General features: G+C 63.0%; 54 protein-coding genes (1 of these 54 running past the window's edge). 30 read left to right on the top strand and 24 right to left on the bottom strand.

Annotation, left to right across the window (positions count from 1 at the left end; genetic code table 11):
- The first annotated feature begins 171 nt into the window (after positions 1-171).
- The 3 genes from HV823_RS08885 to rfbG are packed head-to-tail and all read left to right on the top strand — an operon-like array spanning position 172 to position 3,037.
- Complete coding sequence (locus HV823_RS08885) at positions 172-984, top strand: sugar phosphate nucleotidyltransferase (RefSeq protein ID WP_176949352.1); 813 nt, start codon at positions 172-174, stop codon at positions 982-984.
- Complete coding sequence (locus HV823_RS08880) at positions 981-1,910, top strand: NAD-dependent epimerase/dehydratase family protein (protein ID WP_176949351.1); 930 nt, start codon at positions 981-983, stop codon at positions 1,908-1,910. Before HV823_RS08885 ends, HV823_RS08880 begins: the two co-directional genes overlap by 4 nt.
- Positions 1,911-1,912: 2 nt before the next feature.
- Positions 1,913-3,037, top strand: a complete 1,125-nt coding sequence (gene rfbG / locus HV823_RS08875) for a CDP-glucose 4,6-dehydratase (protein WP_176949350.1) — start codon at positions 1,913-1,915, stop codon at positions 3,035-3,037.
- Here rfbG and HV823_RS08870 read toward each other — a convergent pair.
- The 3 genes from HV823_RS08870 to HV823_RS08860 are packed head-to-tail and all read right to left on the bottom strand — an operon-like array spanning position 3,021 to position 6,423.
- Positions 3,021-3,650, bottom strand: coding sequence for a cellulose synthase operon protein YhjQ/BcsQ (locus HV823_RS08870; RefSeq protein WP_176949349.1), 630 nt, complete (start codon positions 3,648-3,650; stop codon positions 3,021-3,023). The two genes, rfbG and HV823_RS08870, sit on opposite strands and share 17 nt — an antisense overlap.
- Positions 3,647-5,302, bottom strand: coding sequence for a GumC family protein (locus HV823_RS08865; RefSeq protein WP_176949348.1), 1,656 nt, complete (start codon positions 5,300-5,302; stop codon positions 3,647-3,649). The genes HV823_RS08870 and HV823_RS08865 overlap by 4 nt, the downstream gene beginning before the upstream one ends.
- Positions 5,299-6,423 carry a hypothetical protein gene (locus tag HV823_RS08860; RefSeq protein ID WP_176949347.1) on the bottom strand — a complete coding sequence of 375 codons (1,125 nt, stop codon included), beginning with the start codon at positions 6,421-6,423 and terminating at the stop codon, positions 5,299-5,301. The genes HV823_RS08865 and HV823_RS08860 overlap by 4 nt, the downstream gene beginning before the upstream one ends.
- Before the next feature lie 641 nt (positions 6,424-7,064).
- Here HV823_RS08860 and HV823_RS27200 point away from each other — a divergent pair.
- On the top strand, positions 7,065-8,570 hold the full coding sequence (locus tag HV823_RS27200; protein ID WP_176949346.1) for an O-antigen ligase family protein: 1,506 nt from the start codon (positions 7,065-7,067) through the stop codon (positions 8,568-8,570).
- A complete protein-coding gene (locus tag HV823_RS08850; protein ID WP_176949345.1) occupies positions 8,567-9,760 on the top strand; it encodes a glycosyltransferase family 4 protein in 1,194 nt (397 codons plus the stop codon). The genes HV823_RS27200 and HV823_RS08850 overlap by 4 nt, the downstream gene beginning before the upstream one ends.
- Positions 9,761-9,972: 212 nt before the next feature.
- Here HV823_RS08850 and HV823_RS08845 read toward each other — a convergent pair whose 3' ends face one another.
- From HV823_RS08845 to HV823_RS08835, 3 genes are read right to left on the bottom strand one after another with little or no spacing between them, the layout of a single operon-like run.
- The gene (locus HV823_RS08845) at positions 9,973-11,094 is read right to left on the bottom strand and encodes a glycosyltransferase family 4 protein (protein WP_176949344.1); all 1,122 of its coding nucleotides are present in this window, start codon (positions 11,092-11,094) and stop codon (positions 9,973-9,975) included.
- 4 nt (positions 11,095-11,098) lie between these two features.
- Positions 11,099-12,376 carry a lipopolysaccharide biosynthesis protein gene (locus HV823_RS08840; protein ID WP_176949343.1) on the bottom strand — a complete coding sequence of 426 codons (1,278 nt, stop codon included), beginning with the start codon at positions 12,374-12,376 and terminating at the stop codon, positions 11,099-11,101.
- Positions 12,373-13,362, bottom strand: a complete 990-nt coding sequence (locus HV823_RS08835; RefSeq protein WP_176949342.1) for a glycosyltransferase family 2 protein — start codon at positions 13,360-13,362, stop codon at positions 12,373-12,375. The genes HV823_RS08840 and HV823_RS08835 overlap by 4 nt, the downstream gene beginning before the upstream one ends.
- Before the next feature lie 91 nt (positions 13,363-13,453).
- On the opposite strand from HV823_RS08835, the gene HV823_RS08830 reads away from it, so the two are divergent.
- Positions 13,454-14,440 carry a polysaccharide deacetylase family protein gene (locus HV823_RS08830; RefSeq protein ID WP_176949341.1) on the top strand — a complete coding sequence of 329 codons (987 nt, stop codon included), beginning with the start codon at positions 13,454-13,456 and terminating at the stop codon, positions 14,438-14,440.
- A gap of 70 nt (positions 14,441-14,510) precedes the next feature.
- Here HV823_RS08830 and HV823_RS08825 read toward each other — a convergent pair whose 3' ends face one another.
- From HV823_RS08825 to HV823_RS08770, 12 genes are all read right to left on the bottom strand, one after another.
- Positions 14,511-15,539, bottom strand: coding sequence for an NAD-dependent epimerase/dehydratase family protein (locus HV823_RS08825; RefSeq protein ID WP_176949340.1), 1,029 nt, complete (start codon positions 15,537-15,539; stop codon positions 14,511-14,513).
- A 311-nt stretch (positions 15,540-15,850) separates the two neighbouring features.
- Positions 15,851-16,573, bottom strand: coding sequence for a sugar phosphate nucleotidyltransferase (locus HV823_RS08820; RefSeq protein ID WP_176949339.1), 723 nt, complete (start codon positions 16,571-16,573; stop codon positions 15,851-15,853).
- A 14-nt stretch (positions 16,574-16,587) separates the two neighbouring features.
- Entirely contained in the window at positions 16,588-17,577 is a 990-nt protein-coding gene (locus HV823_RS08815; protein ID WP_176949338.1) for an SDR family NAD(P)-dependent oxidoreductase, read from the bottom strand.
- A 17-nt stretch (positions 17,578-17,594) separates the two neighbouring features.
- The gene (locus tag HV823_RS08810; protein WP_176949337.1) at positions 17,595-18,542 is read right to left on the bottom strand and encodes an NAD-dependent epimerase/dehydratase family protein; all 948 of its coding nucleotides are present in this window, start codon (positions 18,540-18,542) and stop codon (positions 17,595-17,597) included.
- A 304-nt stretch (positions 18,543-18,846) separates the two neighbouring features.
- The gene (locus HV823_RS08805) at positions 18,847-19,578 is read right to left on the bottom strand and encodes an amino acid ABC transporter ATP-binding protein (RefSeq protein ID WP_176949450.1); all 732 of its coding nucleotides are present in this window, start codon (positions 19,576-19,578) and stop codon (positions 18,847-18,849) included.
- A gap of 24 nt (positions 19,579-19,602) precedes the next feature.
- Complete coding sequence (locus HV823_RS08800; protein WP_176949336.1) at positions 19,603-20,247, bottom strand: amino acid ABC transporter permease; 645 nt, start codon at positions 20,245-20,247, stop codon at positions 19,603-19,605.
- A gap of 10 nt (positions 20,248-20,257) precedes the next feature.
- On the bottom strand, positions 20,258-20,920 hold the full coding sequence (locus HV823_RS08795; protein ID WP_176949335.1) for an amino acid ABC transporter permease: 663 nt from the start codon (positions 20,918-20,920) through the stop codon (positions 20,258-20,260).
- A 28-nt stretch (positions 20,921-20,948) separates the two neighbouring features.
- Positions 20,949-21,779, bottom strand: a complete 831-nt coding sequence (locus HV823_RS08790) for an aldo/keto reductase (protein WP_176949334.1) — start codon at positions 21,777-21,779, stop codon at positions 20,949-20,951.
- Positions 21,776-22,603 carry a sugar phosphate isomerase/epimerase family protein gene (locus HV823_RS08785; RefSeq protein WP_176949333.1) on the bottom strand — a complete coding sequence of 276 codons (828 nt, stop codon included), beginning with the start codon at positions 22,601-22,603 and terminating at the stop codon, positions 21,776-21,778. Before HV823_RS08785 ends, HV823_RS08790 begins: the two co-directional genes overlap by 4 nt.
- A complete protein-coding gene (locus tag HV823_RS08780) occupies positions 22,600-23,661 on the bottom strand; it encodes a Gfo/Idh/MocA family protein (RefSeq protein WP_176949332.1) in 1,062 nt (353 codons plus the stop codon). The genes HV823_RS08785 and HV823_RS08780 overlap by 4 nt, the downstream gene beginning before the upstream one ends.
- The gene (gene aroQ / locus HV823_RS08775; protein WP_246300979.1) at positions 23,658-24,092 is read right to left on the bottom strand and encodes a type II 3-dehydroquinate dehydratase; all 435 of its coding nucleotides are present in this window, start codon (positions 24,090-24,092) and stop codon (positions 23,658-23,660) included. The genes HV823_RS08780 and aroQ overlap by 4 nt, the downstream gene beginning before the upstream one ends.
- Before the next feature lie 91 nt (positions 24,093-24,183).
- Positions 24,184-25,005 (bottom strand): transporter substrate-binding domain-containing protein, encoded by an 822-nt coding sequence (locus tag HV823_RS08770; protein WP_176949331.1) that lies wholly within the window; start codon positions 25,003-25,005, stop codon positions 24,184-24,186.
- A 234-nt stretch (positions 25,006-25,239) separates the two neighbouring features.
- Between HV823_RS08770 and HV823_RS08765 the strand changes: the two genes are divergently transcribed.
- Positions 25,240-25,932: a TetR/AcrR family transcriptional regulator gene (locus HV823_RS08765; RefSeq protein WP_176949330.1), complete on the top strand. Its 693-nt coding sequence runs from the start codon at positions 25,240-25,242 to the stop codon at positions 25,930-25,932.
- Here the strand turns inward: HV823_RS08765 and HV823_RS08760 are convergent.
- Positions 25,905-26,810, bottom strand: a complete 906-nt coding sequence (locus tag HV823_RS08760; RefSeq protein ID WP_176949329.1) for an NAD-dependent epimerase/dehydratase family protein — start codon at positions 26,808-26,810, stop codon at positions 25,905-25,907. The genes HV823_RS08765 and HV823_RS08760 overlap by 28 nt on opposite strands.
- Positions 26,807-27,505 (bottom strand): hypothetical protein, encoded by a 699-nt coding sequence (locus tag HV823_RS08755; RefSeq protein WP_176949328.1) that lies wholly within the window; start codon positions 27,503-27,505, stop codon positions 26,807-26,809. Before HV823_RS08755 ends, HV823_RS08760 begins: the two co-directional genes overlap by 4 nt.
- Before the next feature lie 155 nt (positions 27,506-27,660).
- On the opposite strand from HV823_RS08755, the gene HV823_RS08750 reads away from it, so the two are divergent.
- The 3 genes from HV823_RS08750 (at position 27,661) to HV823_RS08740 (ending at position 30,070) form a co-directional block, all read left to right on the top strand.
- Positions 27,661-28,401 (top strand): SDR family NAD(P)-dependent oxidoreductase, encoded by a 741-nt coding sequence (locus HV823_RS08750; protein WP_176949327.1) that lies wholly within the window; start codon positions 27,661-27,663, stop codon positions 28,399-28,401.
- A gap of 9 nt (positions 28,402-28,410) precedes the next feature.
- The gene (locus HV823_RS08745; RefSeq protein ID WP_176949326.1) at positions 28,411-29,235 is read left to right on the top strand and encodes a sugar phosphate isomerase/epimerase family protein; all 825 of its coding nucleotides are present in this window, start codon (positions 28,411-28,413) and stop codon (positions 29,233-29,235) included.
- Between the two features lie 112 nt (positions 29,236-29,347).
- Positions 29,348-30,070: an FCD domain-containing protein gene (locus HV823_RS08740; RefSeq protein WP_176949325.1), complete on the top strand. Its 723-nt coding sequence runs from the start codon at positions 29,348-29,350 to the stop codon at positions 30,068-30,070.
- An 18-nt stretch (positions 30,071-30,088) separates the two neighbouring features.
- On the opposite strand, the gene HV823_RS08735 is transcribed toward HV823_RS08740, so the two are convergent.
- Complete coding sequence (locus HV823_RS08735) at positions 30,089-31,267, bottom strand: M24 family metallopeptidase (RefSeq protein WP_176949324.1); 1,179 nt, start codon at positions 31,265-31,267, stop codon at positions 30,089-30,091.
- A gap of 207 nt (positions 31,268-31,474) precedes the next feature.
- Between HV823_RS08735 and HV823_RS08730 the strand changes: the two genes are divergently transcribed.
- From HV823_RS08730 to HV823_RS08720, 3 genes are all read left to right on the top strand, one after another.
- Positions 31,475-32,473, top strand: a complete 999-nt coding sequence (locus HV823_RS08730) for a zinc-dependent alcohol dehydrogenase (RefSeq protein WP_176949323.1) — start codon at positions 31,475-31,477, stop codon at positions 32,471-32,473.
- Positions 32,474-32,631: 158 nt separating this feature from the next.
- Entirely contained in the window at positions 32,632-33,309 is a 678-nt protein-coding gene (locus HV823_RS08725; RefSeq protein WP_176949322.1) for a GntR family transcriptional regulator, read from the top strand.
- A gap of 135 nt (positions 33,310-33,444) precedes the next feature.
- Complete coding sequence (locus HV823_RS08720; protein ID WP_176949321.1) at positions 33,445-34,500, top strand: aldo/keto reductase; 1,056 nt, start codon at positions 33,445-33,447, stop codon at positions 34,498-34,500.
- Between the two features lie 138 nt (positions 34,501-34,638).
- Here the strand turns inward: HV823_RS08720 and HV823_RS08715 are convergent, their stop codons facing one another.
- Both HV823_RS08715 and HV823_RS08710 read right to left on the bottom strand, forming a co-directional pair.
- Positions 34,639-35,790, bottom strand: a complete 1,152-nt coding sequence (locus tag HV823_RS08715; protein WP_176949320.1) for an FUSC family protein — start codon at positions 35,788-35,790, stop codon at positions 34,639-34,641.
- On the bottom strand, positions 35,787-36,278 hold the full coding sequence (locus HV823_RS08710) for a MarR family winged helix-turn-helix transcriptional regulator (RefSeq protein ID WP_246300978.1): 492 nt from the start codon (positions 36,276-36,278) through the stop codon (positions 35,787-35,789). Before HV823_RS08710 ends, HV823_RS08715 begins: the two co-directional genes overlap by 4 nt.
- A gap of 219 nt (positions 36,279-36,497) precedes the next feature.
- Between HV823_RS08710 and HV823_RS08705 the strand changes: the two genes are divergently transcribed.
- The 5 genes from HV823_RS08705 (at position 36,498) to HV823_RS08685 (ending at position 41,917) form a co-directional block, all read left to right on the top strand.
- On the top strand, positions 36,498-36,767 hold the full coding sequence (locus HV823_RS08705) for a hypothetical protein (RefSeq protein ID WP_176949319.1): 270 nt from the start codon (positions 36,498-36,500) through the stop codon (positions 36,765-36,767).
- Positions 36,768-36,770: 3 nt separating this feature from the next.
- Positions 36,771-38,573, top strand: coding sequence for a monovalent cation:proton antiporter-2 (CPA2) family protein (locus tag HV823_RS08700; RefSeq protein WP_176949318.1), 1,803 nt, complete (start codon positions 36,771-36,773; stop codon positions 38,571-38,573).
- A 157-nt stretch (positions 38,574-38,730) separates the two neighbouring features.
- Entirely contained in the window at positions 38,731-39,603 is an 873-nt protein-coding gene (locus tag HV823_RS08695) for a TIM barrel protein (protein ID WP_176949317.1), read from the top strand.
- Between the two features lie 236 nt (positions 39,604-39,839).
- On the top strand, positions 39,840-40,967 hold the full coding sequence (locus HV823_RS08690) for an ABC transporter substrate-binding protein (protein WP_176949316.1): 1,128 nt from the start codon (positions 39,840-39,842) through the stop codon (positions 40,965-40,967).
- A gap of 68 nt (positions 40,968-41,035) precedes the next feature.
- On the top strand, positions 41,036-41,917 hold the full coding sequence (locus HV823_RS08685; RefSeq protein ID WP_176949315.1) for an SMP-30/gluconolactonase/LRE family protein: 882 nt from the start codon (positions 41,036-41,038) through the stop codon (positions 41,915-41,917).
- Positions 41,918-41,967: 50 nt separating this feature from the next.
- Here the strand turns inward: HV823_RS08685 and pcaQ are convergent, their stop codons facing one another.
- Positions 41,968-42,909: a pca operon transcription factor PcaQ gene (pcaQ, locus tag HV823_RS08680; protein ID WP_176949314.1), complete on the bottom strand. Its 942-nt coding sequence runs from the start codon at positions 42,907-42,909 to the stop codon at positions 41,968-41,970.
- 87 nt (positions 42,910-42,996) lie between these two features.
- Between pcaQ and pcaD the strand changes: the two genes are divergently transcribed.
- The 12 genes from pcaD to HV823_RS08620 all read left to right on the top strand — a co-directional run.
- Positions 42,997-43,794 (top strand): 3-oxoadipate enol-lactonase, encoded by a 798-nt coding sequence (pcaD, locus tag HV823_RS08675; RefSeq protein WP_176949313.1) that lies wholly within the window; start codon positions 42,997-42,999, stop codon positions 43,792-43,794.
- 3 nt (positions 43,795-43,797) lie between these two features.
- Positions 43,798-44,217 (top strand): 4-carboxymuconolactone decarboxylase, encoded by a 420-nt coding sequence (gene pcaC, locus HV823_RS08670; protein ID WP_176949312.1) that lies wholly within the window; start codon positions 43,798-43,800, stop codon positions 44,215-44,217.
- Positions 44,214-44,954, top strand: coding sequence for a protocatechuate 3,4-dioxygenase subunit beta (pcaH, locus tag HV823_RS08665; protein ID WP_176949311.1), 741 nt, complete (start codon positions 44,214-44,216; stop codon positions 44,952-44,954). Before pcaC ends, pcaH begins: the two co-directional genes overlap by 4 nt.
- 1 nt (position 44,955) lies before the next feature.
- Positions 44,956-45,576 carry a protocatechuate 3,4-dioxygenase subunit alpha gene (pcaG, locus tag HV823_RS08660; RefSeq protein ID WP_176949310.1) on the top strand — a complete coding sequence of 207 codons (621 nt, stop codon included), beginning with the start codon at positions 44,956-44,958 and terminating at the stop codon, positions 45,574-45,576.
- A gap of 6 nt (positions 45,577-45,582) precedes the next feature.
- Positions 45,583-46,641, top strand: a complete 1,059-nt coding sequence (locus tag HV823_RS08655) for a 3-carboxy-cis,cis-muconate cycloisomerase (protein ID WP_176949309.1) — start codon at positions 45,583-45,585, stop codon at positions 46,639-46,641.
- 53 nt (positions 46,642-46,694) lie between these two features.
- The gene (locus tag HV823_RS08650; protein WP_176949308.1) at positions 46,695-48,593 is read left to right on the top strand and encodes a TIM barrel protein; all 1,899 of its coding nucleotides are present in this window, start codon (positions 46,695-46,697) and stop codon (positions 48,591-48,593) included.
- Positions 48,594-48,599: 6 nt separating this feature from the next.
- Positions 48,600-49,532 (top strand): LysR family transcriptional regulator, encoded by a 933-nt coding sequence (locus HV823_RS08645; RefSeq protein WP_176949307.1) that lies wholly within the window; start codon positions 48,600-48,602, stop codon positions 49,530-49,532.
- A 147-nt stretch (positions 49,533-49,679) separates the two neighbouring features.
- Positions 49,680-52,181 (top strand): heavy metal translocating P-type ATPase, encoded by a 2,502-nt coding sequence (locus HV823_RS08640; protein WP_176949306.1) that lies wholly within the window; start codon positions 49,680-49,682, stop codon positions 52,179-52,181.
- Positions 52,178-52,594, top strand: coding sequence for a Cu(I)-responsive transcriptional regulator (cueR, locus tag HV823_RS08635; protein WP_176949305.1), 417 nt, complete (start codon positions 52,178-52,180; stop codon positions 52,592-52,594). The genes HV823_RS08640 and cueR overlap by 4 nt, the downstream gene beginning before the upstream one ends.
- 214 nt (positions 52,595-52,808) lie before the next feature.
- Positions 52,809-54,308, top strand: coding sequence for a S10 family peptidase (locus HV823_RS08630; RefSeq protein WP_425487645.1), 1,500 nt, complete (start codon positions 52,809-52,811; stop codon positions 54,306-54,308).
- Between the two features lie 167 nt (positions 54,309-54,475).
- Positions 54,476-55,909 carry an aldehyde dehydrogenase family protein gene (locus HV823_RS08625; protein WP_176949304.1) on the top strand — a complete coding sequence of 478 codons (1,434 nt, stop codon included), beginning with the start codon at positions 54,476-54,478 and terminating at the stop codon, positions 55,907-55,909.
- 415 nt (positions 55,910-56,324) lie between these two features.
- On the top strand, positions 56,325-57,237 hold the 5' portion of the coding sequence (locus tag HV823_RS08620; RefSeq protein WP_176949303.1) for a DMT family transporter. 2 nt of this gene lie beyond the right edge of the window; only the first 913 of its 915 coding nucleotides appear in the window; it begins with the start codon at positions 56,325-56,327; only part of the stop codon is in view: it crosses the right edge, with 1 base visible at position 57,237.

The raw sequence follows: 57,237 nt of genomic DNA, 5'->3' as shown, positions 1-57,237 counted from the left end.
TCTCTTTCCGGAGACGAAAAATGCGGAATGCTCGTATTCTGGATCTACTACACGGGGAATAGATATTGTTATAGAGTGCCCCATGCGTCCCGAATGGTCAACATGAGCTAAATTAGCATATCCTGCATCTCTGTACGAACAAAACGACTCCAAGAGCCGGGGAGCCAGCCCGTGAGCGAACGAGAGGTCAGAGATTATCCAGTCGTCATCCTTTGCGGCGGCGAAGGCACCCGCTTCGGACAGGCAACGCAGAACATGCCCAAGCCGCTACTGGAGATCGGTGGTGAGCCGATACTCCTCCACATCATGCGCATCTACGCCCGTCACGGGTTCAAGCGCTTCATTCTGTGCCTCGGCTACCGCGGAGCGATGATCAAGGACTACTTCCTCGGCCGGGACGTTCGCGAGTGCGACCTGCGCCTGGACCTGGAGCACGGGACGCAGACGCTCCTGGGAGGAGCGACACCGCTCGACTGGGACGTGACTTTCGCCGAAACCGGACACAAGACTGAGACGGGTGCCCGTGTCCAACGCGTCTCCCAGTATATCGACACGCCAACCTTCCTGCTGACCTATGGCGACGGACTTGCCGACATCGACCTCGGCAGGCTTCTGGCGTTCCATCGCTCGCACGGGAGGATCGGCACGGTGACCGGCGTGCGGGCACGCTCGCAATTCGGCGAGATGGTGCTGGAAGGTGATACTGTGCGTTCGTTCATCGAGAAGCCCCAGGTCAGCGCCATGATCAACGGCGGCTTCTTTATCTTCGAGCGTCGGTTTCTGGAATACCTGTCGGCGGAAGCCGATTGCATTCTGGAGCAGCAGCCACTTCGCCGGTTAGCGGGCGATGGCGAACTGAAGGTCTTCGAGCATGGCGGCTTCTGGCAGTGCATGGATACGTTCAAGGACTACCGCGCGCTCAATGAAATGTTTGAACGCGGCGGCGCACCCTGGACGAGGATTGCGTCGGGACCAGTACCATGAGCGTGCTCGTCACCGGTGCATCGGGCTTTGTCGGCAGTTGGCTGACGAAGGCTCTTGCCAATGACGGCCATCGCATTGTTGCCCAGATGCGCCGGCCGCCCTCGACACTGTTCAAGAAGCTCGGCCTCGATGCTCAACCTCTCGTCGAGGTCGTCATCGAACACGACATCGCCGAAGTCGCAAGGACGTGCCGGCCGGAAACGCTGTTTCATCTCGCCGGCATGAGCCAGGTAGGCCAAGCGCAGGAAAACCCGCTTCTCGCCTTTGAAACGAATGCCCGACAGACGTGGCAGTTGCTGGAGGCCGTGCGCAACATGCCGACCTCGCCCAGAACCGTGGTGGCCTCCACCGACGCTCTCTACGGCGAAACCGGCAACACCCCGGCGACTGAAGCCCATCCTCTCAATGCGCTCGGACCTTACGAAACCTCGAAGCTGATGGCGGACGTCGCGGCACGCGCCTACGCGCAATTCGGCCTGCCGGTCGTCGTTGCGCGCCTGGGCAACGTCTATGGTTACGGCGACGAAAATCACGCGCGCATCGTTCCCGGCACGCTCGAGGCGATCCGCAACGCCCGCGCCCCGCGCCTTCGTGGTGGTGGCCGCGCGGTTCGCAGCCTTCTTCATATCGACGATTGTATTGCCGCCCTTCGACTGCTGGCGGAACATGCCGCCGAGCCGGGCTTACGGGGCGAAGCGTTTAACGTGTCCGGCGAGCCGGCGATGACCACGCGTGCGATTGCGCGGCTGACGCTCGACGTGTTCGGCAGAGAGGACATCGAACCCGAAATTTCAGACGACGCGCCCGGCGAAACATCGCGGCGGTTCTCCAGTTCCGCCCGCCTAAGGGAAACGCTCGGCTGGCGTCAGAAGATATCGATGAAGGAAGGACTGTTGAGGATCAAGAAGGAGATGGAGGCGGAATAGGCATGGGCCAGACCATCGAGCAGTTGTTTCGCGACCGATCCGTCCTCGTCACCGGACACACGGGCTTCAAGGGCTCCTGGCTTTGTCTCTGGCTGCTGGCGATGCGGGCAAAGGTCACCGGCTTCAGCGACCGCGTTCCGACGGCGCCGGGCGCATTCGAACTGATGGCGCTTGGCGGTGAACTGACCGACGAGCGTGGCGACATCGTGGACGCCGAGGCGGTGCTGTCGGTCATCACCGCCGCCCGGCCAAGCGTCATATTCCATCTCGCCGCGCAGCCAATCGTCCGACAGGGCTTCAAGCAGCCCTACGCGACGTTCGCAGCGAACGTGCTCGGCACGGTGTCGGTGCTGGAAGCCGCGCGTAAGGTTCCGTCCGTACGGGCGGTGGTCGTTGTGACCAGCGACAAGGTCTACCACAACAACGGCGCGGCAAGGCGGTTCCGCGAAACCGACGCACTTGGCGGGCACGAACCCTATGGCGCAAGCAAGGCCGCAGCAGAGATCGTGACAATGGCCTACCAATCCGAGGCGTTTCACGAAGGCGCTCAATCCCCGAACCGGCCGGCGATTGCCGCAGCCCGTGCCGGAAACGTCATCGGTGGAGGCGATTGGGCGGCGGACCGTCTCATTCCGGATCTCGTCCGCGCGATCGCCGACGGGCGCGATCAGGAAATTCGCCAACCGGGCGCGATCAGGCCGTGGCAGCACGTTCTCGAACCCATTGGCGGATACCTCTGCCTCGCCGGCGCTCTGATCGACGCCCCCGCTTCATCCCCTGCGGCGGTAAACTTCGGCCCGAACGAAATGGCGCCGCCGGACGTGGCGCAGATCGCCACCATGTTCCTCGACGCAATGCCGTCGCACCGGACCCGCCTCCTCATCAGGGAGAAGACTGGGGGAGAGGCCACGACGTTGCGGGTGGATTCAGGCCTCGCGCTGAAGGAGCTATCCTGGAGGCCAGGCTGGAACACCCACGAGGCGGTCGCCAGGACGGCCGACTGGTACCGCGCCTGGTTTGAGCGAGGCACCGACATGCGACGCTTCTCGATGGAGCAACTAGAGAGCTACCGGCAATCGAGCCCCGTCCTGGCGCTCCGTGCTTCTGAGCCTATGGGCCCGCACTGAAGGGCCGACGCCCTGCCCGGTTGCGGAGCACCGCGACAGCATGCGCGCGCGCATTCGCGATCTCGGCCAAGCGACTGCTCAGCTGGTCCATCCGTGTCACGTCCGATTCCGTGACGAGAATGACCCCCGGAACGACGGTCATCAACAGGCCCGTATCGGCGGAGCGACCGAGGGCATGGGTGTCCCAGAAAACATAGCGGTAATCCCTGAACGCTGCCGACAGCAATGTCTCAAGCGCGCCGGCGGCCACCAGTTCGCTCATACCGGCACCCGGCTCGCTGCCGGCTGGCAGTATATCGAGATCGCTTCCGACCTGGAGCACCGCATGCGGATAGAGATCCGGCTTTTCCGGAAGCTGCCTCATGCCAGTTCTGTTCGCTGAATTGGCCAAGCGGCTCAAGCCGGATGTTGCCAGATCGGCATCGATCAGGAGGGCCTTGGTGCCGTCGAGCTTTCTGGCGGCACGCGCCAACGCGATTGCCAACGTCGTCGTGCCTTCTCCGCCCATGCAGCCTGTTACGAGAAAGCTGCGCCTGCCCTCGCCTCGTCCCAGATCAGCAAGCAGCCTCGCCGCGTCGTTGACGATCAACTCGGAACGGACGAACGGCGTCATCGACCGGCTCCGCGCTCTCCGATCGCCCGGACAATCGTGCGGCCGTCCACGAGGCCGGCGACATCCTGATCGCTTCTCACCTTTGGTCTCAGTGCATCGAGCAGCAGGATGACGCCGCAGGTGGCAAGCAAGGAAAGACCGGCCGCCAGCATCAGCAGCCGCATCCGGGACGACGCCGGCGTGACGCCAGCCTGAGGCTCTGCGATGACGACAACGTTGGAGATCTGCGCGGCTGCGATCTCCTGCGCGATGCGCGCATCGTCGCTACCCTGCTGGAACCGCTGCTGTGTCAGGCGGAGGCGTTCGACGTCGCGCAGCTTCCGGCTGAGCAACAAGGCCGCTTCCTCGATTGCCTTCAGCTCGTCTTCCGCTTTTGCCAGATCGCGCGAGAGGGAAGCAGCCTTTCGCTCCGTCGAAGCCGATTGGAGAAGGGCATCGGCACGATCCTTGAGAAGAGCCTCGCGTAGCGGATTCGGCACCGTCACCGCCTCGCCCGGGACGCGCGCGGGTTGTCCCGAAAGATAGGCGTCGAGATCCTTGATCTGCTCCGACAATCCTTCGACCTGGGGCGAGCGCGGTCCCGCACGCCGGCTCTCCGATTGGACCTGCAACCTGATATCGAACTGCTTCAGTTCCAGAGCCTCGCGCAACGCGTTCGGTCGTTGGGAGGTGGAGGAGGGTATCCGTTCGGGCAAAGCCGCAAGCTGCCGATCGATCTCTCCGATGCGGGCATTGGCCGCCTCGACGGTCGATCCTGCGTCCTGCAGCGCGCGCGTCAGCTGTTCGCGCCGCTGGACCGCAAGGCTCCTCTGGTCGTCAATCGACCAGGCCGACAGTTTCTGTCGTTCCGCGCTGTAGCTGTCTTCCGCAACCAGCAGCGCCTTGTCCAGCTTTGCAAGCTCGCTTGCAAAGAAGTGCGGAACACGGTCGTCGGTATAGATATCCTCCCGCTTGGCCATATAGGTAGCGATGAAGCGGCGCAGCAGTTCCTCTCCTCCTCGCGGATCGGGATAGGACAACTGCAACTCGATGACGTCTGAACGCGTAACGTGGGAAATCGACAGATAGCGCTGCAGGGCGACGGTGACCATCTCGAGCTTGCTCAACTCTGGCAGGATGCCGATTCTCACGAAAACGCCGCGAACCTGCTCCTTGACATAGTTGACCGTATGCTTGACGAACCGCTTGACCTTCTGGACGAAGGTAACCGCCGGGTCTTCCCCATAGAAGAAATCCTCCCCCAGCCCCTCGACCACCTCTCGGACGATGCCAGGATCCTTCATGATCTGAACCTCGGCAGTGATGTCCTCGATACGCTTGGAGATCGGAATGACCTGCTGCGTCGTCTGCGTCGAGACGGTCGGCGGCGCCGACAGTTCGTTGCCGAAGCGAAGCATCAGTTGCGCGCCCACGTCGTAGCTGGGGTTGATCAATAACAGGTAGACGATGCTGGCCAGCACCGCGATCACCGGCGCAATGGCGATCCATATCCAGTTGTGGGCCAGCGCGGTCAACAGCTTGAGCACATCCGGCGGGGTCCATATGACGCTTGAACGGGCATTGGTGCCCATGCGACCGTCTTCATGTGGCGCCGTCCGGGAACCGTCCGTTTCGGCCCGCCGGCCAATCTCGCTGGCGCGGTACTGGTTCATTGAACCGCTCCCCGCACCTCTGCCAATGTCGGGCATTTAGTGCTGGACCGTCCGACGAAGACAAGATCGCCGGGTTCCAGCCTGGTCAGCGGGTCGGCGGACATCAAGGTCGGCGTGGATGCTCCTGTGTCCCGCAACAGCGTAAGCCGGCAGGAAGATGGTGTCGCCACATCGGCGCTGGGCAATTCCGCCCCCGCCGCCTCGAGCGAGCTCGATATGGTCTTGATCGAGGCCCTCGCATCGAGAATCTCGAACTGGACGCCGGCGACGTCGCCCAGAAGCTCGAGGCGAAGCTGAAGATCGTATGCGGCACTTTCCTCGGAAAGCACGGCCTGGCGCGCCCTCGCCTGGGCCAGCGAGGCAACCGTCTGACCTACCTGTCCCTGTATCTCGACATAGTCGCGGCGAAGCTCGAGAATCCGGCTGGAGGTTATGCTGCCGTCGGCAAAGAGGGGCTCCAGGCGCTTCAGATCGCCTTGGACCAGTTCCAGTTGCGTTCGCAGGGATTGCGACACGGCCTCCTGCGAGCTGATATCCTCGCGATTGATCTGCGCAGATGCGTCGATCCGCCGAAGTGCGATCGCACGATTTTCAAGCCGCGCGGCCAGCGTGCGCCGCTCGGTCGCAAACAGCAGCCCCGCCTCTTTCTCGCCGATCAGTTCCTTCGCCTCCGCGGGCAAATCGACCGCCTGCGAGCGCCGCATCTCGGCGACCAGCCGCTGCTCCTTGACGAGCGCGCGCGCAAGCCTGGCCTTCGCGCTGATCAGGCGCTCCCTACCCTCGTTGATCTGCAGCTCTATCGAGACGTCGTCGTTTGCGCGCCGCCCCTGGCCTGCGAGCGCCAGCGCGTGCGCCACACGCATGCCCGGCGTGAAGGCGATCTCGCCGGGTCGGGAAACGTTGCCGCCGACGATGACCGGCCGCAGCCGATCGATCGTCAGGGAGAAAGCCGTATCGGGAAGCCCGAACTTCCGATCGATGAGCGCACCGACCTCTTTGCGGGCCTGCTCCAGGTCGTGCAGGCCGGTAGCAGTTCCAAGTCCCGGCAGCGACAACTGGCCGCCGCGGCCGATCTCGAAGACGTCGGACAGGTCCGGTTGGCCGAAGACCTTGAGCCTCACGCGATCGCCTTCTCCAATCGGGAGCGGCTCTATATCCTGGGCGATGTCCTGGGCGCGCGACGGCGCATTCGCGAGGACCGCGAACACAAGAAACATATGGCAAAAAACTTGCGACAGACGGCTCACTACGCCTCCTTCAGTCGCCTCAGCGCATTGTCACCCGACCAGGCTTTAATTTCGCCATCACGTGATCTGGATCCCCGTCCCCGAATGCAAAGACTTCGATACGCACAACGGTGCCGCCGCGGTCCGGCCCACCGAAACTCAAGCTTCTGAAATCAACCCTGTCGGCATTCTGCTATCGAATTGGCCCAAACCCGGCCTTTGACGCCTCACCCGGGAGGCTACGATCAAGCCGGGTCATGTCGCCGGTGACGCGTCTTTGCAGATGCGCCTTGCGCCCTGCCGCACGAACTGTCGAACGGATTGCGCTGCAGGTCAAGCCGTCCGGCAAAAACGATCGATCGAATGCACTCTTGACAGAGAGCTTGCAGATCGCGACCAGCGATTTCAACGCTATTCCGTCCACCGAAACGCCATGCGCGCAGTATTCAAATGTTACTTGCAGTAATGTTGGCACTCTTCATATAGTCTTGCCACGAGGACGCCACCGCGCCCGGAGTTGTGAGCGGAGCGCTGATGTGAAACCGCAAGCAATCGGCCTTCGTTCCTGGTCAGCATCATACGCCATCCTTTGCCTCGGCCTCGGGATTGCGGCGATCCTCTCGCTTGGGCCCTTCAAGGGATTGCTTGCCGTACTCGGCCTCATCGGCGTTTTCGTGAGCATTTCACAGCCTCTCGTCGCGCTTGCGGTGCTGATCTTCGCCAATACATCCCTTCAGGTCATCGGCAGCAGCCATATCCTCGGCCTGCCGAGCAGCCTGTCCAAGATCTACGGAGCCATCGCCCTCGGCTCCGTCATCCTCCACATGGTGTTCGCTGGCTGGAGGCTGACCGCATCTGCGATCTACAAGCCGATCTTCCTTTTCCTTGCCCTCGTCGTCGGCTGGGATCTTGCAGTGCGCTATCCCGAAACGGGGATGCTGGAAGGAACGAGCCGGTTGCTTTTGACGATATTGTTGACTGCGCTCTCTGCCACGATCGCGGGCCAGTCGCAGCGGGCTCTCGATGCGACGATAATGATCCTGTCCGCCGCCATGGCCCTCACGGGGATCATCGGCCTGATGGAACACTTCCTGCCTTCGCTCGCAATCGAATCCGATGACCCACGTCTCGCACTCGGCGCGCTCGGCGGCGTGATCGACAGCGAGTCACTCGACGGCGTCATCATCAAGCGCATCACTGGCGGCATCGGCGACGCCAACTGGCTTTCCTATTCGATCGCCATGTCGATGCCGCTCATTCTCTACGCCTGGCAGCGCTGGACAGACTTCTGGACCCGCTCCGTCGTCGCAGCCTTCGGGCTCCTGCAGATGATTGCATTGACATTGAGCTACACACGCACCGGCTTCTTCGGGCTCGGGATCGCGGGCCTGTTCCTGTTTGTCCGTGGCGTAATACCGCTTCGACTCGCGCTTGCCGCTGGAACGACCATGCTGGTGGGGCTTCTGATCTACCTTCCGCCCGGTTTTCTCGACCGAATGTTTTCCCAGAAGTATCTCAGCGAGGGCAGCACGCCGCTGCGAAGCCTGCTCGTTACCCGCGCCGCCGATATCTGGCTCGATAGCCCGGTATTGGGGCATGGATACAAGGCTTTCGGCTTCAAGTTCTACGACGACGTGCGCGAGCATCTGCCAGACGATATCCGTCTTCAGGCCTGGATCGACGATATGGAACTTGCCGTCAACGAAGGACGGGAACTGGTCTCCAATATCGGCGCGCACAACCTCGAACTTGAGATTCTGGTCGAATACGGGGCAGTTGGACTGGTTCTTTTCTCCATGGTTTTCTTCGCAGCGTTCCGCGAGCTCTGGAGAATGGAGAAAACCGGCCCGCCGCGACTGCGCCTGCTCGCCATCACCCTGGAGGCCAGCCTGCTGGCGTTTCTGGTTTGCAGTCTTTTCGGCCATGCAAAATTATTGAAGCTGCTCTGGATTGTCCTGGGCCTGGTCATGGCCGCGCGACGCATCTCCGTCGTCGGCGACAGCCCGGTCCGTAGTCTGCTTGCGCCAAGAAGCGCCAGATGAAAACTCCCTCTGGCACCCGGCATGTGCTCTACGTTCACCCCAACTCCGAGGTCGGCGGCTCCGACATCGCCCTCGCCCGCACGCTGGAAGCCATGCGATCGACCGGCCAACGCAGCTCGGTCATCCTGCCCTGCGACGGCCCGATTGTGGAACGTCTGCGTGCGGCCGGCGCCGAGGTTCATTTCCTGCCGATGCAGCAGCTGCGGACGCTGCCGTCCGTCAGCTATCAACTCGGCTACCTGCTGAAATTCCTTCCGACCGTTATGCGCCTGAAAGGGAAGATCCGTCAGATCGAACCGGATCTGGTCCACTCCAATTCCCTCTACTGCCTCTACGGAGCTTGGGCGGCAAAACTCGCGGGTAAGCCTCACATTTGGCATGTCCGGGAAATGGCTCCGTCCGTTCCGGTCCTGACGCCGCTGTTTGCCGCCATGGTGCGCCGCCTTTCGACGATCATTCTGGCCATGTCTGACCCGTGCGTCGATGCGCTCTACGGCCTCTGGCCGCGACAGGTCGTCGTGATGCCCGACGCGCTGGATGGCGAGGCCTTCCGGAAATCTCTTCAGCCGGGCCATTTGCGAGCCGATCTCGGTGTAGGCGTCGACACACCGATCGTCGGCTTTGCCGCCCGTCTTGACCCATGGAAGGGCTGCCACGTCTTTCTGGACGCCTGCGCACTTGTGGCTGCGCGGCATCCCAAGGCAATCTTCGTCGTCAGCGGTGGCTCGCCGCCAGGCCTCGAAGGGTATGAACGCGAATTGAAGCGCAAGGCCGCCGCGCTCGGCCTTGGCGAGAGGCTACACTTCCTCGGCTGGCGCTACCGGCTGGACAGCATGGTAGACCTGATGGATGGCCTTGACGTCTTCTGCCATACATCCATCACGCCGGAACCCTTCGGGCTGGTCCTGCTAGAAGCCATGTCCGTGGGAACGCCGGTCGTTTCCGTTAAGGCGGGCGGACCTCTTGCGATCGTGGAGGATGGGGTATCCGGCATCCTGCTGCCGCCCGGCGACGCGCCGGCGCTCGCCGAACAGATATCCAGCCTGCTCGAATTTCCGGACCGCGCAACGGCGATCGGTGCTGCCGGGCGCCTGCGGCAGGAACAGGAATATTCCGTGCCGATCTTCGTAAAGCGCCTTTCGGCTATCTATGAACGGGCCCTTCCCCCGGGTAATACCAAGTCTCGATGATAGGGACCGACAGGACCGGCTCGATCGGGTTTTCTGGCTAGGTGAGGTCCGCGGAGCTGTTGCATCGGCCACGGACCTCGACGACGCCAGAAAGCCCGAGAAGCCGGCCGCAGGTGGTTTATGGCTGGCCTCCGGCGTCGTTGCGACGCTTGGCCGATGCGACAGCATCGCCCTGCGCGCCGCGCCTAGCCGGCGACCAGCCATAAGCCATCCTATAGTCCCCTATCATCGAGACTTGGTATAAGCCCCATGGCGCTATCGGTCATCTGACGGGCAAGGGCTGCAGGGGTGTGGTGTGCGAGGAATCGGGCCTTTGCAGCCTGTCCAAGAATTTCGCGCCGGGCAGGATCGTCAAGTAGCACGGCGAGCGCGGCTCGCAGCCCGTCGACATCATCGATCGCAACGACAAGCCCGGCCTCCCCGTCCGGGACGACGCGCGGCATGTCTCCCGCCGCGCTCACGATAAGCGCTTTTGCCCGCGCCATGCCCTCCAGGCAGGTCATCGGCAGGCTGTCCTTGCGCGAGGGAACCACGATGACGTCACTTGCGTCGATCCAGTCTGTCGGCCTTTCGACAAAGCCGGTGAAAGTGACCCGATCGGCGATGGCAAGCGTTGCCGCCATTTGTTTCAGTTCCGCCTCCGTCTCGCCCACGCCGACCAGAACCGCATGCCATCCTGCGTGAGCGGCAAGACTGCCCAGCGCCTTGAGAAATATGTCCTGCCCCTTACCCGGGTGAAGCCGTCCCAGCACGGTGCAGACAACGACATCCGACGGCAGCCCTAGATCTGCGCGCGCCGTGACCGCGGGCACGGCGATGGCCGCTGCGTTCCATGCGATGGAGGAAGACCGCGCACCGGCGCTCCGGACCTCATCCAGCGCAGCATAGGAGCCGACGAGAACGTGGTCCGCCAGCCCCACCAGCCGGCGATCCACGCCCTCGTAGAAGCGATGAACGCCCTTGTGGGTGTGTCCCAGCCAACCATGCATGTGGCAAAGCCATGGTATTCCCAGGATTGGCCGGCTCATGGCGGCAAGAAGGTTGGCACGCATGTCATGGGTATGGATCACACTTATTTTGTGCGCGCGCAGGATCCTTACGAGACGCATTGCGCTGAGCGGTGACAAAGCCAGCCCGCTCCACGGCAGCCAGACAAGCGGCACCGTTCCATTTGCCGTCAGCCTGGCCTCCAGTTCCCGATCGCGCCTGTCAGCCACAAACACCAGCAACGGCTCCGCATCCGGCTGTCGGGCGAGCTCCGGCATCAGCCCCTCCAGCAGAGACTCGATCCCGCCGATCCGGTCATATCGGCTCTTGAGGTGGGCAACCCGCAACTGGCTAGGCCCTCCCCTCGAGAAAACCACCTCGCAACCGATGATAGGCCGCGCCGCAGATCACAACACCCGTCAAAAGCCGCATCACGAAAACGGAGACGGCCGCTCCGGTCGCGCCATATGCGGGTATGAGCAGGAAGCCGGCCGTGCCGACGACGACCGCCTGGAACAGGCAGATCACCAGCGTCGCCCGCGGCTGCATCATAACGACAAAGGAAAGCGCGACCGGCACGACGGCGAACCAGCACATGACGGCGACGAAAAGCAGCTTGAACACCGGGACGGACTGGAGGTAGGCCGGCCCGATAGTCATCCGGATCAAAGGCTCTGCAAACAGGAACACCACTAGACTGGCGACGGCGGACAGGGGCACGGTGAGCCGGCAAACGGAAGACCAGAGCTCCAGCCCGCCGCCATGCTTTGCGAGGTCTGCGACGCGGGGCTGCAGCACGACCATCGCAAAACCCATGACCATCTCCGGCACGAGTAGCAGCGGCATCAAAGCGCCATAGAAACCGGCCTCCGCGGGCCCGCGCAGACTGGTGAGCAGGAAGATGTCCAGCCGCTCCACGACGGCACTGACCATGAGGGCCGGCGCAACCCATCGCACGTAGCGCCACGTCTCAAGGCTTGCCTCTGCGGAGAACGTGCACAGCCTGCGCCGCGCCGCGTCCGACAGCACATAAGACATCAGGCAAACACAAAGCGCCGACAGGAGGTAAGCCGCCAGAAAGCTGGACGCCGTCAAAGCTCCACCTATCAACAGAGCCGTCACGGAGACGATGCGGAAACCCTGCAACGCGCCCTCCAGCAGCAGCAGCCTGTCGAAGCGTTCGCGGGACTGGCAGTCGGCCAGATAGCCGCGATAGACAAACTCGAAGGCCGCCGCGCCACCGGCCAGAACGACGGCCGTGGACCATTCGCGATCATGCAGAAAGATCCTTGCGATCGGCACCGCCAGCAATACGGCGAGCGCAAATACTGCTGCCGCCAATCCGGTGCGAATCTGCTGAGCGGCACGCCATGCCTGGACCGCGCGGTGAGGATCGGCGGCAAGAATAGGCGGCACGCGGCGAACGACATCGAGATCGAGTGGATCGCCGAGCGCGGTCGTCACCATCTTGATCGATGCCAATGCGAAGGTAAGAAGCCCGACCTGGGCAATCCCGTCGGGGAGCGTGCCGAGATGGCGGTATGCGACGGTAATCGCGACGAACCATAGTCCGAGATAGAAGATGCGGATGCCGGACACCACAGCTGTTCGGCCCAGCAGCGTACTCATGAGCGTGCGGGCTCGCTGAAGTGCGCGATGCCTCGACGGCGTCGATGGTTCCGCAGCGCCCTGATGACCACCGGCGGCATCAGCGCCACCCCAAGGCGCAGCCAACTCGCCGGCAGGAACAGAACCCGCGGCTCGGCCCTGACGATCTGCCACGTCTTACGGCCCACGCCTCGCAAACCCGCGCCCATCCGCGTCAGATGCATCGTCTCGAATGCCTGCCGCGCGACCGCGGTGCGGGCCTCGTGCCGCCGCGTGATCAATGGGCTTGCCTCCGGCCAGGCGAACGCGGTCTCAAGACCTGCCATATGGTCGTCAAACATCTTTCCGTCAGCATAGAGCTCGAAGGAAAGGCTGCTTTCGCGAACGCGATAGCGGACGAGCGGTTCATCGATGAACAGGACATCACCCGCCAGGCACAGCTTCAGGAAAAGCCAGCTGTCGGAGATCATCCCCCATTCCTCGTCCATGCCTCCCAGTGCCTTCACCGGCGCCATTCGCGAAAATACACACGAGTAGCAAAACCCCTCGGTGAAGGCCCGGACGAATGCGTCGCCGCCATCCGACGTCGGAGGCCATCGACCCGTGAAATGCCCGATCGGCACGCCATCGTCATCGATCCAGATCGCGCCGCCATGCACCATCTTTGCGGCCGGGTCAGCTTCCAGTCGGGCGACGGCCGCCGCAACGAAGCGCGGTTCCAGAATGTCGTCGGCGCCGAGCACCATGAAGTAGTCACCCCGCGCGGCCTTGATCCCGCGCGTGACGTTGCCGGCAAAGCCTATGTTGTTGTCGAAACGGCGGTAGAACAGCCTTGGATCTGCATAGCGCGCCATCAGTTTCGCCGTGCCGTCGGTCGAGGCATTGTCGAGGACGAGGACCTCGATATCGTCGAAAGTTTGCGCAAGCGCACTATCGACCGCCTCGCCGAGCCATCTGGCCGAGTTGTAGGTCGGGATTACAATTGTCGCGCGCGGACTATTCTGCATGTTACTCTTCCGTCGTTGGCAGGCGCCCGTCAGGGCCACTTTGCCCACCGCCCTTCCAATGCAGGCCCTGATTGAACATCCCGAGGCACTCATGAAGGAAAAGCTGATCAAAGCTCTCGATCTCGCCATTGCCAAAGTTCTTTCGGTGCGGCGGAATGAAGACGATTGCCTGATCGTTCTCGCGTTTCACAGCGTTGTCGACAGGATGGAAGACCTGCAGAGCGGCGTGCTCGACCCGTTCCAGCCCATGACGATCCAGGATGTCGAATTCGTCGCGACGCTGCTGCGCCAGCGAGGATTTAGCCTCGTGACTGGACACGATCTCGATGCCGGAAACGTCCGGGGACCTGCCGCATGGCTCACCTTCGACGATGGTTACGCCAACAACCTGAAGCTTCTGCCGCTCGTTCGTCGCAACGACATGCCTCTTACGATCTTCATCTCTTCTGGCAACGTTGCAAGCGGAGAAGCCTTCTGGTGGGACGTGTTGTTTCGCGAGGAAACGAAACGTGGCACGCCGGCGGCGGCGATCGCTGCCCGCCGAGAAAGCCTCAAAGCCTGCCCTCCCGACGACATCCGGGCGGCCATCGTGACGAGATATGGCGAAGGTGCCATGCGCCCCGTCGCCGACATCGACCGGCCGATGACGCCCGCAGAAGTTACAGCGCTCGCGCGCGAGCCGCTTGTCGAAATTGGCAATCACACCCATTCCCACACGATCCTGACCGTTGTCGACACCGGTACACAGCTGTCAGACATCCGCCGCTGCCAGGAAGAACTCCACCGCCTTACCGGCCGCCTTCCCATATCTATCGCCTTCCCCAACGGTGCCTTCGACAGACGGACACTCGGCGCTGCAGCCGAACTCGGCCTAAGGTTCGGCGTCACCTGCCTTCCCGGGCAGGCCCGTCCGGCATCGCTGCAGACCGTCAACGACAGGTTGACCATCGGTCGCTTCGCCTCAATCCGTCACGGCCGCGTCGAGCGTGAACTCACGCTCGCGACGGCCCGCACGGGTTTTGGCCAACTTCTGGCGGAACGCAACAGGCGCCTCAACTCGGAGCGTTGTCGCAGTTGACGGCGGACTGCCACTGGCCTTGTCCGTGTAGCCGACCCTCGATAACGGGAATTGCCTCCCTTCCGACAAACTATCGCGGCAGCCCTGACACGTATTTTGACGTCAGGCGGCCGCGTTCTGCAGCCAAAACGGCGCCCTCCGATACGGAATCGTAATAGAGGTGGAGGTTTTCTGCATACCAATCGATCAGGCCCGGCAGTTCCGCCTCGAGGGTTGATTCCGGGTGCCACCCAAGCGCCAGCAGCTTGTCGGCCACGACACCGTAACGGCTATCATTGAAGGGCCTGTCGAGACCGCGCTCGGCCAGCTGTTCGCAGCTCCTACCCATGACCCGTCCCACCAGTTCCACCACTTCCATCACCGAGTGCTCGCAAGCACCCGGTACGTTGTACACCTGACCATGCTCGCCCTTCGTCACAAGGGTCACTACCGCTCCGCAGAAGTCCCGGACATGCAGGAAGGAGCGTCTCGCGCTTCCATTTCCGTGAATCTTGAACTTTTCCCCGCGCAGGGCATCACAGATCAGTTTGGGAACGAGCTTTTCCGGATACTGGCGCGGTCCGAAAATGTTGTTTGCGCGCGAAATGATCGTTGGCAGCATGTAGGACTTCGAATAGCAGTGCACGAACATCTCGGCACTCGCCTTCGAAGCGGCGTAGGGATTGGTGGGCGCCAGCGCGTCGTTGTCGAGAAACAGGTGGTCGTCCGCGCCGCCGTAGACCTCGTCCGTGCTGAGGTGGAAGAACAGCCTGACGTTGTTGTCGATCGCCGCCTGCAGCAGCGCCACCGTACCCGAAATGTTGCTTTCCAGGAACGGCAGGACGTTACAATAGGAATTGTCGACATGCGATTCCGCTGCGGCGTGAACGACGAGGTCGACCCCCTTCAGCAGACTGCGCATGAGCGGCTGATCGCAAATGGACGCTTCGACGAGGCGGACCTGGCCGGAACGCAGGGCCGCCGCCAGATGATCGCGGCGGGAAGCATAGCCAATCTTGTCGACGACTATAATTTCTGCCAGCGGGAACTTGCTGCAGAAGCTATCCGCAAGATGCGAGGCAACAAATCCGGCTCCGCCAGTAATACATACTCGCTGCATCTAGAACTCCGGTAACCGAATTGATCGGGCACGAAAGACGAAGAACGAGGCCCGTATTGCCGAACGGAAATGAAAGGGGCAAAATACTAACGGATATTTTTATTCTTTGGCTGAGATCTGCAAGTCGTCTCGCCTCGGCTCAAAATAAATTACGAGCCGGCACCCCACATCAGTATTTTACAGCTCGTTAATATACCAAAAATGTCCATCGATCAATGCGCCATGGCAGAATGCGGCTCCAGGCTTGATCTCGCCAGGTTGCCGCGTCGGACCGCATGCAATATTCACGGGCTTCGCTCCCGGGAGCGAAATCATTTCGAGATCAGCTCGGGAAGGAAGAGCGCCGGATTCGCTTCGAATTCAATCTGCGCCCGCTCGTACTCGCCAAGGTTACCGATGTCGATCCAGTGAAAGTCCTCCCTGTAGCCAATGACGTTACGCTCGGCAGCTATCAGTTTCAGGACGAGCGACGGCGCGTCGAGATACTGGCCCGGCTCGATCAGTTCGAGAATGGCGGGTGAGTAAACATACACGCCCATGGAGGCGGAATAGGATTTAGTCGGCTTTTCGTCATAGCCGACGATCCGTCGATCCGATGTGACATCGAGCACGCCGAGCTGGATCTGAACCGTCGTCTCGACGACGCCTACGGTAAGGTCCGCGGCCTGCGCCTTGTGGACCCGCATCATGTCGGCATAGTCGACATTGGACAGGATATCCCCGTTCATCACCAGAAACGGCTCGTCCAGGCCGGGGATCGTGCCGATCGCGCCGGCCGTACCGAGCGGCTCGTGCTCGATGTGGTAGCGTATCTTCAGCCTTTTCGAGATCGGGCTTTGCTCGAGATAGGTCTGGATCAGCGCACCGAGATAGCCGATCGCGATCACCACCTCGGTAACGCCGTGGTGCACCAACTGGCGCAGGATGATCTCCAGAATAGGCAGTTCGCCGATCGGCATCAGCGGCTTAGGCAAAATCGATGTGTATGGCCGTAGGCGGGTACCTTTACCCCCGGCTAGAATGACAGCCTTCATCGTTTGCTCCCGGTCTAGATCTGATACTCCGTCTCAAAGAAATCGATATTGGTACGCACCCATTCGGCAGTCCGTGCGATACCTTCCTCCAGCGGCACCTGCGGCGTCCAGCCAAGCACCGCCCTCGCCCGGGAAGGGTCCGCGACGAGGCGCATGACCTCGCTCTTGTCCGGACGCAGCCGACTGTCTTCCACAATAATCCGGGGCGTTCTTCCCAGCACCCGGCATATGGTATCGAACAGGCTACCGATGCTCACCTCCACACCCGTGCCGAGCTGGATAACCTGGCCGGGTGTCTCCTGCGTCTCCGCGATCCTCATCGCCCCGGCCACCGTATCGCCGACATAGACGAGGTCGCGCGTCGGCAGGAGCGAGCCCAGCCGGACCGTATCGGAACGCAGCGCCTGAGAAATGATCGTCGGAATGATCGCACGCGCCGGCTGGCGGGGTCCATAGGTATTGAAGGGGCGGCAGATTGCGACCGGCACGCCAAAGGCACGGAAATAGCTGAGCGCCAGCTGGTCTGCGCCGATCTTGCTTGCCGAATAGGGCGATTGGCCCTGTAGCGGGTGGTCTTCGTCGATCGGCACTTTCAGCGCCGACCCGTACACCTCACTGGTCGAAAAGACGACAAGCTTGTCGACATCGTTCTGCCTGCAGGCCTCCAGTACGTTCATCGTGCCGTTGACGTTGGTCTGGACGACATCAACCGGGTGCACATAGGAATACGGTATCCCGATATGGGCAGCGAGATGGAAAACCGTGTCCGCCCCACGCACCGCCTCGTTCACGCCCGAGGGATCCTTGAGATCCCCCATGATGAAACGAATACGCGACCGGACATCGGGCGGCATGGAATCGACCGCGCCGCGGATGCCGCGCGAGGAATAGCGGGTGAAGACTGTGACCTGTGCGCCGGCCGCCACGAGCGCCTCGCACAGATGGCTGCCGATAAAGCCGGCGCCACCGGTTACGAGTACGGGCCTGTCTGACCAGAACGTCATCGGAACACTTCCCTGTCTTACGCCTGTGGAACTTTCGACAGCATGTCTTCGATCATGTCCGAAATCGACCGCTCGATGCAGATTTGCGGCCGCCATCCCGTATCTGCTTCGATACGGGCAATATCGGCATAGCTGACCGGCACCCGTTCGGGGCCAAGCCGGTGTTCGTCCGCCTCCCAATGGAAAGACGTGCCCAGACGATCACCAATTATGGAAAGAATATCCGCGATGGCAAGCGCTTTGCCGGATCCGATATTGTAGACGGACTGCGTTTTCCCGTGCAACGCCACTGCCTCGATCGCAACGGCAACGTCGCGAATGTCGATGAAATCCCGCTTCGAGGTAACATTGCCCACCTTCAAGACTTCGCCCGGACTGTCGAGCGCGTGCCGCAGGAATGCCGCGGGCACGAGATGTGCCGGCTGCCCCGCCCCGGTCAGGTTGAAAGGGACCGCGCACAAGACATCGAGCCCGTCCCTCGCGCCCGCTGCCATTGCGGCAAGAAGGGCAGCCGCCTTGCTCACTCCGTAGAGTGAGACCGGGCGGAGCGGATCGTCTTCGCGCGTTGCCCGATGCAACGGCATTCCGAGCCCGTACTGCGCGGCGGAGCCGATCGTCACAAGCCGCAAAGGCAGGGCGGCAATCCTGATCGCCTCCAACACGGACAGGGTCAAACCGAGATTGTCTTCGAAAAGAAGCTTTTCGTCGTCTCGTCCCGGCGAGGGAACGCGGCCTGCCGCATGAACGACCAACTGCGGCCTGTAGCAGTCGACAAGCCTCGCCAGTTCAGAGGGTTTCGAGAGAGAAACAACGATGTTTCGCACACTGGGAGGCATCTCATGCGCTGTCGGGCGACGCGAGATTGCGACCACTTCCGCCCCGCCGGCCGCCAGTCGAGCGACGACGTGTCGGCCTACGAAGCCATTCGCCCCGGTTACGAGAACCATCTGCCCCGAAATCGCCATGCCAGGCTCCGTGACAATTGGGACCAAACCGGCATTCAAGCGTCGAAAGCAGACCAACCTTCGACCGCAACCAGACCGGTGAAATCGTCGATTGCGCACGTCTGCATGCCGCCAGCCCTGCGACCACATCTCGATCGATACAGCCCTTCGACGCGTCGCGATGCGCGCAACTCAAGCTATACACGGCAGGAGTGTAAGTGCGATCGAACCATCAGGCAACGGCATCCGCGCGTGAATCTCCCATAGCGATTGCCATGCGGCGAAGCACGCACGTGTATGGCACGCGGCTGCTTCCCTGCCCCCTTCAGTGATGCGCGAGAATCTCCCCGAGAAATGCGCGGGTACGCTCGTGCTTGGGGGCGCGGAAGAAGGACTCGGGATCGTTTTCCTCGATGATCTGCCCGTCGGCCATGAAGATCACCCGGTCGGCGACCTGACGCGCGAAGCCCATTTCATGCGTCACGCAGATCATCGTCATGCCGTCGCGGGCCAGCGAAACCATGGTGTCGAGAACTTCCTTGACCATTTCCGGATCGAGCGCCGAGGTCGGCTCGTCGAACAGCATGGCCTTCGGTTCCATGCACAGTGCCCGCGCAATGGCGACACGCTGTTGCTGGCCGCCGGAAAGCTGAGCGGGATATTTTTCAGCCTGATCGCCGATCCTCACCCGTTCCAGATATTTGCGCGCCGTCGCCTCAGCCTCGCTGCGGGAAAGCTTGCGAACGCGCATCGGCGCCAGAATGCAGTTTTCCAGCACGGTCTTGTGCGGAAAGAGATTGAACTGCTGGAAGACCATGCCGACTTCACGGCGGACCGCATCGACGGCCTTCTGGCTGTCGTTCAGACGGTGCCCGGCCACGACGATCTCCCCGCTCTTGATCGTCTCGAGATGGTTGATGCAGCGGATCAGCGTGGACTTTCCGGACCCGGAAGGGCCGCACAGCACGATTTTCTCGCCCTTCGCAACAGTGAGATTGATATTCTTGAGCGCGTGGAAGGCACCGTAATACTTTTCGATGCGCTGCATTTCGATCATGGATGCCACGTTTTTCTCCTCCTATTACTTTGCCTGGCCGGCTGCCATGCGGCGTTCGAGCGTCCGCCCCCACAGCGACAGCGGCCAGCACATCGCGAAATACATCGCGCCGACCACGCCGAACACGAGCAGCGGCCTGTAGATCTGATTGGATACGATGGTGCCTGCGCGGGCGAGCTCGATGAAGCCGACGATCGCGGCCAGCGACGTCCCTTTCAGCAATTGCACCAGAAAACCGACCGTCGCTGGCAGCGAGAGCTTGAAGGCCTGCGGCAAGACGACGTCGAACATGCGGCTGAACCCGTGAAGGCCCAGCGCCTGGGCCGCCTCGCTCTGCCCCTTTGGAACGGCCTGAATGGCGCCGCGCCAGATTTCGCCCAGAAACGCCGAAGCATGAGCCGTCAGGGCGACGGATACGGCACCCCAGGCGGGAAGATCGAAGCCGATCAATGGCAACCCGAAATAGGCGACGAAAAGCTGCATGAGAAGCGGCGTTCCCTGAAAAAGACCGATCCAGCAGATCGCCGGCACACGCAGCCAGGCCGACGGTGAAACGCGCATCAGCGCGACCACCAGGCCGAAGAAGATCCCGCCCGCAAATCCGATAGCGGTCAGAAACAGCGTCCAGGCCAGACCCTGCAGCAGATAGGTAAATTCCTGAATTCCCATGTCGCCCTCCTCACCGTTGCGGATAGCTGAAGGCCCAGCGGCCTATGGCGGCAAGGCACCACATGGTGACCAGCGAAATCACCAGATAGATGCCGGTCAGCGTGAAGTAGACCTCGAAGCTTCGGAATGTTTCGGCCTCGATCCGCTGCCCGACCGATGTCAGTTCATAGGCCGAGATCGAGGTGCAGATGGCCGTCGTCAGCGTGAGCAGGATGAACTGGCTGGACAGCGAAGGATAAATCGCACGCAATGCCGGCGTCAGCACGATCAGCCGGAAGACCTCGTGCTTGTGCAGGCCGAGCGCCAGCCCGGCTTCCGTCTGGCCCTTCGGAATGCTCTCCACACCGCCGCGGATGATCTCGATGGCATAGGCGCCGCCGTTGACACCAAGTGCGATCACAGCCGTCATCGTCGGATTGAGCCGGATGCCGGCGAGCGGCAATGCGAAGAAGACGAAGAAGATCTGCACCAGGAACGGCGTGTTGCGCACGATTTCCACAAAGGCGGTCACGAGCAGTGACGGCAGCCACATCTGCATTCTGAGGATGACGACACCCGCGATGCCGATAAACATGGCGATGAGCATGCCGGAAAAGGCAAGGAACAAGGTGCCGAGCGTCCCGAACAGCAGGGACTGCCAGGCGTCGGTCACCACACTGAAATCGAGTGTCATGGTCTCCCCCCGTTGTTGTTGGATGTCTTCATTGGTCCCAATCCGGCGCCCAGTCGAAGTTGGAATAGCGCTCACCGCGGGCAAGCCCGTGGATCGCAGCCATATCCTCGCCCGAGAGTTCGAAATCGAAGATGTCCAGGTTGGCGCGCATGTTTTCTGGACGCGAGGAGCGCGGGATTGCTCCGACATGGTCCTGCTGCACCAGCCAGCGCAGCGTCACTTGGCCCGCGCTTTTTCCATATTTGCGGCCGATCTCATTGAGCAGATCGGACTTGAATACCTTGCCGCGGGCGATCGGCTGGTAGGCGTTCAGAAGCATGTCCGCCCGACGCATACGCGCCAGGAGTTTCGGCTGCGACAGGAAGGGATGGTACTCCACCTGGTTGCAGAAGAGGTCGGCCTTGTGGACGTCGAGCGCCTCGTCGAGCAGGGCGACGGTGAAGTTGCTGACGCCAATCAGGCGCGTACGCCCGTTCGCCTTCTCCTCCGCGAAAGCGGCAAGCGTCTCGCCGAGTGGAACCTCGCGCGTCGGCCAGTGCACGAGCAGGAGATCCACCTGATCAAAGCCGAGCCGCTCGAGACTTTCCCCGACGCGGCGGGCGACGTTCTCGGGCGCAAGGTCGTTGAACCAAATCTTCGTGGTGACAAACAGCTCGTTGCGCGGCACGCCCGATGCACGGATCGCCCGGCCGACCTCGGCCTCGTTGCCGTACCTGATCGCGGTGTCGATCTGCCGGTAGCCGAGTTCGATGGCGGTTCGAATAGCCGTCTCGCCCTCCGGTCCGGTTAGTTCGAACGTCCCGAGCCCGAGCGCGGGGATGGTCTCGCCGCGAATGATCTTGGTGGCCTGTGAACTCATGCCTGGCTCCTTCCATCGATTGTTTCAAGCACTGCCAGGGTCGCATCTCTGGCGCGCAGCGCCCATTCAGCGGGCGAGAGACCGGCTGCCTGCCTGTCATTGGGAACCTCCACGGCGACCGGCAGTCCACCCGGCAGAGCCGCAAATATGGCCGCGAGGTCGATCGCCCCGTCACCGGGCAGGAACCGCTCGTGGCGCGCGGCGAAATTCAGCGCCTCGCGGGTATCCGGAATGTCCGCCGGACCGTCGCAGATCTGCGCATAGTGCATCCACTGCTCAGGAATGTTTGCGATCAGATCCGCAGGCGTCCGCGACCGCGATACGTGCAACGCATCGACGATGACTCCCTGGTTCGGCTGGTCCGCAGCCTTGAGGACGCGCAGCGCCGCGGCCAGGTCGTGCAACTCCGACTGCGGCATGAATTCGAGATCCATCGACAGGCCGAACGGTGCAGCGGCTTCGCAGAGCGCTGCGAAGGAAGCGGTCAGCCGCCCTTCGTCCGGATCGTCGCCGGCGACGAGTATGGCGCGCGCTCCGAGCCGTCCGGCGCAATCGAGGAACGACAGATAGTCCGTCGCCTGGAAATCAGGCGCGATGCGGATCATCTCGACATCGAACACGCTCACGCCGAGGTCGGCCATCAGCGTGCGAAGATCGCGAACGCGCGCCGGATCGCCCATCAGGGGAAAAGCGATGCCGCCGGGGGCTGCCGGCAGCAGCCGCAGCCCCACATGCTCGTATCCCGTTTCGGCAGCGACGCGCACGGCTTCTTCCGGACCGATCCCGAGACACGTCAGGAAGGACAGGGAAAGTTCTCTGGTCATCTCTCCGTTCCGTCTTCTTCGAGCATCTCCGAAAGCGTGACGGTCCGGTCCTCCGCTGCCGCGCGCGCGACGGCCAGCGTGGCGGCCAGTGTGGCCCTGCCATCTGTCGCGGAGATCAGGGGCTGCTCCTCCCGCCTGATCACGGCGAGGAAGTGATTGAGCTGGGCCAGATAGGTCGGCAATCCGGGCGCACCGCGGTATTCACGCACGAGCGGATGCTGCCAGTGCTCGCCCTCGTTGGCATGCCGCCAAAGGTAGAGGTCGGAGACCGAAAGGGCGCCCTTGCTGCCTGCGAGAAACAGAGACGGTCCGGGCTGGGCGGGATGATAGAGGGCCTGGCCTGACGTGTATTCCCACGCCCAGGGGCTGACGGCGTTGTCAGAGATCAGAAAGGTGCCGAGGGCACCGTTGACGAAGCGGATCGAGATGCTGGCGGTGTCCTCGACCTCGAAGCCACGCTGCGCATTCGACGTGAATGCACGGATGCTCTCGATCTCGCCCACGAGGTAACGCAACACGTCGATGTCGTGGATGAGATTGATGAGGAGCACGCCCCCACCCGCCTTGCGACGCCACTCCATGTTGAAATACTCGGTGGGCTTGTCGAACATCGTCATGCCGTTGACGCCGACGAGCCTGCCCAGGGCGCCACTCTCGATCGCCTGCTTGGCGGCTCGGATATCCGGACTGTGGCGACGCTGATGCCCGACCAGAACCGGCACATTATGGCGTTCTGCCGCCGCGCAGATCTGAGCGGCCGCGCCAACGCTCTCGGCGATGGGCTTCTCGATCAGGCAGGCCACGCCGCGCTCGATACAGGCTATGGCAGCCGGCGCATGAAGCTGGTTCGGCAGGGCGACGATCGCCCCGTCAGGCCTGATCTCGTCCAGCATCGCAAGATAATCGGTACGATGCGGCACCGAAAGGCGCTCGGCAAGGGATGCGGCTTCCGGCGAGGGATCGCACACAGCTGCAATTTCGACCTCGGGGTGGGATGAAAGGAGCTCGGCATGCTCCCGACCGATCAAACCGGCGCCCAACAACGCTATTCTTATCATTTCGTCATCTCCGCCATGGCCCTGAGGGCAAGCCTGTAGCCGTAGGCGCCAAATCCGGCCATGACGGCGGTCGCGGTCTTCGAGACGAGCGACTTGTGGTAGATTTCCTCGCGCTGATGCACGTTCGAGATATGCAGCTCGATCTTCGGGCCGTTGAACATCTTCAATGCGTCGAGAATGGCAATCGACGTAAAGGTGTAGCCTGCCGGATTGATGATGATGCCGGCCGCTTGCGTCCGCGCCGCGTGAACGGCCTCGATGATCTCGCCTTCGAAATTCGACTGCCGGAAATCGATGGCGACGTTCAGTTCTTTCGCATCGCCCTCGCACCAGCCGCGAATTTCGTCGAGCGTCGTGCGGCCGTAGATTTCGGGCTCGCGCTGCCCCAGCAGATTGAGGTTGGGGCCGTTCAGGATGAATATTGTTCGCAATGCCTTTCCTCCCAAGGGCAATGGTAGAGCGTCGGCCGCAACGTGCGGCCGCGCCTATTCCTGTGGTGGTATTGTGTGGGCGATTACGCGCTTACTGCACCGTGAAGGGTACGCCTTCGAGCTTCTCGGGAAACTGCGGCATGGACGCGTCGAGATACTTCTTGTTGATGGCTTCCAGCCGGCCGTCGGCCTTGATCTTGTCGATGAAGCTGTTCAGCCAGTCGTTCATTTCCTTGTCGCCGAGCTTCGAGCAGATACCCATCCACTGCTCGTTGAACACCAGCTTCTGCTCGAAGTCATTGCCCGGGGCGGCCTTGTCGAGGTTGATCTTGTAGGTGGTGTTGCCGCCGATGGCATCGACCTGCCCCGAGACCAGCGCCTGCATCGTCGAACTGTCGTCATCGAAGCGGCGGATATTGGGAACGTCGCCGAGAAGGGTCGTGATCGACTTGTCCTGGGCGGCGCCGCGCGGCACGCCGATCTGCAGATCGCGAGCGTCCTCGATCGTTTCGATCTTGTTCTTCTGGCTCGACAGAAGAATGATCTTCAGGCCGGCATAGGGCTTGGAGAACTGCACCACCTTGGCGCGATCGGGATACATGCCCATCACGGCCATCTGAAGATCGACCTTCCCGGTCACCAGATTTGGAATGCGCGCGGCGACCGCGTTCGGCACGAACTCCACCTTGACCCCGAGTTCCTCGCCGATCAGGCGCCCGACATCGACGTCGTAGCCGATGTTCTGGCCACTCGCATCGATGGACCCCCAGGGCGCCTGCTCGCCCATGACGCCGATGCGCACGACGCCGGCATCCTTGATGCTTTCCAGGGTCTGAGCATTCGCCGAAGACGAGATGCCTGCGAGACCCAATCCCGCCATCAGGGCAAAAGCTGCTGCACGAACTGAAAACATACCCATAACTCCTCCGCTGGGTTGCTGATCTATTTCATTTCCTCCGACCAAGCCTTTGAAAGGACGACAACTCCACCATCGTCAGCTCCATTTCAAACAACTCGATTACAGTTAACCAACTAGTTGGTTGATGTCAATTATTGTTCTATAAGTCATCGGCAGACGGTTCATGCAGCGCGAATTCGCGCTATGAACAGCGGTGGGCAGAACCAGCCGACGTGGGGAATGGCGACGATGGCGAGCGACAACAGTGAAAACGCAACGGGCAATCCGGGCAGCGGCGAGCGGGCGCCGAAGCGCCGCCGGAGCGCGCTGCTCGATTCGGCCATCGTTGAGTTTTCCACCTATGGGATAGGCGGGGCGCGGGTCGACAGGATTGCCGAGCGTGCCAACACCAACAAGGCCATGCTCTACCATTATTTCGGAAACAAGGACGACCTCTACCTGGCCGCCCTGCAGGATATCTATGCCGGCATCCGGGGAGCGGAGAACGAACTGGAGCTCGACCTCTCGGCCCCCGAAGCCGCCATCCGCACGCTCGTCGCCTTCACATTCCGCTACTATGTCGACAATCCCGCCTTCGTGCGGATGATCAATACCGAGAACCTCCATCGAGCTGTTCACCTTCGGGCAGCCGGAGACATGACCACGCTCAACCGATCGATCCTCGACAGGATCAAGGCGATTCTCGACCGGGGCGTTGCGGAGGGCATCTTCCGCGAGGGCATAGACCCGCTCGACCTCTACATCTCGATTTCCGCGCTCGGCTTTACCTACATCTCCAACCAGCACACCCTGGCCGTGCTCTTCGGTCGCGATCTCACGACCGACGAAGCCATAGAAAAGCGCCTCGAAACGATGACCGACATGGTCCTGCGGTTCGTCCGGTCGGATCGGCATCACGCGGCCTCCGACAGCGCGCGATAGTGCGCGAGCGTCCGGGCGATGCCATCCTGCAACAACGTCCGGGGCATCGGCCCGAGCAGACCGTCATAGGGCGTCTCGGCGATTTCCGCAGCCATGGGAACGTTCGGACCGGCGAAGTCGATGGACGCCGACGGAATCTCGCTACGAATGACCTCGATGACCTCGGAAACGTCTGCGGTGCCTCCCGTGAGAGAAAAGGCGTGCGCGCCGTCGAAAGGCCTGATGGCGGCGGCAGCGAAAGCGGCGGCGGCATCGGCGACGAAGACCAGATCCTGCCTTCCGGAATAGCCGATCGTGTAGGGACGGCCCGCAACCGCTTCACGGCAGGCGATGGTCGGACCGGCGGTCAGGCCGACCTCGCGTCCGGGACCATAAACGACAGTCGGACGCAGCCCGACGCTTGCGATCCCCTCGTCCAGCCAATAGGCGCGGCCCACGCCCTCGCATGCCAGCTTGAAGGCGCCATAGAGCGTGACAGGCAACGGGCTGCCCCCATCGTCCGGACCGAATACCGCAGCACTGCTCGCATAGGCGACGCGGTCAATTCCATTGGCTTTTGCCGCCTCGAAGACATTGAGCGTGCCGATGACGTTGACAGTTGCCCCCCGTGCCGGATTGGCCTTGCAGGCGGGCGTCAGCAATGCGGCCAGATGAATGATGGAAGAACAGCCGCGCGCCGCTTCACCGACCGCGGCGGCATCCGTGACGTCGCCTTCGACCCACTCGACCCGGTCCGCTTCGGCACCGGCGATCTCGCGCAGCACGCGCCGATCGGAAGAACGGTCGAATATCCGCGCCGGATGGCCCGACTGCGCGAGCGCCCGGACGATCCAGCCGCCAAGGAAGCCACCGCCGCCGGTGATCAGAACCGGCTTCATGGCGACACCCGCATGTCGTCGTCGGTCAGCGTATAGGCGGCTTCATAAATCGTCGTGACCGGCGCGGACAACAAGCCGGTCGCCGTGGCCAGGTACTCGATCGTCGGGACCGCGGCCTCCAGACCGGCTCGCGATGCCCCCTCGACGAGAATGACGACATCGAACTCCCGCTCGGACATGGCGCTGCGAAGTTCCGTCTCGCGGGTACGCACCCCGGAGACTTCGCTGCGCGCCAGCCCCAGATGCACGCAGCAGATGCCGGGAAGAGCCAGTATGGCATCGGCCAGAGCCTGTGCCTTCCCTTCGATCGCCGCGCGGGCATCCGCATCGGTCAGGTCGAAGCGGATCGTCGCCATGCTGCCGCCATCCCCCCGGCCCGCCTCAGCGACACGCTCACAGGCGATGCGCAGAAAATTCTGGAAGCTCGGCGCCACCGCGGCCGTCCATGGCGTGGGATTGTTCAATCGCTCAAGATAGTCCGCGGACCGGAATACTTCGACCGTGTCGGCCGCATAGATCGTACCGAAGACGTGGCGGCCGGCCTGCGGGTCGTGCAGGCGCTTTCCTGTCCGGAAGCCGGGTATCGAAAGCCGCTCGGGCATGTGCTCGCGCGTATGCCACTCGATGTATTCGCCATGCTCGCCTTCGGCAATATCGTGCCAGATGGCCAGAAAGGCAGACCCCTTCAATGCCATTTCATGCTCCTCCCAGTCCTCCAACCGGCCCGGCCTGATCGACCAACTTGACAATCAGGCCGGTTCCGCTTCATGTAGACTACTAGAATGTTAGTATGTCGCAATTGTCAAGCCGCGAGTTTTCGGTACGCGAGCGATGACAGGAGGAGGAACGAATGCAGCAGAGCGAAACGTCACGGGTTGCTATCATCACCGGAGGCGCTGGCGGCCTGGGCTATCCCATCGCCGAGCGGCTGGCAGCCCAGGGGCACAAGGTCGCGATATGGGACATCAACGGCGAGCGTGCGGAGGCAGCGGCGGCAAAGCTTCCCAATGCGAAGGGCTACGAGGTCGACGTGACCGACCCGGATGCTGTGTCCGAGGCAACCGCACGGGTCGTGAGCGATCTTGGGCCGCTCGGCATTCTGGTTACATGCGCCGGCCATAACGGGCCGCTCAGGGAATTCGCCGAATACCCTCTCGACGGCTGGCGCTTCGTCATGTCGCTCAATCTCGACGCAGTCTTCCACTGCTGCCAGGCCGCCGTCCGGGAAATGCTCAAGACCGGATACGGACGCATCGTCAACATGGCCTCGATCGCGGGCAAGGAAGGCAACCCGAATGCGGTGGCCTATTCTGCCTCGAAGGCGGGCGTGATCGGCCTGACCAAATCGATCGGCAAGGAGCTGGCGACCACCTCTATTCGCGTGAACTGCGTGACACCGGCTGCGATCGAGACGGAGATGCTCGAACAGCTGACCCCCGAATTCAAGGCATACGTCACATCCAAGATCCCCGTCGGGCGTCTCGGCCGCGCAGAAGAAGTAGCAGCGCTCGTATGCTGGCTAACTTCCGAGGAGTGTTCATTCTCCACCGGCGCCGTTTTCGACGTTTCCGGCGGCCGTGCAACCTATTGAGGCGGCCCAATGCACGGACAACACCTGCTTTCCCTCGCCTTTCTGACCGTCCAGGGATGCCCGCCGGTCGAACACGTCAAATGCGCAGCCGCCGCCGGTTATGACGCCGCCGGGCTGAGGCTCATTGCTCCGCACGGCCTGGCCCTCGCGCATCCGATCGTCGGTGACAGGCCGCTGATCCGCGAGATCCGCACCGTCGCAGCCGATCTCGGCATCTCCTTCCTCGACGGCGAGGTCTTCACCTTGCTGCCGGACACGGACGTGGAGGCATGGCTTCCCGTCATCGAGACCGCAGGCGAATTCGGCATGCCGATCATGCAGATCACCTGCGAGGACCCGGAGCTTTCCCGCGCGGCCGACAATCTGGCGCGCATCGCCGACGCAGCAGCCGATCACGGGATAAAGATGGCCATCGAGTTCATGCGCTGGCGCAACGCGGCAACCATCGAGGATGCGGCAAGACTGGCGACGGCTTCAGGCCGTGGCAATGTCGGCATCCTGCTCGATGCCCTGCATCTGTCGCGCTCCGGCGGCAGTCCGGCCGCCGTCGCCGCCCTGCCGCAGGACCTCGTCCTCTATCTCCAGCTTTGCGATGCACCGGCCGAGCAGCCTGCCGACAATGCGGCCTGCATCGCAGAAGCGCGCGGTGCGCGGATGCTGCCGGGAGACGGCGGATTGTGGCTTGAGGAATTGATGGCGTTGCTTCCGGCAAGCATTGCCATCAGCGTGGAAACGCCGCACAAAGGCGATTCGGAGCTCGGCTTCCTTGAGAAGGCACGCAAGGGCATGACTGCCACGCGCGCCTTTCTCGACGCACTGCCGGGCCGATCATGAGCATCGGCTGCCGGTTGGACGGCCGCACCGATGGCAGGATGGCCGGTTCCGAAATGATGGTTTCGACGAATTGGATTAGTATGGGCGCGACAACTCGGGGAGGCATCGCGAAGTGGATCGTAGAACACGTGGCTCATTGACCGCCCGCGTCACGGAGCGCCTGCGCAGCGCCATTCTCGACGGAGAACTGGAGCTTGGCGACGCGCTCTCCGAGGACAAGCTGGCAACCATACTCGGCGTGAGCCGCAGTCCGGTGCGCGAGGCATTCACCGCGCTCGAGCAGGAGGGCTTGATCGACATTCGGCCGCAGCGCGGCAGCTTCGTGTTCATGCCAAGCAGAGAAGATACGGAAAACCTTTGCGAATTCCGCAGAATGATCGAGCTTGAGGCAATGCGGCTGGCCATGCAGAGAAAGCGCAGCGAGACGCTTGCGGCCATGACGATCGCGGCGGAGGAGATGCGGGATGCAATCCTCGCAGAGGACAATCTTCGCAGTTCCAGCGCCGATACGCTTTTTCATAGCGTTGCGATCGAGAATTGCGGGAACCCGTACCTGATCAACGCCTACCGGCTCGTGGCCGCAAAGGTGGGCGCCTTGAGATCGCACCGATCGACGTTGCCGACGCGCCGGCAGGCGAGCGAAGAACACTTTGCGATCCTGTCGATGCTTAAGGACAACGACATGAACGGGGCAATGGAAGCGCTCGGAACCCACATCCTCATGATGGCCAAACGCTACAGCCTTGAACCGATCACGGTGCCAGGCGCGACCGGACGAGCGGGAAAGGCGACACGCAACGCCTCGCTGGACCATATCGGCCCCCTCCCCGACTAAGACCACCCCCCGGGCCCCCTAACGTCCCGGAGAATTCCAGCCCCGTGCGCCATCGCCGTAACCAATGCACCCGTCATCGGTCACAGCAATCGTGTCCTCCAGCTTGACGAAGCCGAGACGCGGGTGCTGCAGGGTCGTCTCGATGGACAGGACCATTCCGGTATGGAGCGGCCGGTTGCGGTGCGCCGCTGGATAAGGAATCGGGCCGTCATCCAGAAGCCGGGGCGCTTCGTGCGAAATCAGGCCCATGCCGTGCGCCACGAAACTGAGCTTTCCCTCGCGGGGACGCACCAAGCGTTCGGCAACGGCCTCGAAGATCTCCGCGCCCATCGCGCCCTGCCGGATCGGCCGTCGTGCAAGCTGCTGTATCTCCTCGATCGCGGCAAGCGCGTCTTCAAGCTCCGGCGAGGGTTGCCCCAATATGCCCATGCGGCAGAGATCGCCGATATAGCCTCGATAATTGCCACCGGAATCGAGTGACAGGATATCGCCCTCCCGGATTCGTTGGTCGGAGGGCGCGCGGTTCAGATCTCTGCCGGCCGTAATCAGGCAATATTCGAAGGTGAGCCCGCGACGCACTTCCTCCTGTCGCAGGATTTCGACGATCTCGCGCTTGGCAAGGCCGGGTTCGATGCGCGCAAACGTCGCCAGCATCGCGTCGACGACGCCCTCGGAGGCGATCCTGAGACAATCCAGTTCCGCAGGCGACTTGATCGCCCGCAATTCCTCCAGCACTTCGACGCAATCCGAAAGCCGCACGCCGGGCAAGCCGTCTTGCAGAGCCATCATCGCATCCGCCGGGAGAAACCCAGCCTCCACGCCGATGGACGATGGTTCGATCCCGGCGGAGGTGACGTATTCCATCGCGTAGCGCATCGCGTCAACCGATCCGCGCGCGCGTAGATCGAGATGAGCGGGCCAGAGACTGCCGAGATCCCGTTCATAGGCCTCATTGGGATTGCCGACATAGCCGGTGAGCTCAGGGTGGCCGCGTCGATAGATAAGGATGGGAAGGTAGCGGCTTAGCCCCGTTGCATCCATGTAATCGAACATGAAGAAGCGGTAGCCACCCAGCAGGTGCTGCACATTGTGCTTGGATGTCACAAGGAGCAGATCGAGGCCCCGCTCCTCCATCAACCGATCGAGCAGGCTGGCATCGAACGGTGCAACACCGCAAGCTCCATTTTCGGATTTCATTCCAATTCCTCCTCCTGCACCACGCAAACAGTCCCGGCCCAATCACAACACGGTCACCGGCCCATTGGCCGCATGCCCCGCCCGCCCGACGGCCACGGAATTGTTGACATACAGTACCTCAGCTTGCAAGTTGACGCTTCGGCGGAGGCGAAGGGGCGTGCGGCTGGCATGGGCGGCGGCGCCCATGAAAATGCGAAGGAGGAATGAATGCAGGCGCTCGTCTATCTCGGGAAAGAAAACATGGAGTACCGGGAGATCGACGATCCTCGCCCCGGAACGGGCGAGGCGGTGGTGCGGGTGGCAGCCTGCGGCATCTGCGGTTCCGACATGCATGGTTATCACGGCTATGACCCGCGGCGCGTTCCACCGATGATCATGGGGCACGAATTTGCCGGCGTGGTGGAAACCGGGCCGATGACGGGCACCCGCGTCACCGTAAATCCTTTGCTGACCTGCGGCCGCTGCAACGCCTGCATCTCGGGCAGCCCGCAACTTTGCGAAGAGCAACGCAACATCGGCCTTCCTCCGCATGCGGGGGCTTTCGCCGAAAAAGTGGTGGTGCGCGAAACCAATCTGGTGCCGATCCCGGACACAATGGATTTCGTCACGGCTGCACTCAGCGAACCTGTCGCGGTCGCATACCACGCCGTCCGGATCGCAACTCGCCTGTCAGACCGTCCCCTTTCTGCTCGTCGCGTCGCGGTTCTGGGTGGCGGCGCCATCGGGCTGGCCACGGCACTTGTGGCCCTGTCCCAGGGAGCGCGGCAGATTTTTCTGGGTGAGACGAACGCGAACAGGCGAGCGACCGCGCGCGCTGCAAATGGCGATATCGTCGCCTACGAGCCCGGCGGCACGGACGAACCAGCCGACGCCACAGTGGACCTCGTCTTTGATGCCGTAGGCGCACAGGCGACGCGCGCGGCCGCCTTTCGCATGACGCGGCGCGGCGGCGCCATCGTACACCTCGGCCTGCTGCCGGGTGGCGATGGCGTGGACGTGCGCCGCCTGACGCTTTCGGAAATCGCCTTCGTCGGATCCTATTGCTACTCCATGATCGATTTCCGCGAAACCGTGGACCTGCTCGCATCCGGACGACTCGGCCCGTTGAACTGGGTCGAGACGCGGAAGATGTTCGATGGCGCTGCAGCTTTCGCAGATCTCGATCGGGGGCGTGCGGATGCGGCAAAACTCGTTCTGGTCAATTGACCTGCGCGTGAAACCCGCTCATGCCTGCCTTCTATCGCTGCAAGGAAATGCCTGTAACGATTGGCCGTCCCCGCCGGTCAGGGAACAGCCCGTCAGGGAAAACGACGCGTCCTATGAACGAACATGAGGACCCTAAGGCGAACAGGAACATCAATCCCATGAAAAACAGCCCCATCAGGCCGCAGTCGCTTGCCGAAATTGTCGCCGATCGCTTGAAGGCCGCCATTCTTCGCCGGGAGCTGGCGCTGGGCGAGGCGCTTTCGGAGGAGAAGATCGCGGCCGCCATGGAAGTCAGCCGCACGCCGGTGCGCGAGGCGTTGACCATGCTGCAACTGCAGGGGCTGATCACCATCCTGCCGCGCCGCGGCAGTTTTGTCTTCAAGCCGGATCAGCAAACCTTGCATTCGCTGGTGGAGTATCGCGTCCAGCTCGAACTTCTGGCCGCGGACTGGGCGACGCAACGGGCGCCGGAAGCTCTGCATTCGGCGCTGATGCAGGCAATCGCAATCATGGAAAAGGCCCGTGACGAAGACGATTCATTTGCCTATGCCACGGCGGACACGCAGTTCCATGAGGCATTCATCGTCCATTGCGGCAACCCGCTGGTGATCCAGGCCTACGGGATCGCCGCCGGCCGGCTGGCGGCGCTGCGATCGCATCTTGCTGAACAACTGGGCCTGCACCGGCAAAAGACCCTGCAAGAGCATCACCAGATCGCCCGCGCCGTTGAGGCAAGAGATGCCGAACAGCTGCGCCTTCTCCTGAAGCAGCATATCGAGGCGATGGAGCCCAACTACGCCAATGCGTTGACCCTGTTGGACATGCGCTCCGGCTGACGTCGCCGCCGGCACCGGCCGGCCGGGCGTCGCTCCGCGACTGCGACAAGCGACATCTCTCTGCTTGACGTTTCCCTGCCACCCTGATGCACATATGCAGCCAGCGCACTGCAATCGAACAGAAGGAACGAAAACATGGAATACCGCCTCCTCGGTCGTTCGGGCCTGAAAGTCTCGACCATTACGATGGGAACCATGACCTTTGGCGGCAAAGGTTGGGCAAAGACCGTAGGCGACCTCGGCGTCTCCGACGCCGGGCGACTGGTTGACATGTGCCTCGATGCAGGCGTCAACTTCATCGACACGGCGGATGTCTACTCCGAAGGCGCGTGCGAGGAGGTGCTGGGGGAAATCATCGGCGGACCGCGTCGCAACGGCCTGCTCATCGCCACCAAGGCACGTTTTGCGATGTCGCCGGATCCCAATGATGTCGGCTCCTCGCGCTACCATCTCATCCGTGCCTGCGAGGCCAGCCTGCGGCGATTGAAGACCGACGTGATCGATCTCTACCAGCTGCACGAATGGGATGGCATTACCCCTCTTGAAGAGACGTTGGAAGCGCTGGACCTGCTCGTAAGCCAGGGCAAGGTGCGCTATGTCGGCTGCTCCAATTTTTCCGGCTGGCACATCATGAAGGCGCTGGGGGTGAGCGACAGAGACCGGCGACCGCGCTTCGTAAGCCAGCAGATCCACTACACGCTTGAGGCGCGCGAAGCAGAATACGAGCTCCTTCCGATCTCGGTCGATCAAGGCCTTGGCGTGCTGGTCTGGAGCCCGATCGCTGGCGGCCTGCTGTCGGGCAAGCACCGCCGCAACCAGTCCGCACCCGAGGGCACGCGGCAGTTCGCCGGATGGACCGAGCCGCCGATCCGGGACGAGGACCGCTTATGGAACATCGTCGACACGCTGGTCGCCATCGGCAACGAACGCAACGTCTCTGCGGCGCGCGTGGCGCTGTCCTGGCTGTTGGGCCGGCCGGGCATCACCTCGGTGATCATCGGCGGACGCACGCCCGAACAATTCAGCGACAATCTGGCAGCCGCCGAGCTGACTCTGTCGGATGAGGAGCGTGCGCGCCTCGATACGGTCAGCGCGCCGCCCATCCTGTATCCCTACTGGCACCAGCTCAACACGGCCAGCGACCGTTTGAGCGAGGCGGATCGGGTCCTCCTCGGACCGCACCTCAAGTAGGATTGAGGGGGCTCAATCTCGGTCGTGAGGTCACGTAACGGCTCGGCAAGGACAGCCGACGCGCGCCACGATGCGACCCGTCAGCGGCTATCGCCGACGGGGAATTCTACGTGTAGTCGAGCCGCGATTGCGACGCCATCAAGATTGCCGTGCGGCACGGGCGGCGTGATGCTCGGCCAGATATCGCCTGTCATCAAGCGTCGAGCAGAGAATGGCGAGCACGACACCGATACCGGCACCGAGGAGAGTGTCCAGCACGCGCTCGGGCACCATCCCCAGGCCGGCAGCTTGAGGTGCTGCAAGCTGGCTCATGAGCAAGGCCATCGGAGTGACGAAGATCTGGCCCAGGGCATAGTTGAAGCCGATGACCATTTCGGTTGCGAATTGAAGGGCGGCCAGCAACGCGATTATCGTCCAGACAGACGGCTCCTGAACCAGAAACATCCACACCATGACGGCACCGATGATCGTGCCGGCCGTCCTTTGCAGGGCGCGGTTCATGCTGATGTGCAGATGGGTTCCCTGGACGACAGCGACTGCCCCGATGGCCGCCCAAGCGGGATGAGCCGCACCCAGCGCATGCGCCGAAAGGGCCGCGACCGCGGCACCGAGAGCAACACGAATGGCCGCAATGCCCCGGTGAGCGACCGGCCGCCGCGGCTCGGCAGCAAAGGAAGTGCCATCCTCCGGAAGCCTGCGCAGGGCTTCCGTCAACGCGCAGACGGCAAAAGCCATGAGGGCGACTGACGCAGTTGCGATCGCACGCTCGATCACGGCCGAGCCGGAAGCCACCGGCCCCATCGACGCGCCGGCGGCGAACACGAAGATGAGCGGGCCTGGCGGGCCGAACTGCCCAGACACGCTGACGAAGGAAAACAGGCCGGAGCACAGGGCGAGCACCAGCAACTGGATGGCGGGAGATGCGCCGAACCAGGTCGCCAGCGACATGACGACGACCGCGAAGGTCTGCCAGAACGCACAAAGGATGAGGACCCTGCCCCGGCTCGCGCGCGGCGCGAACCGGCCGAACAGTGCGACGAGTGCTCCCAGCGAAGCGAAGCCGATCAGATGCGGCCAGGGCGAGAGGATAACGATCGGCAGTGCGACCGCCGCAGTCGCCGCCGCCTGGAATCCGGCCAGCGCTGCATTGCGCAGGGAGGGCTGCTGCGCCAGCATCATGCTCTCGCGGACCTGATGCGGGTGGAGAACATGCCGCGCCGAATCGACCCGGCGAGCGCGAAGCACTACAGAAGGTTCAGCCTCGGCGGCCAAAGGCGTATTCGTGTTCATTTGGACGCTTCTTGTCGGCGCCGCGTCTGGATGTCGGACAGCCGCTGTTCGATTTTGTCGAAGTGCTGGAGCATTTCGGCGATCTCCCCGTCAGAGATATCAGCCAGCATCTCCTCCTCGCCTTTGGCCAGTTCCCGCCGGATTTCGGCAACCCGCTCCTCGCCCTTCGCCGTGAGATAGATCAACCGCGCGCGGCTGTCTCTCTCATCGATGCGACGCTCGGCCAGGTCCTGCCTGCAGAGGATATCAAGCAGGCGGACGAGGCTGGAACCGTCGATGCCCACAAGTGCTGCCAGTTCCTTCTGCGAAACGCCGCCGCCGGTTTCCTGCAAGTGGATCAGGGGCGCCCAGGTGGCGTCCGAAAGACCCGACTCGGCGAGGCGCGTATCGAGGGCCCGCCGCCAGCGGCGGGCAAGCAGCGAGAAGCGGATCCCGAAGCGGGACCGTGGAGAAGAACCATCTTTCATCATCAAAAGGTTGTAGCCCAATTTAGTTTGAATTGCAATTCAAACTAAATTGGGGAAGAGCCACTTTGCGGCCATACGCACAATCTTCAAAGCTATCGCCCCAGACATTTGCTTTGTGTTATCGGAGGACGAGGGTGGACCGTTCCGGCCGACGACGGTTGAACGAAGCGGCAATTCCGCCAATGGTTCGCCGGCGACGGCATGCCGCGGGGAACCAACGCAGAGATCAGGGGAACGACCATGCATATGCTGCTTGTCATCATCGGGGGCGCCGCACTGCTCTGCGTCTTCGCTCTATTCGGAAAACTTTGGGGCGGCGATGCCGCCGGCGCAGCAACCGCGGCGAAGATCTTCTTACCCGCCTGGCTGGCCGTGTCCCTGACCAACATGTGGGTAGGCGTCACGAAGGCCGGATACACGGTCGCTCAGGAACTGCCGATCCTGCTCTTGGTCTTCGCGGTTCCGGCAGCGCTTGCGGCGATGCTGGCGTGGCAACTGGCAAGGAACTGATCCATGGCGTCGGAACCTCTTGCCCATGCCGCCGAAGCGGCCTCCCATCACGGCTTCGACCTCGCCCCCATCGTCATCCTGCTGGGCGCGGCCGTCATCGCGGTCCCCCTGTTCAAGCGCCTCGGGCTCGGCTCCGTGCTCGGTTATCTCGCCGCCGGCCTGGCCATCGGCCCGTTCGGCATGGGGCTGTTCTCCGATCCGCAATCGATCCTGCACGTCGCAGAACTCGGGGTCGTGATGTTCCTGTTTGTCATCGGCCTTGAGATGCAGCCGTCGCGGCTATGGTCGATGCGCGGAGAAATTTTCGGCCTCGGCCTCGCCCAGGTTGCCCTTTGCATCGGCTTGCTGACGTGTGTCGGCCTCGCACTTGGCTATCCGGTGGCGCAGAGTTTCGTCGCCGGCACCGGTTTCGTGCTGACCTCGACCGCCATCGTCATGCAGATGCTCGACGAGCGCCGGGCGATGGGCCTGCCCAAAGGGCGCAGGATCGTCGCGATCCTGTTGCTCGAGGATCTCGCAATCGTACCGCTGCTGGCGCTGGTCGCGTTCCTTGCACCCGGAGGGGCAGACGCCACGCTCGCCGACCGGATGGCCGGCGTCGCGATCGGGCTTGGTTCCATCATCGGCCTGGTGCTTGCCGGGCGCTATCTTCTCGATCCCCTGTTTCGTCTTCTCGGCAAGGCAAAAGCGCGCGAGGTGATGACGGCAGCAGCACTGTTCGTCGTGCTCGGCGCGGCGCTGGCCATGCAACTCGGCGGCCTATCAATGGCGATGGGCGCCTTTCTAGCCGGCGTGCTTTTGTCGGAATCGTCGTTCCGCCATCAACTCGAGGCCGACGTGGAGCCCTTCCGCGGCATCCTGCTCGGCCTGTTCTTCCTGGGCGTCGGGATGTCGCTCGACCTCGCTATTATCGCCGCCAACTGGCACCTGATCGCCGTTGCCGTCGTGGCCTACATGGCATTGAAGATATTCGGCATCTATACGATTGCCCGCCTTTTCAGGGCAGGCAGGCGGGAGGCGATCGAGCGTGCAGTGCTTATGGCCCAGGGCGGCGAGTTCGCCTTCGTGCTCTATGCCGCCGCCACGGCGGTGGGCATCATCGACACGCAGGCCAACGCCATGCTGACCGCGACGATCATCGTCTCCATGGCGCTTACCCCCATGATGATGATCCTGCACGATCGCCTCGTCCCGAAAACCGGACCGTCGATGGAGGGGGTCGAAGCGGCCGACGGCCTGGCGGCGAGCGCGCTTCTGATCGGTTTCGGCCGTTTCGGCCAGATCGTCAGCCAGCCGCTTCTGTCCAACGGCTGCTCGATCTCGATCATCGAGACGGACACGGACGCGATCCGCAACGCGCGCGACTTCGGCTTCAAGGTCCACTACGGCGACGGCTCTCGCCTCGACATCCTCCACGCGGCCGGGGCGCATGACGCGCGCCTGGTCATCATCGCCGTCAATGATCGGGAGCTCAGCCTGAAGATCGCCGAACTCCTTCGCTCGGAATTCCCCATGGTTCCGGTGCTCGCGCGGTCCTTCGACCGCGAGCACGCCATAGAACTCATCCAGGCCGGCGTGGAATGGCAGATCCGCGAAACCTTCGAATCCGCCTTGGCGCTGGGAGAGAAGGCGCTGGAGGTGATGGACGTGGACGACGAGGAGCGGCAGCGTGTGATGGAGGACGTCCGCCGCCGCGACAGCGAACGTCTCGCCATCGAGACCGCCGAGGGCATCTATGCCGGGCGCGACCTGATCCATGGAAACGCCCCGCAGAAGAAGGCGCCGGCCAGACCCGGGAGCAAGTGAGCCCGGCGCGGCCACGCACTTCACGAAGCGTGCCACCGTATTGGCGCTCGGCTTAACTCCCCCTGCATCGCATCCGGTGAAATTGCCGATCGCCTCTCGTGCGCGCTCCATTTTCCTGCTATTCGCCCCCGCAATCACCCAAGGAGGAGGACCAACGGTGAAGCTGGGCATCGATTCCTACACGTTCCATCGCTACTTCGGCGAGACCTACGCCGGTCTCGAAACGGACCCCGGCAGTCGCTGGACGGTGTGGGATTTTCTCGACCGCGCGAGCGGCCTCGGCGTCGAGGCCGTTTCACTCGAATCGTGCTTTCTGCCCGTCGGCGACAAGGATCTCACGGGCGAGATCCGCCGCCGCCTCGATCTTCTGGGACTGGAGCGGGTCTGGGCATGGGGACATCCGCGCGGCTTCCACTCCGGCAAGACGCCGCAGGCGCTCGAAGGCGCGCTCGCCAGCCTTGCGGATGCGGACGCCGTCGGCGCGAAGGTCATGCGCATCTGCGCCGGCGGACGCGGCACCCGGCCCGCAAGCTGGGCCGAACACAAAGCGAGCCTCCTCCCGACGCTCGAACAGCTGCTGCGTGCCGCAGAGGCGCGCAAGATCGTCCTTGCCGTCGAAAACCACATCGACCTTCTGACCGACGAAATCGTCGACCTCGTCGAGACCATCGGTTCGCCGTATTTCGGCATCTGCCTCGACACCGCGAACAATCTGCGTATGCACGAGAACCCGAAAGAGGCCATCCGTCGTATGGCCCCTTATGCACGCGCCACGCACATCAAGGATATCCTGGCGCGCGGCGGCAATCCCGACACCATCGCCTTCTGGCCCAGTGTTCCGGTCGGCGAAGGCCTGATCGACATGTCTTTTGCTCTCACGGCACTGCGGGGAGCGGGCTATGACGGCGTGCTCGCAATCGAGATCGACTATCTGGCACCAGGTTACGGCGACGAGGACGCAGCGCTGGAAAAAAGCATCAGTTACGTCAGGCACTTACTCGCCGGTAGCGTCCCTGGACGATTAACCTGATGTTATGAGGAATGCCATTTTTGTAAGGGAAATTCATCCGCCGAGCCGATAGGCTGGGCCAATCGGACACTGCGGAGGAGCGCGCTGGCCCGGTTCACGGGAGACGAGCCATTGCCGAACAGCCGGCCGGCTTGCGCGGCAACCGTAGACGAGATGACGCAACGAACTGCAACTCACTTTCGGCCCGGCACGCAAAGACGCCGCCGCCGCCCGAGCATCCGCAAATGGGAGGACACATGACCCGCAAAACAATCCTGGCACTGACGACCGCGTTGATGACGACCATCGGCGTCGCCCACGCCGATGAAACCGTGAAGATCGGCATCGTCGCCGAACTCTCCGGCGCCGGCGCTCCCTCCGGCACGAACTGGAACGAAGGCGCCCGGCTCGCCGTCGAGGAAATCAACGCGCAGGGCGGCATTCTCGGCAAGCCGATCGAGGTCACCAGCTACGACACCCAGACCGACCCTCAGATCTCACGCGCCCTGGTTCAGAAGGCGATCGACGCGGAAGCCTATGTGATCTGGGGCACGATCTATTCCGGCTCGACCGTGGTCAACATGCTCGTCGCCAAGCAGAACGGTGTGCCGCAGTTCACGGGTTCCGAAGCCCCCGCGATCGTCGAGAAGGGCAACCCCTACATCTTCCGCACGTCGATGGGCGCGCAGAAGGGCATTCCCGGCCTGACCAAGTACTTCGCCGACACGTTGAAGGTGAAGAAGATCGGCATCGCTTGGGTCAACAACGAGTTCGGCAAGGGTGGCCACGACGTTTTCCTGAAGGAGATGGAGAATGCCGGTATAGAGGTCGTCATCGACGTGCCCTCCGAACAGGCACAGACCGACTACGGCGCAGACATCGCCAAGCTGAAGGCCTCCGGCGCCGAAGCGATCTTCGTCTACATGAACCAGGAGGAATCCGCCCGCTTCCTCGTCGAGGCGCGCAAGCAGGCGCTGCCGATGCCGCTGGTGGGCGAAACCACGCTGAACGATCAGAAGGTGATCGACCTCGCCGGAGCGGCCGCCGATGGCGCCATCGCCCGCGTCAACCTGCCCGTGACCGCGCCGGAAATCGCAGCCGTCGCGCAGAAGTTCGAGGCCAAGTACGGCCACAAGCCGATTCAGGATGCGATCAAGGGCTATATCGCGGCCTGGACGACCAAGTACGTCACCGAGATGGTCGGCAGCTTCGACCGCGAAGCCTTCGTGCAGAAGATGCATGGCCTGTGCCTGGAGGCGAAGGACTATCCGAACATCCTGCTCGACACCTGCTGGGACGAGCGCGGCGAGATGTCCCGTCCGAGCTTCATGGTCGAGGTGAAGGACGGACAGTCCGTCGTCGTTTCCACGGTCCCCGCCCTCTGAGCCCTCATCGTCGCCCCGCCCGGCCTTACCGCCGGGCTCGGGGCGACCATCAGGACACGACGTTTTCGATGACGGGAACAGCGGACTACCAAGTGCTCGGTGCAGAAGCGAACCGGCTCGGCGAGTGTCCGATCTGGTGCGAACGAACCGCGCGCCTGTGGTGGGTCGACGTGCTGACGCCGACCCTCTGGAGCTACGATCCGGTAACCGGAGAATGCCGCCGCCACCCGGTCTCAGCCCGCCGCATCGGCTCGATCGCGCTCCGCGAAACAGGCGGTCTGCTGCTTGCCTGCGACGACGGGCTCTTCGCCTACGAGCCGGAAACGGGTATGCAGGAATTCCTTTGCGATCCGGAGCCGGGAAAGGCCGGGCATCGCAAGAACGACGGAAGGGCTGATCCCGCCGGCAATTTCTGGGTCGGAACGTTGCGGGAGGAGGACTATGCCCCGGTCGGCGCGCTCTACCGCGTCGGCACCGATCGGAACGCGATGGTCGAAGCCGAAAACCTCGCCATCCCGAACGGGCTCGCCTTCGATCCCGTGCGGAAGCGGATGTATTTCTGCGATACGCGCGCCTATGAAATCTGGGCCTGCGACTATGACGCGGAAACCGGCCGCCGCGGGCCAGCGCGCAGCTTCGCCAGGACCATTGCCCCTGCCCGCCCCGATGGAAGCTGCATCGATGCCGACGGGTATCTCTGGAATGCCGAGTATGCCGGCGGCCGACTGCTGCGCTTTGCACCCTCCGGCGAAGTTTCCATGGCCATCGACCTGCCGGTGACCTATCCGACCTGCTGCTGCTTCGGCGGCCGCGACTTCGATGAACTCTACGTGACCTCGGCCGCCGAACCGCTGACGGATACTGATCGGGCCGCGCAGCCGCTCGCCGGCAAGGTGCTGGTGTTCAAGCCGGGCGTGAGCGGCAGGCCGGAGTGCCGCGTCCGGTTCTAACGTCCGGCCTTCGCATTTTTTGTTCACGAAACGAGGATGCGGTGCACGCCTCACATCCGCAAGGCGGGCCTCGCCTCCGCGGACACCGCGCGGATAGCCTGGATTAGCAGCGTCAGCGGCAGGGAAGGCAGCGTGTCGGCGCGCATCGTCAGCCCCACCGGGCCGCGCGTATCCGTCGTCTCCATCGGCAGGGCCGCCAGCACACCATCGGCGATATCGGCGGCGACGACGCCTTCGGAGATGATCCAGACCGCGTCGCTGATACGCAGGAAGGCGCGCCCGAACGCATCCGACACGGTCTCGATCTGTGTCGGCAACGCCGGCACACCATTGGCGATCAGGTACTGCTCGACAATCGGGCGGATCACCGAATTGCGTGTCGGCAACAGGACCGGAAATTCCCGCAGCCTGTCGAACACGGATACACCGGCTGCCAGCAGCGGGTGACCGGCCCGGACGACAAAGCGCACCTGTTCGGAATATAGATGCTCAAAAACGAGGCCGGTCATCTTTTCCGGAGACGCCAGGCGCCCGACGACGAGATCGAGTTCGCCCACGCGCAGCTGCTCGATCAAGACCGCGTTCTCGCCGGTGACGATCTTGACCGGGCTGCCGGCGCCCTCGGCGAGAAAGTGCGCCATCGCCTTGGGCATGATGCGAACGGAGACAGTCGGCAAGGCGCCGATGCGAACCGGAGGTGCGGAGCGGGCCATCTCGTACGACACCGAATCGACCGCCTGGCGAAGTGCCGTCAATGTCGCCGCCGCGTGCCGCAGGAACACCTCGCCGTGGCTGCTGGTGCGAATCCCCCGCCCCTCCCGCTCGAACAGGACGATGCCGAGAATCTCCTCCAGTTCCCGAATGGTCTTCGTCACCGCCGGCTGGCTGACATGCAGCGTGGCTGCCGCCCTGTTGACGCTCTTCTGGCGCGCCACCTCCACGAAACACTGCAGATGGCGAAATTTGATGCGGGGATCGACCGGCAGAACCATAACTTGCAGGTTATCTCTATAGGGAAAAATCTCATTTTACTTAACCGTTTCACCATTGCAATATGTCGTTCAAGAGGAGATTGACCGATGAGATTTTTGAAGGTCCGCGACGCGGCGATCCACTATCGCGCGATCGGCATCGGCGAAGGCAAGCCCGTCATCGCCTTCATCAATTCGCTGGGCACGGATTTCCGCATCTGGGAGCCGGTCATGGCGGCGCTGGGCGACGGCTACGCATACGTGCTGCACGACAAGCGCGGCCACGGCCTTTCCGACATAGGTACGCCGCCCTATGCGATCGGGACCCATGCAGACGACCTGATCGCGCTGCTCGATCATCTCAAGGTGGGAGACGCGGTGATCTGGGGCCTTTCCGTCGGCGGCCTCATCGCGCAGGCGATCCATGCGAAACGGGCCGATCTCGTCCGGGCGCTGGTTCTCTCCAACACAGCCCACAAGATCGGCTCTGCGGACATGTGGAACGACCGGATTGCCGCCATCCTGAAGGATGGCCTCGGCGGCATGGTCGACCCCATCATGGAGCGCTGGTTCACGCCGTCCTTCCGACTACCGGACAACGCCGTTTACGCCGGTTGCCGCAACATGCTCGTCCGACAGCCGGTCGAGGGGTATTGCGGCACCTGTGCAGCGATCCGCGATGCGGACTACACCGATGCCGCTACCAAAATCGCGGTACCAACGCTCTGCGTCGTCGGCGACCAGGACGGCTCCACCCCGCCTGCCCTGGTGCGGTCGCTGGCCGGTCTCGTGCCCGGCAGCAGTTTCGCGGTGATCGAGGGCTGCGGCCACATCCCCTGCATCGAACAGCCCGCAGCCTACGCCGCAGCCGTGGGGGCCTTCCTGAAAACCTTGCCGGAGTCCTGAGCCATGAACCAACCCGCAGCGCCAAGCGAACGCTATGCCAAAGGCATGGAGACGCGCCGCTCCGTTCTGGGCGATGCCCATGTGGACCGGGCCAGCGCGCAGGCGACCGCCTTCGACCAGCCGTTCCAGACGCTGATCACGGAGTCCGCATGGGGCACCGTCTGGTCGGGCACGCAATGGACCAAGCGTGAACGTTCGATCGTCACCATCGCGCTTCTGGCGGCACTCGGCCAGGACGACGAAGTGGCCATGCATGTGCGGGCGACCGCCAATACCGGCGCGACCGAGGAGGATATCCGCGAGGCGCTGATGCATGTGGCCATCTATGCCGGCGTACCGGCGGCCAATCATGCCTTCAAGATCGCAAAGCTTGCACTGGCCGAACTCCGCGCCAATAATTCCCAGGAGGAGAACAAGGGATGAGCAACCGACCGCCCGAGACGGGGCCATTTTTCGCGCGCGATCGCGAGATGCAGCCCCCGGCCTTTACGCCCTGGTACAAGACGACGGTGCTGCGTTCGCCGCAGCGCGCGCTGATTTCCCTGGAAGGCACGAAGAGCGAGATCACCGGCCCGGTCTTCGGCCACGGCATGCTCAATCCGCTGGATAACGACCTCATCCTGAACTATGCCCGCCCGGGCGAAATGCCGATCGGACCGCGCATTCTCGTGCACGGCCGCGTGCTTGACGAAAGCGGGCGCGGCGTCGACGGGGCGCTGGTCGAATTCTGGCAGGCCAATGCCGGCGGCCGCTACCGCCACAAGAAGGAAACCTATCTTGCCCCGGTCGATCCGAATTTCGGCGGGGTCGGCCGCACGATCACGGACGAGAACGGCTATTATTGGTTCAAGACCATCCAGCCGGGTCCCTATCCCTGGCCGAACGGTGTCAACGACTGGCGTCCGGCGCACATCCACTTCTCGATCTTCGGCCACGGCTTCCAGCAGCGGCTGATCACGCAGATGTATTTCGAGGGCGACCCGCTGATCTGGAAGTGTCCGATCGTGAAAACGATCCCCGACGAAGACGCCATCCGCCAACTGATCGCACCGCTCGACATGAACGCCGCCATTCCGATGGACATGCGCGCCTACAAGTTCGACATCGTCCTCAGAGGCCGCCGCTCCACCTTTTTCGAGAACCGCCCGGAGGGCAACTGACATGGTTCAACCGCTCGGCTACCTCAAGGAAAGCGCCTCGCAGACCGCAGGTCCCTACGTGCATATCGGCTGCACGCCGAATTTCGTCGGCATTCACGGCATCTTCGAGAAGGACCTGGGCTCCGGTGCCCTCTACAACGAGCAGACGCGCGGCCAGCGCATCACCATTCGCGGGACTGTCTACGACGGCGGCGGCTACGCCCTGAAGGACGCTCTGGTGGAGATCTGGCAGGCCGACGACGCCGGATTCTACAACAGCCCGAGCGAGACGCGTGGCGCCGCCGATCCGAACTTCGTCGGCTGGGGCCGTTCGCCCGGGGACATGGACACGGGCGAATTCGTCTTCGAGACGATCAAGCCCGGCCGCGTGCCTTTCAAGGATGGCCGCTGGATGGCCCCGCACGTGACTTTCTGGATCGTTGCGCGCGGCATCAATATCGGGCTTCACACGCGGATGTACTTTCCGGAGGAAGAGACAGCAAACGCCGAAGATCCGATTCTCGCCCGCATCGAACACAAGGTCCGCGTCCCCACGCTGATCGCCAGGAAGGAAGGCGACAACACCTATCGCTTCGACATTCGCCTTCAGGGCGAGGTCGAAACGGTATTCTTCGATATCTGAACGATCATGAGCCTTACCCCCTTCGAGCATCCCTTCCTGTCCGGCCTTCTGGGCGACGACGAGATTTCGTCGCTCTTTTCGGCGGAGGCGGACATCGCTGCGATGATCCGTTTCGAAACCGCGCTGGCTCAGGCCGAGGCAGACTGCGGCATCCTCGCAAAGGACGACGCAAACGCCATTATTGAGGGGCTCTCCGTCTTCGCACCGGACATCGCGGCGCTTAAGACCGGCGTGTCGAAGGACGGGGTCGTTATCCCGGAACTGGTTCGGCAGATGCGTCAGGCGGTCGCCGCTCCCGCACGGGAGAAGGTGCATTTCGGCGCCACAAGCCAGGATGCGATGGACACGAGCCTCGTGCTGCGCCTGAAGGCGGCGACGGATATCCTTGCAGGAAGGCTGGCGGCTACTGTCGCCGGTCTCGCCACCCTTTCGGAACGGGACGGGCAGCGGCCTCTCATGGGCTATACCCGCATGCAGGCCGCGATCCCGATCACCGTCTTCGACCGGATCTGCGCCTGGCGCGCACCGCTTGAGCGGACAGCCGCCCGACTTGCCGATTTCGCCGTGCACGGTTTCGCCGTCCAGTTCGGTGGCGCCGCAGGTACACTGGAAAAGCTCGAGGATAACGGGCCAGCCGTGCGCGCCGCGCTGGCCACCCGACTCGGACTTGCCGACCGGTCGCAATGGCACAGCCAGCGCGACACGCTCGCCGAATTCGCCGGCCTGCTTTCGCTGGTCACCGGCAGCCTTGGGAAGTTCGGGCAGGATGTGGCCTTACTTGCGGAGATGGGCAGCGAGATCCGGATTTCCGGCGGCGGCGGCTCATCCGCCATGCCGCACAAGCAGAACCCCGTTTCGGCGGAGGTTCTCGTGACACTCGCGCGCTTCAATGCGGCGCAGCTTGGCGCGATGCACCAGGCGCTGGTGCACGAGCAGGAACGCTCGGGCGCCGCCTGGACGCTCGAATGGCTCGTCCTTCCGCAGATGACAGCGGCCACAGGCGTCGCCCTGTTGACTTCGCTGCGATTGCTCGGCCAAATCGAACAACTGGGAAAAAGCAAGTAGTTTCTGCAGGATCGCGGCCAAATGCGAACGCTTGCATCAGGAGGAGAGACACGGTGCGGACTTCGATTGCGACGGTATCCATCAGCGGAGAATTCCCGGACAAGATGGCAGCCATTGCCAAGGCTGGCTTCAGCGGCGTCGAGATCTTCGAAAACGATTTCCTGACCTACGATGCCTCGCCGCGCGAAGTGGCGCAGATGGCGCGGGACTTTGGGCTGGAGATCACGCTTTTCCAGCCGTTTCGCGATTTCGAAGGCATGCCGGAGCCGCACCGCGCCCGCGCATTCGAGCGCGCGGAGCGCAAGTTCGACATCATGGGAGAACTCGGGACTGATCTGATGCTGATCTGCTCGAACGTGTCTCCGATTTCGCTCGGCGGGATCGATCGTGCCGCGGCCGATTTCCATCAATTGGGCGAACTGGCAGCCAAACACGGTGTGCGCGTCGGTTACGAGGCACTGGCATGGGGACGCCACATCAACGACCACCGCGACGCCTGGGAAATCGTCCGCCGCGCCGATCATCGAAATGTCGGCCTGATCCTCGATTCCTTCCATACGCTTTCGCGCAAAATCGACGTCAATTCCATCCGCTCCATTCCAGGCGACAAGATCTTCATCGTCCAGTTGGCGGATGCGCCGCTGATCGACATGGACCTGCTCTATTGGAGCCGCCATTTCCGCAACATGCCGGGCGAAGGCGACCTGCCGGTCGTCGATTTCATGCGTGCGGTTGCCGCAACCGGCTATGACGGCCCGCTTTCGCTCGAGATCTTCAACGACCAGTTCCGCGGCGGCTCCGCCCGCGCGCTTGCCGAAGACGGCCATCGCTCACTGGTCTATGTGATGGACCAGGTCCGGCGCCTCGAACCGGATATCCGCATCGACGTGCCACCCATGCCCGATCGCATCCAGACCAGCGGCGTGTCCTTCGTCGAATTCACGACGGCTGAGACGGAAAAGGATCACCTCGTGACCTTGCTCAGGTCGCTCGGCTTCCGGAAAACGGCGCGACATCGCAACCGCAACGTCGATCTCTACACGCAGGCGGACATCCGCATCGTCGTAAATTCCGACGATTCCGGCGACAGCTTCGCGGGATCCTCCTATTTCGTGCATGGTACGAATGCCTATGCCTACGGCATGAAGGTGGAAAACGCGCAGGATGCCCTCGTGCGCGCCGCAGCACTCGACGCGCCTGTTTTCTCCGAGCCGCGCCGTCCCGGTGAGATTGCCGTTCCGGCGATCCAGGGCGTCGGCAACGGCGTCATCTATTTCCTCGACGACTCACCGGCGCTCGCCTCGATATGGGAAACCGAGTTCGTATCCGTGGACGATCCGGGCGAGGGAGACGCCGGATTGAAGCGGATCGATCATCTCGCGCAGACGACCCACTACGACGAGATGCTGACCTGGCTTCTTTTCTATACCTCGATTTTCGAAACGCGGCGGACGCCGATGGTCGACGTCGTCGATCCGGGTGGCCTGGTCCGCAGCCAGGCCATCGAAAGCCTTTCGGCGAACGGCTTTCGCCTGACGATGAACGGCGCCGACAGCCGCAAGACCTTTGCCGGCAAGTTCCTGGCGGAGGGCTTCGGCTCCAGCATCCAGCACATCGCCTTCACCACCGACGACATATTTGCCACCGCACGCGCGCTGGCGGCGCTGGATTTCCATGCCCTGCCGATCTCGCGCAACTACTACGACGACCTCGAAGCGCGTTTTGGTCTGGAACCGGCCTTCTCCGACGCTCTTCGGGAGGCAAGCATCCTCTACGACCGCGACGACAATGGCGAGTACTTCCAGATCTACAGCCGCACCTTTGGCGAAGGATTCTTCTTCGAAATCGTCGAGCGGCGCGGCGCCTATAACGGCTATGGCGCAATGAACGCCCCGTTCCGCATCGCCGCGCAAAGAAGATTGCTGCGGCCGGAGGGCATGCCAAAGCGATAGCGCGCGATGAAGGAGCTGACACTCAGGCAGATCGAAGTCATCCGGGCGGTGATGATCGCCGGCACCATCCAGGGGGCTGCGGATCTCCTTCACGTTTCAGCACCCGGCATCAGCAGGCTGTTGAAGCATGCGGAAAGCGGCCTCGGCGTCCGCCTGTTCGAGCGCAAGGCAGGCATTTTCGTTCCGGCAGCGGAGGCGCAGACGATTTTCGAGATGCTCAATCTCGTCTACCGCCAGATGGAGAGCCTGAACACGGCGGTCTCGTCGCTCCAGAAGGGGCATGATTTCGCGCTGTCCTTTGCTTCAGCCCCGTCGATCGCCAATTTCGTCGCCGTCCGCGTCATTCGAACCATCCGTCAACGCTTCCCGGACCTCAGGGTCGATCTCAACATCCTGAAGATCGAGGAGACGCTGGACTATCTGCTGCTGGAGCACGGCGAAGTCGTTTTCATGAGTTCCCCGGTCGACAACCCCGCCGTACGCAACAAGCCGCTGGCACGCGGACGCCTTCTGGCGATCGTGCCGGAAGGCCATGCGCTTGCCACACAGGAGAAGGTTTCCGTCCACGACCTCGCGCGCTATCCCGTCATCGGCGTCGACCCCGGCGATCCCTATGGCAGCACGCTCGCGCAACCGTTCAGGGATGCGGGGATCGATCTGCGTCACACGGTCAGGGGACGCTTCTCGCAGACCATACTCGGTCTCGTGCAACAGGGGCTGGGGGTAGCGCTGGTCGACGAGTTCTCGGTCGGCACCGCGCACATTCCCGGTATCGTGCGCCGCCCGCTGCAGGAACCGGCCACGATCACCCCCTATGCCATCCACAAGCGCGGTCGCCAGTTGTCGAGCTTCGCGGAATTCACGATCAAGTGCTTCCAGAACGAGCTCGCCGCTGCGACGGCTCGGCAGAATTGGGATCCGCCGGGAGCTCCTGGATAGTAAAAACGTAGAGATTGCGGATCGCCAGCTCGGCGGCAGCCTCGCGCGGAGTATCCACCCGAGGCTCCAAGCGCGAGACTACAAAAACCGCTTGACCTTGACATCATGGGAAGGTGCACGATCTATCGAAAGAAAGGAGCGTGCACCATGCTCACGTTCAAGGAGCCCGATGCGGCCCAGACGATCAAGCTATCCATCGAGGACATGACATGCGCTTCGTGCGTACGGCGCGTTGAAAGAGCGATCCAGAAGGTACCGGGCGTTTCCGTCGCCTCCGTCAATCTCGCGACGGAGAGGGCCGAGGTGACGTTTGATGGCACCCCTGACATCGCGGCCGTGGCAGAGGCCGTGCGGGATGCCGGTTATGGCGTCGGAGAGGAGACGCTCGAGTTCGTCGTAGAGGGAATGACATGCGCCTCCTGCATCGCGCGTGTCGAAAAGGCCCTGAAAGCGGTTCCCGGCGTCATCGACGCCACCGCAAACCTTGCCAGCGGGCATGCCCGCGTCCGCTATCTGCGCGGTGCGGTCACCTTCGACGCGTTGGCGGCGGCGATCGAGACGACCGGCTATCACGCCGTCCGGCAAGACCATCGCGAGGAGGGACCATCCGACGAGGAGCGGCGTGAAAGCGAAATCAGCGCCCTGCGGCGCTCGCTCGTCATCGCCGCCGTGCTGACCGCGCCTCTTTTTGTCATGGAAATGGGTGCGCACGCCATTCCCACCTTCGGCCACTATATCCACGAAACGATCGGCATGCAGGCAAGCCGGGTCATCCAGTTCGTGCTGGCAACGATCGTGCTGGCGGGACCGGGGGCACGTTTCTTCCGCAAGGGCATTCCCAGCCTTCTGCGTGGCACACCTGACATGAACGCGCTCGTCGTCATCGGAACGGCGGCGGCCTGGATCTTTTCCGTCGTCGCTACCTTCACGCCTGGCCTGCTGCCGGGCGGCACGGCCGACGTCTACTTCGAGGCCGCCGCCGTCATTGTCACCCTGATTCTTGCCGGGCGCTACCTCGAAGCCCGGGCCAAGGGCCGCACCGGCGAGGCAATCCGGCACCTTGCCGGTTTGCGCGCGACGTCCGCGCGCGTGGTGAAGAACGGCGCTGCGGCGGATGTTCCGCTTGAATCGGTCGTGCCGGGCGATATCGTGCTGGTACGCCCCGGGGAGCGGGTGCCCGTCGACGGCGAGGTGACGGAGGGCGGCTCCTTCGTCGACGAATCCATGATCACCGGCGAACCGATGCCGGTCGAGCGCAAGCCCGGCGACGCCGTCACCGGCGGAACGATGAACACGACCGGCTCCTTTTCTTTCCGGGCCACCCGCGTCGGCGCGGACACGGTGCTGTCGCAGATCATCCGCATGGTGGAGGACGCACAGGCCGCCAAGCTGCCGATCCAGGCGCTGGTCGATCGCGTGACCCAATGGTTCGTGCCGGCGATCATCGCCGTCGCACTCGTCACCTTTGGCATCTGGTTCGCGTTCGGCCCCAGCCCTGCACTGGCGCACGCACTCGTGGCCGCCGTCGCAGTCCTGATCATAGCCTGCCCGTGCGCCATGGGACTTGCGACCCCGACCTCGATCATCACCGGAACCGGTCGCGCAGCCGAACTCGGCGTGCTCTTCCGGCAGGGAACGGCGCTGCAGACATTGGAGGCGACCGAGGTCGTCGCCGTCGACAAGACCGGCACACTGACACTCGGCCGTCCGAGCCTGACCGGGATCATACCGGCCGAAGGTTTTGCCCGAAACGAGGTGTTGTCGCTCGTGGCCGCAGCCGAAGTCCGCTCGGAACATCCGATCGCCCTTGCAATCCACGAGGCTGCAAAGGCGGAAGGTTTGGAAATCCCGCAGGCAGAAGCGTTCCAGGCGACCTCCGGCCAGGGCATTTCCGCAACGGTCTCGGGGCGCAAGGTCGAAGTCGGTTCCACCGGCTTCATGTCGACGCTCGGTTTCGATCCGACCGCGTTCAGGGGTGAAGCGGAGCGGCTTGCTGCCAGCGGCGCTTCGCCCCTCTATGCCGCGATAGACGGCAGGCTCGCCGCGCTCTTCACCGTGACGGATCCCGTCAAGCCGACGACGAAGGAGGCAATCGCGCAGCTCAAGACGCTGGGCATCGAGGTTGCGATGATCACCGGCGACAATCGCCGCACCGCCGAGGCCGTTGCCGCGACGCTCGGGATCGACAGGGTGATGGCGGAGGTGCTCCCGGAGGGCAAGGTCGACGCCGTGAAGGCGCTTTCGGCTGGCGGCAGGAAGGTGGCCTTCGTCGGCGACGGCATCAACGACGCGCCGGCGCTCGCAATCGCCGATACCGGGATTGCCATCGGTACGGGCACGGACGTGGCGATTGAAAGCGCCGACATCGTGCTGATGGCCGGCGACATGCGTGGCGTTGCGACCGCGATCTCGGTTTCCCGCGCGACCATGCGCAACATCCGCCAGAACCTCTTCTGGGCGTTCGGCTACAACGTCGCCCTGATCCCCGTGGCGGCGGGCGCGCTCTATCCTGCCTTCGGGATCTTGCTGTCTCCTGCGATTGCCGCCGGCGCCATGGCGCTTTCAAGCGTCTTCGTCGTCAGCAATGCCCTCAGATTGAAACGGTTCCGCCCTTCCCGAGCCCATGCGAGAGGGGAGATCCGCACATGAACATAGGCGAAGCGGCAAGCGCCAGCGGCGTGACGGCGAAGATGATCCGCCACTACGAATCGATCGGCCTCATCGCGGAAGCCGGTCGCACCGGCTCGGGCTACCGCACCTACGGGCCGAAGGATCTCGCCACCCTCAGCTTCATCCGCAGGGCGCGCGATCTCGGATTTTCGATCGCGCAGATCCGCGACCTGCTGGCGTTGTGGCAGGATCGCGACCGTGCATCCGCCGACGTCAAGCGCATCGCGGCCGGGCACATAGAGGAACTTACCGCGAAGATGCGGCAGTTGCAGGAAATGGTGATGACGCTGCAGCACCTCTCTGCCCATTGCCAGGGCAACGACCGGCCGGACTGCCCCATTCTGGAGCGGCTGGCCAGCGGGACGGGCGATGGCGGCGCATGCTGCGATTAGCCCGTCCGCCGTTTGCAATCCGTCGCGCTGACCGTGTGCTTCGATCACAGCAGACAGAGGGAGAGCCGAAGCAGGACGCGCCGATTCCGACGGGTCGCAACACCTATCGATCGCAAGACCTTTCCCACTCGCTCCCGCCAATCAATTTGAGTTGAGTTCCGGTGCCGGTCCTCCGTCCGTAAACTGCCGCCGAACTGAAACGAGGAAGCCGGATTTGCGCTACCATCTCCTATCGATCGCCGTCATCGCCGCTCTTGCCGTTGCACCGCTCGGCGACGTGATGGCGCAACAGCCCGCACCGCAACAATCCCGCTCCGGTCTTCTGGATCTGCTGCCGGGCGATGCCGTCACCGACCATGTGCTGCGCCGCCCGTCGAGCGACCTGCCTTATACCGCCACCGCCGGCACGCTGGAACTGCGGGGACAGGACGGCAAGGTGAGCGCGAAGATCTTCTATACCGCCTACACCGCCAAGGATGCTCCCGCCGAACGGCCGGTCACCTTCGCCTTCAACGGCGGACCGGGCGCCGCCTCCGCCTATCTTCACCTCGGTCTCGTGGGGCCGCGCATCCTCGATTTCGGCAGCGAGCAGGGCAGCACCGCCCCGGACGGGACACGGCCGGCGCTTTCCGACAATCCGGACAGTTGGCTCGACTTCACCGATCTCGTACTGATCGACCCCGCCGGGACGGGCTGGAGCCGGGTGGCCGGCAAGGATGCCGAGGCGGCCTACCACGGCGTACGCGCCGATGCGGAAAGCCTTGCCAAATTCATCGCGCTCTATGTCCAGAAGAACGGCCGTTCCGCCGCACCGAAATATCTGCTCGGCGAAAGCTATGGCGGCTTTCGCGCTGCCAAGGTCGCAACCGCACTGAAGGAGAGCCAGGGCATTCTCGTCTCCGGTATCGTCATGCTCTCGCCGATGATCGAAAGCCGCTACATTTTCGGGACCGGCGATCCTGTCGGCGCCGCCTTGCAGCTTCCTTCGCTGGCGGCTGCGGAGATGGAGCGCAAGGGCGCCTTCTCCGCCGAGGGCATCCAAGAGGTGGAACGGTTCGCGATGAGCGATTACCTTGTCGCGCTCGCCGGTGCCGCCCCGAGCGGCGACGACGCCGACCGCCTCTACGCCCGCATCGCCGAGATGACGGGCATCGGCAAGGACGCGGTGGCACGCGCCCGCGGCTTCGTCGGCGATATCTATACGAAGGAGCTCGACGGTGCCCCGGACAAGATCGCAAGCCCTTACGATGCAGCTTATCTCGCGGACGATCCCTATCCTGAAACATCGGAAGACCGTGGGGCCGACCCGATCCTCGACGGCTATACGCGCGCCTACGGCGGCGCGTTTGCCGCCTATGCGCGTGACGAACTGAAGTTCTCGACCGAAATGACCTACCGCCTGCTGGACAAGGACGTGAACCGCCGCTGGGACTGGAACGGCGCCCGCTCCAATGTCAGCGCGACCCGCGATCTTCGCGAGCTTCTGGCGACCATCCCGTCCCTCCGCGTCATGGTGGTGCATGGCTACAGCGACGCCATCACGCCCTATGGCGGCAGCCGCTATGTCCTCGACCACCTTCCTCCCTCCCTCACAGAAGGTCGCGTTGGGCTGAAGCTCTATCGGGGTGGTCACATGTTCTATACCGACCCCGGCGAACGGAAGGCCTTCACCGATGAGGTGCGGGGCTTTTATGCCGACAACGACAGGGGCTGAGTTGGCAAGGCGTCACCGTCGCCGCGCAAGGACAGCAGTCCCAGGCGCTGCATCCCTTTCTTATCCCCGGAAGGGTATTGCGCTTTGGCATGGTGGCAGACATTCTCCCTCCGCCGGCCTTAAGCGACGGCGGGAAACGAAAAGAATGAATGCGACGGGAGAAAAGCATGCTGGACAAACGCAATTTCTACATTGACGGCAAATGGGTGGACCCGCTGACGCCGCGCGACCTGGAGGTGATCAATCCGGCGACCGAGAAGCCGATCGCGTGGATCTCCATGGGCACTGCTGCCGACATCGATCGGGCAGTCGCCGCCGCCAAGAAGGCGTTTGCGAGCTATAGCCAGACCAGCGTCGACGAGCGCCTCGCCCTGCTGGAGAAGCTCCTCGCGGTCTACAAGCGCCGCTATGACGAGATGGCCCGCACGATCACGCTCGAACTGGGTGCCCCGATCACCATGAGCACCGAACAACAGGCCGACGTCGGCGTCGGCCACCTGCAGGGCTTCATCGACGCGCTGAAGCGCCTGAAGAGTCGTGAAGTGCTGCCGAACGGCGACGTGGTGCGGCGCGAGCCGATCGGCGTCTGCGGGCTGATCACGCCTTGGAACTGGCCGATCAACCAGATCGCGCTCAAGGTCGTGCCGGCACTGGCGACCGGCTGCAGCTGCGTGCTAAAACCTTCCGAGTTCACGCCGCTGAACGCCTTGCTCTATGCCGAAATGGTCGAGGAGGCAGGTTTCCCCGCCGGCACGTTCAACCTCGTCAACGGCGACGGCATCGAATGCGGCGCAGCTCTTTCGAAACACAAGGACATCGACATGATGTCCTTTACCGGTTCCACCCGCGCCGGCATCGCCGTCAGCAAGGACGCGGCCGACACCGTCAAAAGGGTGACGCTGGAACTCGGCGGCAAGTCTCCGAACATCGTGTTCGAGGATGCCGACCTGGAGGATCGTGTCGCAAGCAGCGTTGCCGAGTGCTTCAACAATTCCGGCCAGTCCTGCGATGCGCCGACGCGCATGCTCGTGCAGCGCTCGGTCTACGACAAGGCCGTCGCAATCGCGGAGAAAGCCGGTAAGGAGGCTAAAGTCGGCAATCCGGAACAGGAAGGCAGCCATATCGGCCCACTCGTCTCCCACATCCAGTTCGGGCGTGTCCAGGCGCTGATCGAGGCAGGTGTGGCCGAAGGGGCGCGCGTGCTCGTCGGCGGCCCCGGCAAGCCGGAGGGCTTCGAGACGGGTTACTTTGTCAAGCCGACGATCTTCGCCGACGTCAACAACGACATGCGCATCGCCCGCGAAGAGGTATTCGGCCCGGTTCTGTCGATCATCCCCTTTGATACCGAAGAGGAAGCGATCGCGATTGCCAACGACACCAACTACGGCCTTGCTGCCTATGTCCAGACCGGGAATGCCGACCGTGCCGAACGCGTCGCCGCACGCCTTCGCGCCGGCATGGTTCACATCAACGGCGGGCCGCATCGTTACGGCAGCCCGTTCGGCGGCTTCAAGCAGTCGGGCAACGGCCGCGAAGGCGGCATCTTCGGGCTGGAGGACTTCCTCGAGGTGAAGACCGTCCATCGGCCCGACGCCGCGTAGACGGCGATCGAAGGTACATGAAAGACGGCTGTCGGGCGCATCGATCGATGCGCCCGATCGTTTTGCCTTGGAGCATATTCCTAAACGACGCACCTTTCGGCCAGGTCCGGCGGCGATGTCTATCAGCGCAAGCTGCGTAAGTGCCATGCTCTCTCCGTTGGTCAGTCGCTCCGTCTCGCCGCGGACCCCTTCCTCCGCGGGCGGCATTTCGCCCCGGTGGGCGCCGTCGATCGGCGTCGCGCTCTTTTCGCTATCTTTTCAACGATACGCTGCGGGAAGCTTCGTCAATCTGAATGCAGCCATCAATATTGTTGACTGGATCGCCGGAATTGGATGTGCAAAGGGCTGTTGATCATCCCCCTGTGGCCCGTCGACGCCTCACGCAGGCTCGCAGCCCAAGCGCGCAGAACCGGCCATGACAGATGCGACCGCCACCTCCGTAACGCCGTCGAACGCGACGCGCCTGGGCGTGCTGTTCATGCTGCTTGGCATGGTGATGTTCTCGTTGAACGATGTGCTGGGCAAATGGCTGGTGGCGACCTATTCGCCGTCGCAGCTCATGTTCATTCGCAGCCTGGCGGCCATAGCCGTTCTGCTGCCGTTCTTCTGGCGCACGGGATGGCACAATCTCGTGCGCGTGGAACGCCCTCGCCTGCAGGCCCTCCGCTCCCTGCTTTTCGCCTTCGAGGCGACCGCATTCTACTTCGCCGTCGGTTACATGCCGCTCGCGGACGCCATGACCTACTGGCTTGCTGCGCCGATCTATGTCGCGGCACTCTCGCCACTGATGCTAGGCGAAAAGGTGGGCTGGCGCCGCTGGAGCGCGATCCTCGTCGGTTTCGCCGGCGTCGTCATAGCATTGGAGCCCTCCCGGGAGAGCCTCACATTGCCGGCGCTCATCGCGCTTGCCGGCAGCATTGCCTTCTCTTTCGCCATGATATTCGGCCGCACCTTGCGGGCAACGCCCGACACGACGCTGGTCTTCTGGCAGGTCGCGGGGGCGGCCCTTTTCTCGCTGGTGGCGCTTGCCTTCGATCCCGCCGGATGGGCTCCGGTACGGCCGTTGGATATAGGCCTTCTCAGCCTGCTGGGTGTCGTCGCCATGGCGGCACACATGCTGGTGAACCGGTCGCTCAAGCTTGCGGACGCCGCAACCGTCGTGCCGCTGCAGTACACGCTCCTGCTTTGGGCGGTCGTCTTCGGGCTGATCTTCTTCGGCGACATGCCGCGCACCGCCATGCTGGTCGGGGCCGGTTTCATCGTCGCCTCAGGGCTTTTCATCTTCTTCCGGGAACAGAAGCTCAAACGGGCACGGCTGCCCACACCAT

The organism is Mycoplana rhizolycopersici (genome assembly GCF_013378445.1).
Classification (GTDB): Bacteria; Pseudomonadota; Alphaproteobacteria; order Rhizobiales; family Rhizobiaceae; genus Mycoplana; species Mycoplana rhizolycopersici.
This window is presented reverse-complemented; position numbering and strand designations above follow the sequence as displayed.

Coding starts and splice junctions, on each gene's coding strand:
- HV823_RS08880 (WP_176949351.1), top strand. CDS start 981: ATGAGCGTGCTCGTCACCGGTGCATCGGGCTTTGTCGGCAGTTGGCTG.
- rfbG (WP_176949350.1), top strand. CDS start 1,913: ATGGGCCAGACCATCGAGCAGTTGTTTCGCGACCGATCCGTCCTCGTC.
- HV823_RS08870 (WP_176949349.1), bottom strand. CDS start 3,650: ATGACGCCGTTCGTCCGTTCCGAGTTGATCGTCAACGACGCGGCGAGG.
- HV823_RS08865 (WP_176949348.1), bottom strand. CDS start 5,302: ATGAACCAGTACCGCGCCAGCGAGATTGGCCGGCGGGCCGAAACGGAC.
- HV823_RS08850 (WP_176949345.1), top strand. CDS start 8,567: ATGAAAACTCCCTCTGGCACCCGGCATGTGCTCTACGTTCACCCCAAC.
- HV823_RS08840 (WP_176949343.1), bottom strand. CDS start 12,376: ATGAGTACGCTGCTGGGCCGAACAGCTGTGGTGTCCGGCATCCGCATC.
- HV823_RS08835 (WP_176949342.1), bottom strand. CDS start 13,362: ATGCAGAATAGTCCGCGCGCGACAATTGTAATCCCGACCTACAACTCG.
- HV823_RS08830 (WP_176949341.1), top strand. CDS start 13,454: ATGAAGGAAAAGCTGATCAAAGCTCTCGATCTCGCCATTGCCAAAGTT.
- HV823_RS08825 (WP_176949340.1), bottom strand. CDS start 15,539: ATGCAGCGAGTATGTATTACTGGCGGAGCCGGATTTGTTGCCTCGCAT.
- HV823_RS08820 (WP_176949339.1), bottom strand. CDS start 16,573: ATGAAGGCTGTCATTCTAGCCGGGGGTAAAGGTACCCGCCTACGGCCA.
- HV823_RS08815 (WP_176949338.1), bottom strand. CDS start 17,577: ATGACGTTCTGGTCAGACAGGCCCGTACTCGTAACCGGTGGCGCCGGC.
- HV823_RS08810 (WP_176949337.1), bottom strand. CDS start 18,542: ATGGCGATTTCGGGGCAGATGGTTCTCGTAACCGGGGCGAATGGCTTC.
- HV823_RS08805 (WP_176949450.1), bottom strand. CDS start 19,578: ATGATCGAAATGCAGCGCATCGAAAAGTATTACGGTGCCTTCCACGCG.
- HV823_RS08800 (WP_176949336.1), bottom strand. CDS start 20,247: ATGGGAATTCAGGAATTTACCTATCTGCTGCAGGGTCTGGCCTGGACG.
- HV823_RS08795 (WP_176949335.1), bottom strand. CDS start 20,920: ATGACACTCGATTTCAGTGTGGTGACCGACGCCTGGCAGTCCCTGCTG.
- HV823_RS08790 (WP_176949334.1), bottom strand. CDS start 21,779: ATGAGTTCACAGGCCACCAAGATCATTCGCGGCGAGACCATCCCCGCG.
- HV823_RS08785 (WP_176949333.1), bottom strand. CDS start 22,603: ATGACCAGAGAACTTTCCCTGTCCTTCCTGACGTGTCTCGGGATCGGT.
- HV823_RS08780 (WP_176949332.1), bottom strand. CDS start 23,661: ATGATAAGAATAGCGTTGTTGGGCGCCGGTTTGATCGGTCGGGAGCAT.
- HV823_RS08770 (WP_176949331.1), bottom strand. CDS start 25,005: ATGTTTTCAGTTCGTGCAGCAGCTTTTGCCCTGATGGCGGGATTGGGT.
- HV823_RS08765 (WP_176949330.1), top strand. CDS start 25,240: ATGGCGAGCGACAACAGTGAAAACGCAACGGGCAATCCGGGCAGCGGC.
- HV823_RS08760 (WP_176949329.1), bottom strand. CDS start 26,810: ATGAAGCCGGTTCTGATCACCGGCGGCGGTGGCTTCCTTGGCGGCTGG.
- HV823_RS08755 (WP_176949328.1), bottom strand. CDS start 27,505: ATGGCATTGAAGGGGTCTGCCTTTCTGGCCATCTGGCACGATATTGCC.
- HV823_RS08750 (WP_176949327.1), top strand. CDS start 27,661: ATGCAGCAGAGCGAAACGTCACGGGTTGCTATCATCACCGGAGGCGCT.
- HV823_RS08745 (WP_176949326.1), top strand. CDS start 28,411: ATGCACGGACAACACCTGCTTTCCCTCGCCTTTCTGACCGTCCAGGGA.
- HV823_RS08735 (WP_176949324.1), bottom strand. CDS start 31,267: ATGAAATCCGAAAATGGAGCTTGCGGTGTTGCACCGTTCGATGCCAGC.
- HV823_RS08730 (WP_176949323.1), top strand. CDS start 31,475: ATGCAGGCGCTCGTCTATCTCGGGAAAGAAAACATGGAGTACCGGGAG.
- HV823_RS08725 (WP_176949322.1), top strand. CDS start 32,632: ATGAAAAACAGCCCCATCAGGCCGCAGTCGCTTGCCGAAATTGTCGCC.
- HV823_RS08720 (WP_176949321.1), top strand. CDS start 33,445: ATGGAATACCGCCTCCTCGGTCGTTCGGGCCTGAAAGTCTCGACCATT.
- HV823_RS08715 (WP_176949320.1), bottom strand. CDS start 35,790: ATGAACACGAATACGCCTTTGGCCGCCGAGGCTGAACCTTCTGTAGTG.
- HV823_RS08705 (WP_176949319.1), top strand. CDS start 36,498: ATGCATATGCTGCTTGTCATCATCGGGGGCGCCGCACTGCTCTGCGTC.
- HV823_RS08700 (WP_176949318.1), top strand. CDS start 36,771: ATGGCGTCGGAACCTCTTGCCCATGCCGCCGAAGCGGCCTCCCATCAC.
- HV823_RS08690 (WP_176949316.1), top strand. CDS start 39,840: ATGACCCGCAAAACAATCCTGGCACTGACGACCGCGTTGATGACGACC.
- HV823_RS08685 (WP_176949315.1), top strand. CDS start 41,036: ATGACGGGAACAGCGGACTACCAAGTGCTCGGTGCAGAAGCGAACCGG.
- pcaQ (WP_176949314.1), bottom strand. CDS start 42,909: ATGGTTCTGCCGGTCGATCCCCGCATCAAATTTCGCCATCTGCAGTGT.
- pcaD (WP_176949313.1), top strand. CDS start 42,997: ATGAGATTTTTGAAGGTCCGCGACGCGGCGATCCACTATCGCGCGATC.
- pcaC (WP_176949312.1), top strand. CDS start 43,798: ATGAACCAACCCGCAGCGCCAAGCGAACGCTATGCCAAAGGCATGGAG.
- pcaH (WP_176949311.1), top strand. CDS start 44,214: ATGAGCAACCGACCGCCCGAGACGGGGCCATTTTTCGCGCGCGATCGC.
- pcaG (WP_176949310.1), top strand. CDS start 44,956: ATGGTTCAACCGCTCGGCTACCTCAAGGAAAGCGCCTCGCAGACCGCA.
- HV823_RS08655 (WP_176949309.1), top strand. CDS start 45,583: ATGAGCCTTACCCCCTTCGAGCATCCCTTCCTGTCCGGCCTTCTGGGC.
- HV823_RS08645 (WP_176949307.1), top strand. CDS start 48,600: ATGAAGGAGCTGACACTCAGGCAGATCGAAGTCATCCGGGCGGTGATG.
- HV823_RS08640 (WP_176949306.1), top strand. CDS start 49,680: ATGCTCACGTTCAAGGAGCCCGATGCGGCCCAGACGATCAAGCTATCC.
- cueR (WP_176949305.1), top strand. CDS start 52,178: ATGAACATAGGCGAAGCGGCAAGCGCCAGCGGCGTGACGGCGAAGATG.
- HV823_RS08625 (WP_176949304.1), top strand. CDS start 54,476: ATGCTGGACAAACGCAATTTCTACATTGACGGCAAATGGGTGGACCCG.